This window comes from Streptosporangium jomthongense (assembly GCF_042650425.1).
In the GTDB taxonomy this organism is placed as follows: Bacteria; Actinomycetota; Actinomycetes; order Streptosporangiales; family Streptosporangiaceae; genus Streptosporangium.
The window spans coordinates 1-57,671 of the sequence record NZ_JBHSBC010000014.1 but is presented as its reverse complement, the minus strand read 5'-3'; the positions used below and the strand labels follow the sequence as shown (position 1 = coordinate 57,671).

Genomic DNA, 57,671 nt, shown 5'->3' with positions numbered 1-57,671 from the left:
GCACCGTACGGCGGAGTCACAGCGGGCCCTGCAGGCCTACGCCGACCCCTGGCTCGGCCACACGACGCTGAACGGCGTCGGCCAGCTCGTCGCCGAGGTCTCCCCCTACTCGGCCGACCTCGACTGGGGCGACGTCAACGAGCCGGAGGAACTCGCCTCGGTGATCGGCGACCTCGGCAGGGCCGTGGCCCGCATGCACTCCGTCGCCGACGACGAGTCCAGCCACGACCTGGTCGACTTCTCGACCGAGGACGCGATCGTGAACGTGATCGGTGCCGACGCCGCCGGGTTCACCCGTGTGCTCGTCGACTTCGCCCACGCCTACGGCGCGCGGGCCAGGGCCGACCACCAGCTGTTCGTCGACCTGTTCCGCAACGGCCGCCTGCCCGGCCTGTGAGCGTGTTCCGCCGTTCCCGCGGCCCGGGGGCGGCGGAACACGCTGGATCAGGCGTCCCCCGCCAGCACCTCGGCCGCGGCCTGGCCGCACACCTTGGAGGAGCCGTGGGTGGCGATGTGGACGGCGCCGAGGTCGGAGCGTCCCGGCAGGCCCATCTCGACCACGACGGCGTCGGAGCGCGCCGCCAGCAGGTGCTGCAGGGCGTCCATCTGCCAGGGGTGACGGTGGGCGTCGCGGACGACGGCGACCAGCGGCCGGTCGGTGGCTGCGGCCAGCACCCCCTCTACCGCGCTCCCGGTCGCCCCGGAGGCGTCCAGGCGCGTCACCGTGGTGCCGGGCAGCAGCTTGCCGAGCGGCTCACCGACGCCCCAGGGCGTGTCCTTCTCGATGGCCAGGTTCATCTCGGGGGCCAGTTCGAGCACGTGGGGCGGGGCGGCCAGGGGAAGGGAGGCGCTCGCCGAGCGGCGGGTGATCCGCAGCGCCCGCCTGGCCGCCTCAAGGCCGATGGAGACGTCTCCCGGACGCGAGGGCGCGGGGTCCTGCCGCCTGGGGGCCGAGGCCGCCCACAGGGCCAGTTCGCACACCCGCCGTGCGGCGTCGGCCAGCCTCTCCTCGGGAAGCCTGCCCTCGATCACCGCGTCCACGATGGCGTCGCGGACGTCGATGGCGGTCTGCTCGTCGGAGTTCTGGCCGCCGATGCAGATCGCGTCCGCGCCTCCGGCGATGGCCAGCGCCGAGGCGCCGCCGATGCCGTACGGGCCCGAGACGGCGGTCATCTCGATGCCGTCGGTGATGATGACGCCCTCGAAGCCGAGTTCGACACGGAGCAGGTCGTGCAGCACCTTGCCGCTGAGCGTCGCGGGCACGCCCGGGTCGAGAGCGGAGACCAGCAGGTGGGCCGTCATGACCGTGCGCACGCCCTCGGCGATCGCCGCGCGGAAGGGCCGCAGCGCGACCTCGCGCAGTTCCTCGGCGGTCGCCGTGACCAGCGGGACGCTGTGGTGGGAGTCGACCGAGGTGTCCCCGTGCCCGGGGAAGTGCTTGGCGCAGGCGGCGACGCCCGCCGACTGCAGGCCCCGGATCCAGGCCGCGGTGTGCCGGGAGACCAGGTCGGGGTCCGCGCCGAAGGAGCGCAGGCCGATGACCGGGTTGTCGGGGTTGGAGTTGACGTCGGCCGAGGGTGCGAAGTTGAGGTTGACGCCGGTCAGCGCCAGATCGCGGCCGAGGTCGGCGGCGAGTTCCTCGGTGAGCGCGACGTCGTCGACGACTCCGAGGGCGAAGCTGCCGGGGCGCGTGCTCCCTGCCGCCGCCTCAAGCCGGGTCACCTCTCCCGACTCCTCGTCGATGCCCACGAGAACCTGCGGGTTCTCCGCGCGCAGCGCCGCGGTGAGGTCGGCGACCTGGGAGGGGGTGGCGATGTTCCTGGAAAAGAGCACCACCCCGGTCAGGCCCTCGCTCAGGCGTCTGCGGACCCAGTCGGGCGGTGACTTGCCCTCGAATCCCGGGAGAACAACCGTGTCCGCCAGACGAAGCAGCTCTTGGCCGCGCTTCATGCACCCTCCTCGCCTCATGGCCGGCCGGCATCTCATGCCGAGGACACGCGGACACCATGTTGTGTTCACAGGCGTGGGAGGAAGCGCTCCCATCGGCCTTGCGCGCAAATCTAATAGGAAACTTTCTTTATCGCTAGGGGGCTGACCATGGGCCTTCCGTCAAGATCCTGCGATCCGGAGTGACACCTGGTACCCGGGAACGCTCCAGGGGCGGCAGGGGGAACGGTCACCGGAAGCCACGGGACGTGCCGGGTGCGTCACCATGGGCGATCTTTGAGCGAAACCATCCGTGTGGCGCGCGCCAGCGAAGCCGGATCCGTCACGAGCCCCCTCCGGAGACCGGACGCGCTCCAAGAAAGAGGAGGCATGTCCAGAGAAGTGACGTTTATGAGTTTTGTCGGTAAGGGAAGGCTTTCCCCTCCCCTTACGGAAAACCGAAACCCACCCCGCGCCCACCCTGGCACGAGCCGTACGGCGCGGCGCCGGAGAGCGGCCCCGCCACACCGTTCCGGACAGGCGCCCGGCACGGGGCGAATGCCGCGATGAGCTGGTTCGTTCGCGCGAACAAGCGATTACGCAAAGACTCATAATGGAGGACGTGAACACGAGAAAGAACTCCGGCGCCACGACCACCTCCGTCAGACGCCAGGGTGCGACCAGGCGCGCGGCCTCATCCGGCTCCGCCTCGGAGCGCCGCGAACACCTCGTGAAACTCGCCGCCGACCTCTTCGCCCGCAAGGGATTCCAGGCGACAACCGTCCGCGAGATCGCGGAGGAGGCCGGCATCCTGTCCGGCAGCCTCTACCACCACTTCGACTCCAAGGAGACGATCGTCGACGAGGTGCTGACCACCTTCCTCGACGACCTCGTCGGCCGCTACCGCACAGTGCTCGACCGGCGGGAGGACCCCCGCACGACCCTGTCGGAGATGGTCCGCGTCGCCTTCGGCACGCTCGAACCGCACCGCGCGGCGATCACCGTCATGCAGAACGACTGGAACTACCTGCGCTCCCTGCCCGGCGACCGCTTCGACTACCTGGTCAGGACCGAGGAGGAGGTCGAGCGCATGTGGGTCGAGCAGATCAGGCGCGGCCAGGCCGCCGGGCAGCTCCGCGGGGACATCGACCCCAAGCTCACCTACCGCATGGTCCGCGACAGCATCTGGGTCACGGTCCGCTGGTTCAGGCCGGGGGGACGCCTGAACACCGCGGGACTCGCCGACCACTACATCACGGTCCTCCTCGACGGCCTGACGACCGGCGAGCGGGCCTGAGCCGGACGGCTACTTCTTGATCCGGTAGGAGTCGCCGTAGACCTTCCACGACAACGGCGTGTTCAGGTCGAGGTTGCCCTTCCTGAGGAAGACCCGCTGCGCGGTGTCCACCCTGCTGGTGTCCTCGTGGGCCGACTCGGCCTTCATGGCGACCTTGCGGGCGTCGAGGAAGGCGTTGAGGTAGGCGGTCTCGTCACCGCCCTGCGACGGCGGCTTGGCCTTCTTCAGCGCGTTCCTGCGGATCGCCCCGAAGCTGAGCGAGTCGTCGCCGCCGCCGTGCATGACGATGGCGTCGTAGTAGACGAACTGGCCGAGGGCGCGCAGGCCGTCCTTCTTGGCCTGCCGTACGGCGGGGCGGAAGTAGAGCCGGTCGCGTTCGTGGTTCTGCGCCTTCCTGAAGGCCCTGTCCTTCGCCGCGCGGGCCCAGGCCTTGGTGAAGCCGGGGTCGAGGCCCTTGTGCGAGTCGGTGCCGTTGACCCGTCGCAGGGCGGGGAGGTACTTGGCCAGCGGGTTGTGCGGTTTGTACCGGGTGTAGAGCTTGACCAGGTCCAGCATGTCCCCGGTGCCCGAGCAGAAGCCGACGATGCCCGCCGTGTAGCCGCGGTCGTCGTCGATGTCCTCGATGTACTTGTACTGTGCCCGCCAGTTGAGGGAGGAGTTCTCCGCGCTGGAGACCAGCTTCATCGCGATCTCCTTCTTGGCCGGGTCGTCGAGCCCCGGTGCCGAAGCCGAGGCCGAGACTCCGGAGGTCACCGTGGAACGTGCCGGGGCGGCGTGCGCGGCCTGGCCCGGGGCGAGCGGGACGGCGGCCCCGGCGGCCACCACGGGCGCCAGGAACAGCCCGAGAAGACGTCGACGCCCGCCGAGGCGGGCGGAGGAGGTCACAGACAGGGTGTCGGTTGCCCGATATGTCGTCAGTGTCACTCCAACAGTTAACCCAATCTCCGTGAACGGCAAAATCCGATCTACTTGAACGCCCCCGCGGTCAGCCCCCTGCGGATCTGTCCCTGAAGGAGCGCGTGGACGACGATCATCGGGATGATCGCCATACCGAGCGCGGCGAACAGCGCGCCCCAGTCGGCGTCGTAGCCCGCCGTGGTCGAGATGTCGGCGATGCCCTGCGTGAGCAGCCAGCTGTCCCGGTCGGAGGGCAGCAGCACGAGGGGAAGCTGGTACTGGTTCCACTGGCCGAGCACGTTGAAGACCGTCACGCTGACGACACCGGGCCTGGCCATCGGAAGCATGATCTGGAAGAACACCCGCGTGTGCGAGGCGCCGTCCACGAAGGCGGCCTCCGCGACCGTCTCCGGCAGGGTCCCGAAGAAGGCGGTGAGGAAGAACACCGTGAACGGCAGGGAGAAGGCGATGTAGACGAGGATCAGCCCGCCGTGGGTGTTCAGGCCGATGAACGGGCCGACCAGCGGCAGCGCCCCGGTGTTCCTGACGACGAAGAACAGCGGGGTCAGCACCAGGTAGACCGGCAGGGCCAGTCCCGCGACGAACAGCGCGTGCACGATCCGGCTGCCGCGGAAGCGGTAGCGGGCCAGCACGTAGGCCGCCATCGCGCCGAACAGCATGGTGCCCGCCGTACCGCACGCCACGACGACGACGCTGTTGAGCATGTAGCGGCCCACGTGCGCCTGTTGCCAGGCACGCGCCCAGTTGTCGAGGCGGATCGTGGCCGGCGGCGACCAGGCGTCGCCGAAGATCTCCCGCTCGCTCTTCACCGAGGCCAGGAAGGTCCACGCGATCGGCACCGTGACCAGGAGCGTCCACCAGAGCAGGACGGCGTGCGAGAGGAGCGCCGTGAGGCGGGCGCGGGCCGCGCTCACCGGAACTCGATCCGCTCGCGCCGGGTCAGCCGCAGGACCAGCACCGCGAACCCGGTGGTGAGCGCGAACAGCACCACACCCATCGCACAGGCGTAACCGAACCTGGAGTAGTGGAAGGCGTTGCGGTAGACCTCCGCCGCCATCACCGTCGTGGAGTGGTCGGGACCACCCTGCTCGGCCGTCATCACCCACACGACGGCGAAGACGTCGAGCGCGGCGACGCCGAGATAGACCCAGCCCGCCTGGACCGTGTCCCGCAGCAGGGGAAGGGTGATCCGCAGGAACAGCCGTCCGCCCCTGGCGCCGTCGATGGCCGCGGCCTCGAACAGCTCGCGCGGGATGGAGACGATGGCCGCGGAGAAGAGCACGACGTAGAACCCGACCGCCTGCCAGACCAGCACGAACAGCACGGCCCACAGCGCCAGGCGGGTCTCCGCCAGCGGCCCGACCGGCTCGAACCCCAGGGCGGTCAGCGGGCCGTTGAGCATCCCGCTCCTGTCCGGCCTGAGGATCTGCCGGAACAGGACGGCGACCAGGACGACGGCCAGCACCTGCGGGAAGAAGAAGACCACCCGGTAGAACCCCGCTCCCCTGACCGCTCCCCCGCCCGTGCGCCCGGCCGCCCCGTCGCCGGTCAGCAGCCAGGCGAACAGCAGGGCGAGCCCGATCGTCAGCGGCGGCACCAGCGCCAGCAGCAGCAGGTTGTGGCCGGCGGCCCGCAGGAAGACCTCGTCGCCGAGGAGCCTGCGGAAGTTGTCCGCCCCCACGAAGCGCGGGACGGCGTTGACCCCGCGCCAGTCGGTGAGCGCGATGACGAGGGCCTGCGCGCAGGGGGAGAGCACGTAGACCGTGTACAGCGTGACCGGGACGGCGAGGAACCCGGCGACGAACCGTCTCCTGTGCTGGTTCATCGGCGGCTACCTCGTGAACTTCCGCACCGAGGGGTCGGCTCTGAGCGCGTCGGCCTTGCGCTGGGCCCGCTCGGCCCACCGGTCGGCGCTGATCGCCCCGCTCATCAGCTGCCCCGAGGCCGCGGCGACCTCGTCGTGCAGTTCGGAGTACCACCTGCGGAACATGAAGGTGACGACGTTGCCGCCGGCGGCGGCGAGGGCGGCGCGGGCGCTCTCCAGGCCGGGTTCGAGCCTGAGACCGTCGGCCGCCCCCCTGACGACGGTGAGCGTCGAGACGGCCTCGGTGAACCTCCCCGCCGCCCGCCGGGAGAGCATGGCCCGCAGGTATTCGAGCCCGGCCCCGGGGTTGGCCGAGCGCGCGGGCACGATGTACTCCTCACCCGGCTGGGCGTGCAGCGTGCCGTACGGCATGGCGTCCGAGGGGCCGAAGTCGGGCAGCGGGAACATCGCGTAGCCGAAGCCGTCCGGGGCTGAGCCGCGTTGCTCGTTCTCCAGCCAGGAACCGCAGGGCAGCATGGCGACCAGCCCGCGGTTCTGCGCGATCTGGGTCTGGACGTGGTCGAGGCCCGCGGTGCCCTCAAGGAGGTGCCTGGCCCCGATCTCCGCGAACGCCGCGGCGGCCCGCCGTACGGGCTCGGCCTGCCAGGCGCCCTCGGCGAGGTTGTCGATGTCGGTCAGCACCCGCCTGCCGCCGATCTTCGCCGCGAGGGTGAGGATGGGCTCGTAGATGTACTGGGGGTGGGTGCCCGCGTAGGTGAACGGCGCCATCCCCGAACGCCTGATCTCCTCGCAGAGGTCGAGGAAACGCGCCCACGTCCTGGGCGGTCGCCACCCCCTGGTCTCGAAGAGCGGCCGCGAGTACCAGATGCCCCAGACGGTGTTGGTGTAGTTCATGACGTACGGCCTGCCGCCGTAGCCGCCCAGCTCGATCGCCATGGGATCGACGGTCTCGCGCACCGTGACGGAGGGGTCGTCCCAGCTGGGCGCGTCGTACAACGGTGTCAGGTCGGTGAGCTGGCCGTCCTGGACCAGGGCACCCAGGTCCATGGCCCCGGCCCCGGAGTCGTCCACGACCTCGGGCGGGTCCCCTCCGACGAAACGCGGCTGGAGGGTCCTGGAGATCTCCTTGGTCGCGTTGTGGCTGATCCTGAGGCGGGGGAAGCGGGCGGCGACCAGCGGTTCGTGAATGGTCCTGGCGTAGTCGTCGCCGAGGCCCCCGTCGAAGATCCAGATCTCCAGGGGGCCGTCCTCGACGAGACGGGGCACGCCCGCGGTGGACGTCGGAGGCGCGCCGCCGACGGGGAAGGCGCAGGAGGACAGGGCCAGCGGGCCGAGCCCGGCCAGGGCGCCGCGCAGCAGCTCGCGCCGGGACACGCCCCGCCACCCGGTTCGCCGCCCGGCTCGCCACCCGGAAGGGAGAGAGGGGGAGTTCACGATCACCCTTTCATGACGTACGGTGACCGTCACGCTACCCTCCGCCCCCGACGGGAACAACGACGCACCTATTGGGTAGTTGTACTATCCGGCTATGCGGATTTCCCAGCTCAGCGCCGAGACGGGCGTGCCCATCCCCACGATCAAGTACTACCTGCGGGAAGGTCTGCTCCCCTCCGGCGAGCAGACCTCGGCGACCAGGGCCGAGTACGGCGAGGCCCACGTGCGCAGGCTGCGGCTGATCCGCGCGCTGCTTGAGGTCGGGCGGCTGCCGATCGCCTCCATCGCCAAGGTGCTGGCCGCGGTCGACGACGAGGAACTGAGCATGCACCGTGTGCTGGGCACCGCCCACTACGCCATCGCCCCCGCGCCCGCGCCCCGGCCCGACGGTGAGGAGTGGCGCCGCGCCCGCGCCGAGGCCGACCGGCTGATCTCCGGCCTCGGCTGGCGGACGGAGCCCTGGGCCCCGGCGCTCGACGAGCTGGCCCAGGCCCTGTACGCCCTGGCCCGGCTCGGCATGCCGATGGACGAGGAGGCCCTGCGTCCCTACGCGCGGGCCGCGGAGACGCTGGTCGAGCACGAGTTCGGCGTCCTCCCCCTGGACGGGCCCCGCGAGACGGCGGTCGAGACCCTGGTCATCGGCACCGTCATGCACGGCCGAGTCCTCGACGTGCTGCGCCGCCTGGCCCACGAGTCCGCCTCGGCCCGTTTCTTCGGGATAGAGCCCGGCGACGACGGTGACAAGGCTCACACGACCCCGTGACGATCTCCGTTTCCGCAGCTCAGGCCCTGTTTTCACGGGAATGTGAACACCGTGCCGGGCGAACCGGACCTGAGTAACATCCCGTTCACATAAGGGCAACAGATGCGAAATCGCGACTTGCGAGTCTTTGGGGCAGCAGACCCCTCCCCTAGCAAGGACTCCGGCGATGACCTTCAAGGCTGAGTACATCTGGATCGACGGCACCGAGCCGACCGCCAAGCTCCGTTCGAAGACAAGGATCCTCGCCGACGGCGCCGAACTGCCGCTGTGGGGCTTCGACGGGTCCAGCACCAACCAGGCCGACGGCGGCGCCTCCGACCTCGTGCTCAAGCCGGTGTTCACCTGCCCCGACCCGATCCGCGGCGGCGACAACGTGCTGGTCCTGTGCGAGGTCCTCACCATCGACATGAACCCGCACTCCAGCAACACCCGCGCCGCCCTCGTCGAGGTGGCCGAGCGGTTCGCCGAGCAGGAGTCCTGGTTCGGCATCGAGCAGGAGTACACCTTCTTCAAGGAGGGCCGTCCGCTCGGCTTCCCGATCGGCGGCTTCCCCGCCCCGCAGGGCGGCTACTACTGCGGCGTCGGCGCCGACGAGGTCTTCGGCCGCGACGTCGTGGAGAAGCACCTCGACCTGTGCCTTGAGGCCGGTCTGGCGATCTCCGGCATCAACGCCGAGGTCATGCCCGGTCAGTGGGAGTTCCAGGTCGGCCCGGCGGGCCCGATCGAGGTCGCCGACCAGCTCTGGATCGCCCGGTGGCTGCTCTACCGCGTCGCCGAGGACTTCAACATCGCCGCCACGCTCGACGCCAAGCCGGTGAAGGGCGACTGGAACGGCGCGGGCGCGCACACCAACTTCTCGACCAAGGCGATGCGGGAGGGCTACGACCCGATCATCACCGCCTGCGACGCCCTCGCGGCGAACGCCCTGGAGCACGTCAAGCACTACGGCGCGGGCATCGAGGAGCGCCTCACCGGCCACCACGAGACCGCCCCCTGGAACGAGTTCAGCTACGGCGTCTCCGACCGCGGCGCCTCCGTGCGCATCCCGTGGCAGGTCGAGGTGGAGAAGAAGGGCTACATCGAGGACCGTCGCCCCAACGCCAACGTCGACCCGTATCTGGTGACCCGTCTCATCGTCAGCACCTGCTGCTCCGCCCTTGAGAAGGCCGGCCAGGTCTGACAGGCACGTCCGCGCGGGGCCGCGTCCACCCGGAAGGGGCGGGCGCGGCCCTTCCGCGTTCCCAGGACATGGCCCGCCGTGTTCCAGCGTGCGGAACGTTTTCTGAATCCCGATGAAGTTGGTCGCCGGTCCGGTCTTCACCGGCACGATTGGAAAAAGCGCTGGTCAGCGGCAACTTTTTCCGCACTCCATTGGGAAACACTCCAAAACGATTAATTTCGTACTAAATAATGTTCGTTACGACAACGCCCAACAGGCATGGCGAGCCGTACCATAACTCCGATGCGGGACGTCGTGGAGCAGTTGCAGCGCCTGGGCATGTCCGGTTACGAGGCCAAGGCCTATGTGACGTTGGTCGTCGCCGGGCAACCCCTCAACGGTTACGAGGTGGCCAAGCGCTCCGGCGTGCCACGAAGCACCGTCTACGAGACGCTGGGCAAGCTGGTGTCCAAGGGCGCGGCCTACGAGCTGCGCGGCCCCGAGGAGGCGGTCGGCTACCTGCCGCTGCCGCCCAGGTCCCTGCTCGAACGCATGCGCAGGGAGTTCGACGACTCGATCGAGTCGCTCCAGTCCTCGCTGCCCACGATCGTCGCGCCTCCCGGGGCGCACATCATCCACAACCTCAAGGGCACCGAGGCCGTCCTCGCGCGGGCGGAGGACGTGGTCGCCGCCGCGCGCACCGACCTGTTCCTGTCGATCTGGCCGGAGGAGATGAAGCAGCTCTCCCCGCTGGTCGGACGGGCGGCCGAGCGCGGGGTCGAGGTGTCGGTCGTGCACTTCGGCCCGGCCGAGACCCAGGTCGGCTACCTGTACGAGCACCGCTTCCCGGTGCCCGACTCGGTGGCCGACAACCTGGGCTGCGGCCTGCTGGTGGTCGTCGGCGACGGCCGCGAGGTCCTGATCGGCGGGTTCGTGAACGGCTCGGCCTGGGGCGTCTACACCGAGGACCCGGCCGTCGTCCTGATGGCGGTCGAGTACATCAAGCACGACATCGCCCTGCAGATCATCGCCGACCGGATCGGGCACGGCACGCTGACCGACTTCTGGAGCAGCGATCCGGAGCTGATGCGGCTGCGCGCCGCCCACGGCCACCCCGCGGCCCTGCTGCGCGCCGTGGGCATGCCCGACCACTGAGACCGCGGTGGTCGGCCGCTGCAGGGGGATATGACATTCTTCGGAGGAAGATGTCACGCTTCGGGGGAAGGCTGGTCATGGACAAACCGGTCATCGTAACTGTCGATGACGATCCGGGCGTCTCGCGGGCCGTCGCACGCGACCTCAGACGCCGGTACGGCCAGTCCTACCGGGTCGTCAGGGCCGACAGCGCCACACAGGGCATGGACAGCGTGCGCGAGATGCGGCTGCGCGGCGACGACGTCGCGGCCATCCTCGCCGACTACCGGATGCCCCAGATGAACGGCGTCGAGTTCCTCGAACAGGCCATGGACCTGTACCCGTACGCCCGCCGGGTGCTGCTCACCGCGTACGCCGACACCGACGCCGCGATCCAGGCGATCAACGTGGTCGACCTCGACCACTACCTGCTCAAGCCGTGGGACCCGCCCGAGGAGAAGTTCTACCCGGTGCTCGACTCGCTGCTCGACGCCTGGCAGCGCGCCGAGCGGCGCGACTCCGACGAGCTGCGGGTGGTCGGGGCCCGCTGGTCGGCCAGGTCCTACGAGGTCCGCGACTTCCTGGCCCGCAACCAGGTCCCCTACCGCTGGCTGCTGGCCGACTCCCCCGAGGGTGTCCAGCTCCTGACCGCGGCGGGCGAGCGGACCGGGGAGGAGGACGCGGCCCACGAGGTCAGCCCGGCCAGGCTGCCGCTGGTCGTCACCGGCGAGGGCGCCAAGCTCGTCGCCCCGGACACCTCGACGCTGGCCTCCGCCGTCGGCCTGTCCACCGCCCCCGCGACCGACTTCTACGACCTGATCGTCATCGGCGGCGGTCCCGGCGGCCTCGGCGCCGCGGTCTACGGGGCCTCGGAGGGGCTGCGCACGGTGATGGTCGAGCAGCACGCCTCCGGCGGGCAGGCGGGCCAGAGCTCCCGCATCGAGAACTACCTCGGCTTCCCCGACGGCGTCTCCGGCGCCCAGCTCGCCGACCGCGCCCGCCGCCAGGCCCTGAAGTTCGGCGCCGAGCTGCTCACCGCCCGTACGGTCACCAGCCTGGAGGTCAGGGGACAGGCCAAGGTCGTCGGGTTCGCCGACGGCGGCAGCATCGCGGCGCACACCGTGATCCTGGCCACCGGCGTCTCCTACCGCAGGCTGAGCGCCCCCGGTCTCGACGACTTCGTCGGCAGGGGCGTCTACTACGGTGCCGCGGTGACCGAGGCCCCCGAGTGCCGCGACCGCGAGGTCTACGTCGTCGGCGCCGCCAACTCCGCCGGGCAGGGCGCGGTCTACCTGTCCGGGTACGCCTGCAAGGTCCACCTGGTCGTCAGGGGCGAGGGGCTGGAGAAGTCCATGTCGCACTACCTGATCGAGCAGATCTCCCAGATCCCGAACATCGAGGTGCACACCGAGACCGAGGTCGTCGGCGCCGGGGGCGACGACCACCTGGAACGGCTCACGCTCAAGGGCCCCGAGGGCGAACGCACGGCCGAGACCGAGTGGCTGTTCGTCTTCATCGGCGCCGAGCCGTTCACCGACTGGCTGGGCGACACGGTCGAACGCGACCGCAGGGGCTTCGTCCTCACCGGCCCCGACCTGACCGCCGCGGAGAACCGGCCGCGCAACTGGCCGCTGCGGCGGGAGCCGTACCACCTGGAGACCAACGTGCCCGGGGTGTTCGCCGCCGGGGACGTCAGGGCGGACTCGATCAAGCGGGTCGCCTCCGCGGTCGGCGAGGGGGCCATGGCCGTCGCGCTGGTGCACCGCTACCTGGAGAAGACGTGACGGAGGCCGCATGATCGACATCGACGTGCTCCGCGGGCTGTTCCTGTTCGAGAAGCTCGACGAGGAGAAGCTGCGGTGGCTGGCCTCGCACGGCGAGGAGCGTGAGTTCGGCGCGGGCGGGACGATCATCCGGCAGGGCGAGCCCGCCGAGCACTTCGTCGTCCTCATCGACGGCGAGATCGTCATGTCCACCGAGACCCCGGCCGGTGTGGTGACCATGACCCCCACCTCCCAGGTCGGGGTCTACGCCGGGGCGACCTCGGCCTACCTGGGCGAGCGCGCCCCGGAGACCTACGCCCACTCGCTGCGCGCCACCAAGCCCTCCCGGCTGTTCGTCCTGCCCGCCAGGAAGTACGGGAAGATGGTCGCCGAGTGGTTCCCGATGGCCGTCCACCTGCTCGACGGGGTGCGTCTGGGCGGTCTGGCCCAGCGCGAGCTCATCGACAGACGGCAGCGGCTGACCGCGCTCGGCACCATCACCGCCGGGCTCACCCACGAGCTCAACAATCCGGCCGCCGCGGCCGTGCGCGCGGTCGGCGAGCTGCGGGAGAAGATCAAGTCGGCGCGGCGGGAACTGGCCGACCTCACCGAGGCGGGCATCCCGCCCGAGCGGCTGCGCGCGCTGGTCGACCTGCAGGAGGGCTGCGCGGAGAGCGTCGGGAACGTGCCCGCCCGCACCCCGCTTGAGACCTCCGACGCCGAGGACGAACTCGGCGACGCCCTGGAGGCCGCCGGGGTCGAGGACGCCTGGGAGATCGCGGCGCCACTGGTGAGCGCCGGGTTCGGCCAGGAGGGCCTGGAGAAGGTCAGGGCCAAGATAGGGGAGGAGCACCTGGCCGGCGCGGTGCGCTGGCTGGCGGAGGCCGTCGAGATCTCCCAGATGCTCGACGAGGTGACCGACGCGACCGAGCGGATCTCGACGCTGCTCGCCTCCGCCAAGCAGTACTCCCAGATGGACCGTGCGCCGTACCAGCGGGTCGACCTGCGGGAACTGCTGGACAGCACGCTCACCATGTTCCGCGGCAAGATCCCGCCGGGAATCACCGTGGCCACCGACTACGACCCGGAGCTGCCACCGCTGCCCGGCTACGCCGGAGAGCTCAACCAGGTGTGGACCAACCTGGTCCACAACGCGCTCGACGCCATGGCGGGCGAGGGGACCCTCACCGTCCGCACCCGCCTCGAACACGGCACGACCGCCCTCATCGAGATCTGCGACACCGGGCCCGGCGTGCCCGAACACCTGCGCGACCGGATCTTCGAGCCGTTCTTCACCACCAAGGCCGTCGGGGAGGGCACCGGACTCGGCCTGGACATCTCCTACCGCATCGTCGCCGGACGCCACGGCGGCGACCTGCGCGTGGAGTCGGTGCCCGGCGACACCCGCTTCCAGGTACGGCTGCCGCTGACCGAGGTCCTCTCCCCCTGAGCCCCAGGAGAGGGGTGCCCCGGTCTCAGCCGTACACGCCCGTCATCGTGTCCATCAGGCGGGCGAGCACGCGTTCGCCCGAGACCCGCACGCCGTCGTGCTCCCACTCGCTGGTCACCCAGGTCCGCACCTCACCGACCTCGGCGGCCGTCCGCATGGACAGGCCCTCGTCGACGTACATGTCGTTGTAGTAGACGGCCGCGGCGACCGGGACCCGGTTGGCGGCCAGCCGTACGGGGTCGTACAGGTGGGGCCAGGAGTCGTCGGCGGCGAGGATCTCCACCGCGCCCCTGAAGGGACGCAGGGCCGCGATCTCCTCGAACATCCAGGGGTAGATCATCTCCCCGGTCGGCAGCAGGGGCCGGGCGTCCTCGGCGAACTCGGCGGGCAGCAGCCGGTGCGCGGCCCACGCGGTCGCCGCCCCCTGGGCGTAGATCGACTCGTGCATGACCGCGTAGAGGGGGTTGCCGACGAACCCGGTGGCCATCATGACCTCGTAGCGGAACAGGTCGGACAGCTCCCGCCCGGTCCACGCCTCGTCCAGGAGCCAGTGCAGGTACTCGGCGCCGTCGCTCATCCCCAGGCACATGCCCAGGCTCTGCAGACGGCGCACGGTCAGCACGTCCCCGTCGGGAAGCCTGACCTCCTCCTCGCGCAGCCGGTCGGCGACGGCGTCCAGCCTGGCCGAGTCCCCGGGATAGCGGGCGAAGAAGCGTTCGACCTTGGCGCGGACCCGGGGGTAGGTGAGGGAGTAGACCTCCGCCGCGTCCGCCGCGAGCCCCGGCAGCCCACCGCACACGTAACACGCCGCCAGCCCCTCGGGCGCCCTGGAGAGGTAGGTCAGCGTGATGAACCCGCCGTAGCTCTGCCCAAGGGTCTCCCACGGCCGGTCACCGGCCAGCTCCCGCCGGATCAGCTCGGCGTCGGCGACGATCGCGTCGGCGCGGAAGTGCCGCAGCCTGGCGGCCACCTCGGCGTCGGTCCCGGTCAGCGTCGCGGCGGTCATCGGGGTGCTGCGGCCCGTCCCCCGCTGGTCGAGCAGGAGGACCCGGTGGGTGCGCAGCGCGCGTGCCAGCCAGCCGTCCGCCGCGTGCGGCCGGGGCGACTTGCCGCCGGGACCGCCCTGGAGGAAGACCAGCCACGGCAGGTCGTCCCCCCGCCTGGCCGGGTCGACCGCCTCACGGGCGAAGACCTCGATCGTCTCCCCGCCGGGATCGGCGTGGTCGAGAGGCACGGTGAACACATGGTCGGTGAGCGCCACCCCGGGCAGGTGGACTGTGCCTCTTCGCGGCGCCTCCGGCACCGCGGACTTGGGCGCTCTCAAGTCGGTGTCTGCGCCTCTTCGCGGCGCCTCCGGCACCGCGGGCTTGGGCGCCTCGGGTCGGTGTCTTCCCTCGTCGCTCATCCGCTGCGCTCCTTCGCTCCTCAGTCCAGACACCGACGCGCCCAAGCCGAAACCCTTCACACACGGCGCCGAAGCGTCAGACCATGCTTCTTCCCGACGCCTGACGGTGGCACGGACTCGGCAGCCCTGAACCGACGGCTTCCCCTGCACGATGCCTTCGACATCGGCGCGTCCGAACCATACCTCCTCGCGTTGTCTCTGACAGCACGCCGAAGGGCAGACGAATACTGGACGAAAGCTGCCATACTCCACCGCGTGGACTTTCTCGTGCTGGGGAACCTGACGATCACGCACCAGGGGCAGTCCACCGCCCCCACCGCCGCCAAGGATCGTGCCTTCCTCGGTGAACTGCTCGCCCACCCCGGCGAGACCGTCTCGACCGAGCACCTCGCCAACGCGCTGTGGCCCGACCGGCTGCCCGCCGACCCGGCCAACGCGGTCCAGGTCCGGGCCTCCCGGCTACGTGCCCTGCTTCGCTCCCTCACCGGACCCGTGGAGACGGAACCCGTCCTGTACAGCAGGGCGGGCGGCTACGGGCTCAACCTCGGCGAGACCGGCACCGACCTGGCGCGGATGCAGCGGGCGCTGTCCCTGGCCGGTGAAGAGCGCGACCCGGAGGCGGCGGCGAAGACCCTGCGGGAGGGGCTCGACCTGTGGCGCGGGGAGCCGTTCAGCGACGTCCCGCAGACACCGTGTGTCCTCGAACGGGCGGCGCACGCGCAGGAACTGCGGCTGTCCGCCATGGAGCTCTACGCCGAGCTGACGTTCTCCGGAGAGGCCGCCCTGGGGACCCTGGTCGCCGAGCTGGCCGAACTGACGAGCCGTAACCCGCTGCGCGAGACGCTGCACCACCGGCTGATGCGCGCCCTGCACGCGACCGGTCGGTCGGCCGAGGCGCTCACGCTCTACGAACGGCTGCGCAGGACCCTCCGCGACGAACTCGGCGCCGACCCCGGTCCCGAGTTGCGCGACCTGCACCGGGAGATCCTGGCCTCCGGCTCCGACGGCGCGAAGACCGTGGAACCCCGTCCTGAGCCTGCCGAGACCGGGTCCGCGACCGACCCGGCGCCGCCCGCGAAGCCTGTGGAGGCCGTGGACCCCGCGCCCCCGGTGGGGTCCACGATCCCGGCGGTCCTGGCGGACGGGTCCTGGGGGTGGTCCTTCAAGGAGACGGTTCCCTGGGGGGTGCTTCTCAGGAGACGGTTCTCCGGAAAACGGGCGCGGCTGACGGCCGTCGTGGCCGTGGTCGTCTGCCTGCTCCTCGGAGCGGCCCTGTGGCTGTGGCTGCCGCGCCCCGAGGAACTGCCCCCCGAAACCCATCTGGTCCGGCCCATCCCCGGCGACCGGTCACGGCTCGCCAAGGACGTGACCTACCCCGACGGCAGCACGGTCCGGGTCGGTGAGACGTTCGTCAAGACCTGGCAGATCGACAACATCGGCACGGTCCCGTGGCGGGACCGCTACCTGTACCGGCAGTGGCCGTGGGACGGCGAGGACCTGTGCCAGACCGAGCACAGGAGTGTGCGCATCCCCGACACGGAGCCCGGCGAGTCCGCGCTGGTGAGCGTCGAGGTGCGGGCCCCCAAGGAACCGGCCCGGTGCAAGGTCTACTGGAAGATGGTCGACGTGGACGGCAACCAGTACATGCCCCACCTCAGCGGCATCTTCTTCGACGTCACGGTGGTGCCCTGACCTGGGCCTTCACTCGGCCCGTGCCCGCCGTACAGGAAACGTGCAGGGCCGCCCGGCAGGCTGACTGCGGTGGTGTCGCCCTCGGCTGAAGGAGGCGCGTCCGCCGTACCTCTTCTCCGGCCACGAGAGGGCGCGGGGGCCCACGGGGGCGTGGCCGGGAGAAGAGGTACGGCGGGCGTACCGGTGCGCGGCGCGACACGAGATGCTGGCGATCATGCCTGAGTTCTACGACGTGATCTTCGAACGACGGGACGTGCGCGGTGAGTTCACCGGCAAGGACGTGCCCGAGGAGGTCCTGCTACGGATCCTGGGGGCCGCTCACGCCGCGCCCAGCGTCGGCCTCTCCCAGCCCTGGGACTTCATCGTGGTCCGCGACCGGGAGATCCGCGAGGCCTTCGCCGGCCATGTCCAGCGGGAGCGCGCCGTCTTCGCGGCCACCCTCGACGCCGAGCGGGCCGCGACGTTCGCCACGATCAAGGTGGACGGGGTGCGCGAGTCGACGCTCTCCGTCGTCGTCACCTACGACCCGGCGCGCGGGGCCCCGGCCGTCCTCGGCCGCCACTCGATCGCGGACGCCGGGCTCTACTCGGTGTGCCTGGCGATCCAGAACCTCTGGCTCGCGGCCACCGCGGAGGACCTGGGGGTCGGCTGGGTGTCCTTCTACCGGGAGGAGTTCGTCAGCGACCTGCTCGGCATCCCGGAGGGGGTCCGCCCGGTGGCCTGGCTCTGCCTGGGACCGGTGACGCACCGGGAGCGCGTGCCCGACCTCGAACGCAAGGGGTGGCGCGGACGCGTCCCCCTGGCCGACCTCCTCCATCGGGACGGCTGGCGGGGACGCTGAGCCGTACAAAACGTCTGTCAACCGTCGTCCCTGTTACGGCACACCTGGGACACGAAGCCGTACGGCGGGCATCCAGGACATATGGCCGCGACCATCGAGCCCGGCGACCCGGGCGACTCCGTCCCCGCCCACCTGCGGCTCGCGGGCATCCTCCGTGCGCGGATAACGAGCGGTGAGCTCCAGCTCGACCGCCCGCTCCCCTCGGAGGAGAGCCTCCAGCGGAGCTACGGCCTCGATCCGGGCAGCGTACGGCGCGCGATCCAGGTCCTGTCCGACGAGGGCCTCGTCTACACCGTGGAGGGCGGGGGCGCCTACGTGTCCTCCCGCGCGGAGGAGACCGGCGGGGGCTGAGGGTCCCGGGTCGCTCCCGGGCGTTGTTAGGCTCAACGCCCGGCGGGTCTTCCGCGCTCACATGCGTTTTCACAGGAGTGGACGATGGCGGTTCACGGATGGTGCCATCCTCGGTTCTCGCGGGTGCGCGAGGTGTTCCGCCAGAATTTCGCCGGTGACGGGGAGCTCGGCGCGGCCTTCTCCGTCTTCCTTGACGACAGGCCTGTCGTGGACCTGTGGGGTGGTGTGGCCGACCGCCGTGACGGGCGTCCCTGGGAGCGTGGCACCCCCACGCTGGTCTACTCGTGCACCAAGGCGGTGACCGCGACGGCGGTGCTGCTGCTGGCCGAGCGCGGTCTGCTGGACGTCACGGCACCGGTCGCCGAGGTGTGGCCCGAGTTCGCCCGCGCGGGCAAGGAGCGTGTCACCGTCGAGCACCTGCTCACCCATCAGGCGGGGCTGCCGGTGATCGAGGAGCCGGTGCCGGTCGAGGAGTTCGAGGACCAGGAGGCCATCGCCGACCGGCTGGCCGGGCAGGCGCCGTTGTGGGAGCCGGGGACCGGGCACGGCTACCACGCGCTGACCTACGGTTTCCTGCTGGGCGAGGTGATCCGCCGGGTCTCCGGCAAACGGGCGGGTGAGTTCGTGGCCGCCGAGATCGCCGACCCGCTTGGGCTCGAACTCTGGCTCGGCGCGCCGGACGACGTGGCGGCGCGGGCGGCCCGGCTGTCCGGCGGGCTGCGTCTCGGGGCCTCGGCACCGGCGACTTCGGAAAAGCCTGCGGCACCTGGGAAGCCGGCGGTACCCGGGGAAACGGCGGCTTCGGGAACCCCGGCGGCGCCCGGGAACGTGACAAACCCCGGTGCCGACGCCGGGGAGGCGCTCGGCAGGGCCATGCGGGACGGCGAGAGCCTGACCGGCCGCGCCATGGGCAACCCGCAGGTCACCAAGCTGCGCGGCGGCGCCAACCACCCGGTCGTCCTGCGCGCGGGCTGGCCCGCGATCGGGGTCGTCGCCACCGCCCTCGGCCTGGCCGGGTTCTACCGTCATCTGGTCGCCGGGCGGATCCTGCGCCCGGAGACCCTGCGGGACGCCGTCAGGCCCCGGGTCGCCGGCCCCGACCGGGTGCTGCTCCTCGACAGTTCCTTCGGCCTCGGCTACATGCGGCCCGCACAGGCCTTCCCCGTCCCCGAACCGGGGATGCGGACCGCCTTCGGCCACACCGGCATGGGCGGTTTCCTCAGCCTCGGCGACGTGGAGCACGGCCTGGGCATGGCGTACACGATGAACAGGATGACCGACGCCGTCGCCGACAGCCCTCGTGCCCACCGGCTCGCCGAGGCCGTCTACGCGTCTCTTTAGACCGGTCTCCCACATAGCGATTTCCTTACGAAATTCGCGAACCGTGACAACCGACGGCAGGGGTGAGACCGTCGAACAAGCGACGGCGCTCGGAGGGGGACTCCATTGGTTCCGGGATACCACGAGGTTCGAGACCTCGGCGCGGGAGGCGGCGGCCGGGTGGTGCTGGCCACCTACACCGCGACCGGCGCCTACGTGGCGATCAAGTATCTGAACACGGCCCTGCGGGGCGACCACAGGTTCCTGGCGCGCTTCCGCGAGGAGGCGCGCGTCATGGTCGAGCTGTACGACCCGAACGTGGTCCAGTTCTACGAGTACTACGAGGACACCCGCGACGCCGCGATCGTCATGGAGCTGGTCGACGGCGTCTCCCTCAGGAGGATCCTGGCCGAGCACGGCACCACCAGCCCCGAGGCGGCGCTCGTCGTGCTCAAGGGCTCGCTGCTCGGACTGGCGTTCGCGCACTCCTCCGGGATCGTGCACCGCGACTACAAGCCCGAGAACGTGCTGATCCAGGCGGACGGCGCCAGCAAGCTGACGGACTTCGGCATCGCCGCCCGCACCGGGGCCTCCGACGCGCCCCAGGGCACCCCGCCGTACATGGCCCCCGAGCAGTGGGCCGGGCATCCGGCCACCCCGGCGAGCGACGTCTACGCGGCCACCTGCGTGCTCTTCGAGTGCCTCACGGGGCATCGGCCCTACCGTGCGGAGAACGGGGCCGCGCTGATGCACCAGCACCAGCGGGCGCCGATCCCGATCGAGGCCGTGCCGAGTTCGGTGCGGGGCCTGGTCGCGCGGGGCATGGCGAAGAATCCGGCGGACCGGCCCGCGACGGCGGAGGCGTTCGTCCTCGAACTCGAAGCCGCCGCGACCGCCGCGTACGGACCGGAGTGGGAGCAGCGGGGGCGGCGGCACCTGGCAGAGCTGGCCACCCTGCTGGCGCTGTCGTTCCCGCTGGCCAGGCCGGCCCAGCGGGCGAGCACCTCGCTGGCGAGCACCGTGCTCGGCAGGGGCGGCGGCAGGCGCCGTCCCCGTCTCGGCCCCAGGCTGCTCGCCGGGGTCGTCGTGATCACCGTCGCGGTCACCGTCGGGCTGGTCGCCTCGGGGCGGTCGGCCGACAGGCTCTCGGCGAACTCGATCTTCACTCCGCCCGCGCATGTGCCCGGGGCCGGGAAGACCCCGCCGGACGGCGCGGGCGGCTCTCCCCCGCCGGAACCGGCCCGGCCTCCCGTCAAACGGCCGCACACCGGAACGGAACGGACCTCGGCCAGGTCGGAGAGCACGCCCCCGAAGGCCCACCCGACGCCGCGCAGGACCCCGACGTCGTCCCCGAGCGCGCGGCCGACCCCGATCACCGACCCATCGCGGACGCCGTCCCCCACCCCGACCTCCAGCCCGGGGGTCGACGACCTCGCGATCACCCGGTTCGACGCGGGCGGGGCGACGCTCAGCCTGCGCTCCTCGACCCCGGCCTCCGTCGTGCTGACCGTCTCCTTCGCCCAGGGTGAGGAACGTGACGACCTGACGAAGGTGGCCACACGGAGTTTCACCCTCAGGGGCAACGGCGTCCACTCCCAGCCCGTTCCCTACGCCTTCACCGCCCCCGCCTGCGAGCAGACCCTCTACCGCAGGGTCACGGCCTCGACCTCGCCCCGGTTCTCCGGCGGGGAGCTGAGCCGTACGGTCGAGGTCAGGGGCGGCCCGTGCCCGGCCCCCGAGGTGCGCAACGCGGAGATCACCTCCTGGGACGGCGAGACGGCCGTCGTCAAGGTCCGCGCGGGCGGTCCGGGCAGGGTACGGCTCACCGCGTCCTTCACCCGCAAGGACGACGAGGGCGGCGTCAGCACGCTGGACACCGTGACCAGGACCCTGTCCGGGGAGACCGGCTACTCCGTCGAGCTTCCCGCTCCCCCGGCCGAGGTGCCGTGCGGCGGGCGGGCCGTGCTCGGGGTCACGGTCACCACGGACCGTCCCGCGGGCAACGGCGCCCAGTACGCCCAGACGGTGGTCGAGGGTGAGGAGTGCGCGCCCCCCGCCGTCACGATCACCTCCTTCGACGGCACCTCCGTCGGTTTCCGGGTGCGCGCCTCCGGCACCTCCCCGGTGACCGTACGGCTGGCCTTCACCCAGCAGGTCCCCGGCGCCGACGGCGGGACGACCGGCAGCGCCAAGACGATCGAGTTGTCCGGCCGCACCGACTACACGCGCACGGTGACCGGCGAGTTCGCCACGCTGCCCGAGTGCGGGCAGTACGCCCGGCGGACCGTGACGATCACCACGGTGCCCGCGGGCGAGAGCCGTTCGAGCCAGGCCCGGGTCGACCTGCCGCCCTGCGAGCAGGAGCCCGGCCCCTCCGACCCCTCGGAGGCGCCGCAGGACGTCCCCTCCGTTCCCGGGGAGCCGGGATGATGACCTCTCCCCTGGAGGCCGGTGTGAGCAGGCTCGGCAACGTGCTGGTCCCCGTCGAGGACATGGACGGGGCGATCGCCTTCTACTCGGGTGCGCTCGGTCTCGCGGTGCGTTTCCGTGACGGCGACCGGTTCGCCGCTCTCGACGGGGGCGGCGTCACCGTCGCGCTGGTCGGGGCGGCCGAGCGGGTCGCGGGCGACGTCACCGCGCCCTCCTACCGGGTGGCGGACGTGGCGCTGGCCGTACGGGAGCTGACCGGGGCGGGCGCCGAGGTCGTCCAGGAGCCCGAGAGGGGGCCGCACGAGGTCAGGGCGGTGCTCCGCGACCCCTCCGGCAACGTCCTGGTGCTCTACGCCCCGCTCTGACCCGCCCGCCACGGTTCGACGTCCAGTACGGCCTTGCCCGCGACCCGGCGGCCGAGCAGGGCCTCGGCGGCCTCCGCGAGGCGCTCCCAGGTGTCTCGCAGGCCGATCTCGGCGGAGAGCCTGCCCTCGGCGGCCAGGCCGAGCAGGGTGGCCAGGTCGGGACCGAAGGCCGTGGCGTCGCCGAACGTGCTGATCGTCCTCGACCGGCCGAGGAAGAACAGTGAGCCCGGCGCGAACACGGCGGGTTCTCCCGAGGCCCAGCCGATGCTCTGGAGGTCGCCTCCGGGGGCCAGCAACGGCCAGGCGGCGACCAGTTGCGCCCCGCCGACGTTGTCCAGGATCAGGTCGAAGGAGCCGTCGATCCCGTTGAGGCCGACGACCACCTCGCGGGCGCCCAGTCCGGTCAGCCCCTCCCCGCGTGCCGCGGAGCCGACGGAGGCCACGACGTGTGCCCCGCCCAGCGCGGCCAGTTGCACCGCGAACCGGCCGATCCCTCCCGCCGCCCCGGTGACCAGGACCCTGCGGCCCAGGATCGGGCGGGTCCGCAGTGCCCGCAGCGCGGTGACCCCCGCCATCGGCAGCGCCGCGGCGTGGGCCAGGTCGACGGCGTCGGGGACCTCGGCGACCGCGTCGGTGTCCACCGCGACGCGCTGCGCCCAGGCGCCAGGCCCGAAGGCGACGACGCGGGTGCCCTCCGCGGGCCCGCTGCCGTCCGCGGCGGCGCGTGCCACGACGCCCGAGGCGTCGTAGCCGGACACCGTTCCCGGGGGAAGACTCCCGGCGAAGGCCACCTCGCCCCGGTTGAGTGAGATGTGCCGCACGTCGATCAGGACCTGGCCGGGACGTGGTTCGGGGTCGGCGACCTCGGCGATCCGCAGCGCGGCCCGTGCCCGGGGGTCGGTGACGACGGCGCGAACGGTCATGGGACTTCCCTCCGTGGGGATCACTGCAGCGGACCGTCAGTCCGCTTACCTGGACGCTAGAATATTCGGACCATCGGTCCGCTTGTCAACGGGAGAGCCCATGGCCGAGCAGCGTCAGGAGCGCGCCGACGCCGCACGCAACCGGAGAGCCGTCCTGCGGGCGGCCGAACGGCTGGTGGCCGAGCACGGCGGCGACCACGTCTCCCTCGACCGGGTCGCGGCCGAGGCGGGGGTCGGCAAGGGGACCGTCTTCCGCAGGTTCGGCAGCCGAACCGGCCTGCTGCGCGCCCTCCTTGAGGAGCGCTCGCTCGCGCTGCGTGAGGCGATCATGGACGGCCCCCCGCCCCTGGGGCCGGGCGCGCCCGCGCGGGAGCGCCTGACGGCCTTCCTCGACGGGCTCTGCGGGATCGCCGAGGCCAACGCCGCCCTGCTGACCGCGCACGAGCAGGCGTGCGCCGACGCCAAGTACACCGAGCCGAGCTACCTGTTCTGGCACGGCCACATCGCGACCCTGGTGGCCGAGGCGCGCCCCGGCCTCGACGCGGACTTCGCGGGTTTCCTCGCCCACGCCCTGCTCGCCGTGTTCGACGGTGAACTGGTCCGGCGGACGGCGTCGCCCGAGGAGCCCCGGCGCTTCACCCGGTCCGTCACCGAACTGGCCCTCGCCCTGCTCGACGCCCCCGCCCCGCCGCGGATTTCGTGATTCGCCAGATCTTTTTTGGCTGGGCGTTTACAGTGGAAAAATCATGAAAACGCCTTTGACGTCGGCTTTTGCCGTCCGGTGCACCATAGCTCGTTCCGGAGCGGGTCCCGGACCGTCTTGACCTTCCCTTTAAGGGAGGTAACCTCCCTCGTCACGGAAGACAACTGGCCAATGGTGCCGCCACACGTGTCTCGGCCGTCTCGCCGGTCGGTCCCGTGACGCACCATCGCTCGACCCCCGTCTTCCGGCGGCCAGGTCGCGAGGGCGGCGCGACCATGCTTCGACGGCCGTCGGAGGATGACCGGAAACTTCCAGATGACACCTGAGACGTACAAGTTCATCGAACTGCTGGAGAGCCAGCTCGGGTACTCCGAGCGGGGCAGCGGCTACACCAAGTTCGGCGATTGGTACAACACCGTCGAGTTCGACGCCGACTACAGCACGGCCCCCTGGTGCGACATGTACCTGTCCTGGGCGGCCAAGAAGCTCGGCTACGAAGACTGGGTGGGGCAGTTCGCCTACACCGTCCACCACGCCAAGTGGTTCCGCCAGCAGGACGCCTGGGGCACCGTCCCCAAGCCCGGCGCCCTCGTCTTCTTCGACTGGAGCGGCGGCAAGAAGCTCGACGGCATCGACCACGTCGGGATCGTCACCCGGGTCGAGGGCAAGAAGATCCACACCATCGAGGGCAACATCGACGGCGGCGTCGCCAAACGCAAGGTGCGCGACACCGACAAGGTCGTCGGATACGGATACCCCGAGAAGATCAAGGCCCGTCTGGACGAGGAGGCCGCCCAGCAGCAGGAGATCGTCACGGCGTCCCCCCGCCCGGACAACTCCGTCGCCCTCACCCGTAACCCCGACCTGCTGTCACAGGCCCCGCCCGCCACGGTGCGGGAGAACCTGCCGCCCTCCCCACCGGTCAGGACCGGCCCCAAGCACGCCAAGCCGGAGACCGGGGCCCACGCGAAGGACCCCTCAGCGGCACAGGCGAAACCCCAGCCTCCCGCCAAGCAGACCGCGAAGACCGCGCCGCCCGCCACCACGCAGGCCGCGGGCCGTACCGGAAAGCACGCCAAGCCCGCGACCGCGGACACCAACGCGATCGCCGCCGCCCCCGCCGCCACGAGCCTGCGCCTGCCCTCGGAGGCCCCCCAGCTCGGCACCCCCGCGATCCTCGCGCCGGTCCTGCTGACCGCCGTCGCGCTCATCGCCCACGCCAAGACCAGGCAGCTGAAGGCACGCCCAGCGCTCGCCATGGCCGCTGCCGGGAGTACGGCCGGCACCCGCCGGGCGCCCGGCCGCCGCCGCGCCCCGGGACGCCGCCGCGTCACCCGCGCCGTGCCCGTCACGGCCCTCGCCACAGCACCTGCCGCGGTACCCACTTTGGCGCCCACTGCGGCGCCCGCCGTGATGGCCACCACGGCGCCTGTCACGGCGGCCGTTCCCGTGCCTGCCCCTGTGTCGGCCACGGTTCCCGCCAGGCTGTCCGCCACGGCGCCCGCCGTCGCGGAGACCACGTTCAGGTCCGCCCAGACGACGGGGTTCCCCTCGGTCACCGCTCCACCCGCGCGTGTCGAGGAGCCCGAGGTCCCCGACCTCCCCGGCGGCGGACGGCACACGCGGCCCCACACCGATCCGCTCCGCGCCACGGAGCCGGGCACGGTCCGCCGATACGACGGCCCCCGCCTGCCCTACCAGGGGAGGCGCCGCCTGCGCGAGCACCCGGTCACCGAGTCCTCCACCCTGTCGCCCGGTTTCGCGCAGGACGCCCCGCTACGGGGCAGGCGGCACCGCAGGCCCGAGGCCTCGGTCAGCACGACCATGCGGTCCGCACGGCCGACCCGGCCCGTGCACGTCCGTCCCGCGACCACCCCGGCCGCCGTCCAGGACGGGCCGGTTCCCGTACTGACGGCGCCGCTCCCCGCTGACGACCCGGCCCTGCGCCGTCCCTACCAGGGGCGGCGCAGGGCCAGGGTCACCGTCTGAGGGAGGCGTCAGCGTCGCTCGGGCGGGCGCTGCTGCCCCATGCTGCGGCGCAGTTCCTCAAGTTCCGCCTCAAGCCCGGCGATGCGGGTGTTCGCCCCCGGCCCCTGTGCCCGAGGAGCCTGAGCCTGAGGGGCCTGGGGACCCTGAGCCTGGGGGCCCTGGATCTGGGGCGGCGCGCCGTACTGCTGGGCATGGGGGCGGACCGAGCGGGTCTCCTCAGAGCCGGGCGGCAACGGGTAGGGCGGCCGCTGCTGGTAGGCCTGCGCCCCCGCGGAAGGCCCTCCGAGCGCTCCCCCGGGTGCCCCGCCGTACGGCTGGCCGTACCCCGGTCCCTGCGGCGAGTGACCGGGCTGGGCACCGTAGGACACGGGCGGGAACGAGGTGGGCGGCGTCTTCACCCGGCGCCTGCCCTTACCGGCCATGGCCACCAGGGCGCCGACCACCAGCAGGGCGACCGCCCCGCCACCGCCCCACAGCACCCACGGCAGGATCGGTGAGGAGCTCTCGTCCTTGCCCGCGGTGATGGCCTGCTGGGAGTCGGTGATGTACTTGGCCACGTAGGGGTGGTTCGGCTGCAGCGCCTGGACCTCACGGAACTTCGGCAGCGCCTCGGAGTAGTGGTTGGCGAAGAACAGGTCGAGCGCCTCGTTGTAGGCCTTCGTCGTGGCCGACTCTGCGGGCTTGATGTTCTTCTCGTTGAGCTTCTCCTTGACGATGCTGACCGGCAGCACGAAGCTCTCGCCCTCGGTCGAGCCGCCGTCCTGCTGGATGAGACCGCCGACCAGGATGCCGATGACCTTGCCGTCCCTGCTGAACACCGGCCCGCCCGAGTTGCCCGGGTAGGACGGGGCCTGCGTCTGGATGTACGGCACGCCCTCCGGGGTCTGCCTGCTGGCGTTGTAGGGGCCCTCGGTGAAGGCCGGGTCGAGCTTGGACTCGACGTTGAAGATCGAGGTCTGCGTCACCGTGCCGGGGAACCCGCTGATGTAGAGCGTGTCACCGACCCGGACGTCGGAGTCCTGACCGAGCGGAACGGTCGGCAGGTTGTTCTGCCCGTTGGCCTTGAGGATCGCCACGTCCTTGCCCGGGTAGACCGTGCCCTTGGCGACCAGTTCGATGGGGACCGACTTGGCCGTCTTGTCCACCCCGCCGCCGGGCAGGCTCTGCAACAACGAGAGTGAGCTCTGGACGTTGCGGATCTTGATGTTGTCCGCGTTCCAGACCTGGAAGATCTTGGAGGCGGTCCTGACGATCTCGTCGTCCGAGGCGGCGTCGCCGAGATCGGCGATCAGGTCGGCGGCGTCCTTCTTGTTGACCTCGGTGAGCGCCTGCTCCGCGAAGGTCTGCGCCAGCTCGGTCTCCTCCTGGCCGACGCAGTGCGCCGCGGTCACCATGTAACCGTCGGGCGTCACCCACCAGCCGGTGCACAGGCCGCCCGCGCTCGCCTCGACGACGCGCTCCGGCGTGCCCGGCGAGAAGTAACGCCCCGGTTCCTTGGCCATCTGCTGGACGACCCACCGGTAGATGCTGTTCTCGTCCGCCGAGATCTTGCCCGACTGGACGGCGGAGATGCCCTGCTGGGTCAGCTGCTTGATCGCGTCCAGGTTGGCGACCGGCGTCGGCACGGCCACCTCCGCGGTGTAGGACACCGAGGTCAGCTGCACGGCGGGATGTGTCCTCGCCGCGAGCCACGTTCCCACGGGAACGTCCAGTTCCTTCGGCTTGGCCATGGCGGCGCCCGGCAGGGCCAGCACCCCGGCCATGGCCAGTCCGGCGACGGCGCTGAGTCTTCGCCACATTTTCTTACTCTCCCCAAACTCGCTTCCCAGGCGAGAGCATGGCCCGCCGCACTTGGGGGGCACTTGGAAGCGACTGGGACATTCGTTAACAGCTACCCATATGTCGTGACACGAGTGGCGATAGAGGACCGTGACCATCCGCTAGCCTGGCGGAGTGCTGGAACAGATCACGGCCACCCGATACGTGACCCCGCTGCGCGAGGGCGGGTCGCTTCCCGGCGTGGTCGAGGCGGACGACCTCGGGACCTACGTCGTGAAGTTCCGGGGCGCGGGGCAGGGCCGCAGGGTGCTCGTCGCGGAGATCATCGCCGCCGGGCTGGCCCGCCGCCTCGGCTTCCGCACCCCCGACCTGAAGGTGATCGACGTCGATCCGCAGCTCGGCGTGCGGGAGCCCGACGAGGAGATCCAGGACCTGCTGCGGGCCAGCGCCGGGCTCAACCTGGCGGTCGACTTCCTGCCCGCGGCCCTCGGCTTCGAGCCGCTCACCTGGCCGCCCGACCCCGGCTTCGCCTCCCGGCTGCTCTGGTTCGACGCCCTGATCCACAACGTGGACCGCAGCTGGCGCAACCCGAACCTCCTCGTCTGGCACGGCGACACCTGGCTGATCGACCACGGCGCCGCCCTGTGGTTCCACCACAACTGGCCGGCCGCCGACCCGGAGCGCCCCTTCGACGGCTCCGACCACGTGCTCGCCCCCCACGCGACCCTCCTCCCTGAGGTCGACGCCGAGCTGAGCGAGACGATCACCAGGGACCTCCTCGACGGAGTCGTCGACGAGGTCCCCGACGAGTGGCTTGAGGACGAACCCGGCTTCGACGGGGCCGAGGCCGTACGGCAGGCCTATGTGGAGCATCTGCTGGCAAGGGCGCAGGCCCCCAGGCGGTGGCTCCCCCAGGAGCTTCCCCAGGGGGCTCCCGGGGCACGGCAGGACGGCAAGACCGGCTCGGTGGGCGCGTTCTGGAAGGACAACCGGTGAGAGACGTCTACGAGTACGCCGTGATCCGGGTCGTCCCCCGCGTCGAACGCGGCGAACTGATCAACGCCGGGGTGCTGCTGTACTGCCAGCCGCGCGACTACCTGTGCGCCGGGATCGAGCTTGACGAGGCCAGGCTGCGGGCCCTCGACGCGAACGCCGACGTCGAGGGCGTACGACACGCTCTGGGCGCCTACCGGCGTTCCTGCCTCGGCGAGGAGGGTCCGCTGACGGGCGAGTCGCTCGGCAGCCGGTTCCGCTGGCTGACCGCCCCGCGAAGCACGATCGTGCAGACGGGCCCGGTGCACGCGGGTCTCACCGCCGACCCCGGCGCCGAACTGGAACACCTGCTGACCAGGCTCGTCCGGGCCCTGTGAACCCGCTCCTCAGAAGAGGACGGACATGAAGGTGCCGACCTCGCGGAACCCCGCCCTGCGGTAGGCCGCCCTCGCGGGGGCGTTGTAGTCGTTGACGTACAGCGAGACCACCGGCGCGAAGCATTCGAGGGAGTGCTTGAGCACCGAGGCCATCCCGGCGACCGCGTGGCCCCTGCCCCTCAGCTCGGGGTGGACCCAGACCCCCTGGATCTGGCACGCCTGGGGGGTCACGGCGCCGATCTCGGCCTTGAAGACGACCCGGCCGTCGTCGATCCTGGCGTAGGACCTGCCGATCCGGATCAGCTCGGCGACCCGTGACCGGTAGAGCGCGCCCCCGTCGCCCACCTCGGGCGAGATGCCGACCTCCTCGGTGAACATCGCGACGCAGGCGGGCAGCAGGATCTCGAACTCCTCCGGCCTGACCCGTCTGACCAGGGGGTCGGCCGGGACCGGGGACGGCTCGGTCGCCTCCATCACCGGCTGGGTCCACCGGATCGCGCGGGCCGCCCCCCAGTACGGTTCGAGCCGCTCCCAGAGCGGCTCGACCGCGTCGGACGGGCCGACGATCGAGGAGCAGCGGCGCCCCTGCTTGCGGGCACGCTCGGCGAAGGCGTGCACGGCCTCGGCGCCGGCGTTGACCGGGACCAGGTTGGCTCCCGCGTAACAGAGCGAGGTGAGGCCGCCGCGCGGGCCGAACCCCCACATCTGGCCGCCGAGCCTGGCCGGGCTGAGACCGACGGCACGAACCCTGGAGGCGACGAAAACGTTGGAGACGGGGTCGGCGTCCAGGATCGCCAGCACCTCGTCACGATCGTTGTCGTCGAGCACGCGCGACGCCATTGTGCGCAGCATCACGCGCCCAGCCTACGCGACCCCCACGATTTTGGCAGGAACCAACACAGAGCCTGTCATCTACCCTGGGTGGCCTGTGTTGTCACCCGGCCGCGGCCGGTGCCTGCGAGGTCGCGGCGCAGCGGGCGTCCGGTCCTCGCGCCGCCCGCCTGGCCGGGCCGAAGAGCGTCCCGTCCCTGAGGTAGGCCGCCAGCCTGCGGTCCACACACTGGTTGCCGCTGAAGGTGGCCCCGTGGTTTCCCCCGGCCACGGCCAGCATCCTGGAGCGCCCGAACACCGCCCGCATGCGCAGCGCCCCGCGGTACGGCGTCGCGGCGTCGCGCTCCGCCTGAACGATCATGATGGGCGGCAGCCCGGCGTTGTCCTTGAGCGTCACCGGGGTGCCCCCGCGCTCGGGCCAGAACACGCACGGCGCGTTGTACCAGGCGTTCGACCAGGTCAGGAAGGGGGCCTTGGCGTGCGTCCTGGACATGTCGGAGCGCCACTTGCTCCACTGGCCGGGCCAGGCGGCGTCATGGCACTGCACCCCCAGGTAGACGGCGTAGCCGTTCTCGTCCTCGGCGTCGTTCTCGGCGTACCTGTGGTAGGCGGCGAGCAGCGGGGCGTCGTCCCCCTTCTTGACGTAGGTGGAGAAGGCCTTGGCCAGCTGAGGCCAGACGAGGTCGGAGTAGCCGCCGAGGGTGTAGATGTCGTCGAGTTCACTCGGCCCGACCACCCCGCCCGCCGGGCGGACACGCAGCCGGTTGCGCATGGCGTACCAGGCGAAGGAGACCATCCTGGTCGTCCGGCCGAGCCGGTAGACGTCGTTGTGACGGGCCGTCCAGCGCAGGAAGTCCCGGTGGCGCCGGTTGAAGGCGACGTCCTGGGCGAGGTTGGAGCCGTACCAGATGCCCTTCGGGTCGACCACGCTGTCCATGACCATCCGGCTCACCCGGCCGGGGAAGAGGGTGGCGTAGACCGCGCCGAGATAGGTGCCGTACGAGTAGCCCAGATAGCTGATCTTCTCCTCGCCCAGCGCCTTCCTGATCTCGTCCATGTCCCTGGCGCTGTTCTCCGTGCTCAGGTGCGGCAGCATCCAGTCCCACCGGCTCTGGCAGGCCTCGGCGTACCGGCGGGCCCTGCCGAGCAGCACCGCCTCCTGTTCGGCGTTGCCGGGAACGTTGTCCGGGCGGGGCGGGGCGTAGTACTCGGCGGGATCGACGCACCGCAGCGCGGGTTCGCTGTGGCCGACCCCCCGCGGGTCGAACCCGATCACGTCGAACCGTCCGGCGAGGTCGGGGGGAAGCTGGGCGGCGACCCGCCTGGCCAGGCTGAGGCCGGAGGCCCCCGGCCCTCCCGGGTTGACCAGCAACGCCCCCAGATGGTTCCGCGAGTCCCCGCCCCTGACCCGGTTCAGCGCCAGGCTGATGGTCCGGTCAGGATCGGCGTAGTCGAGCGGGACCCTCAGGGAGGCGCACTCGACCGCCGCACCCGCCTGTTCACCGCTCCCTGAGGAGGCGTCCGCGTCCGACGAGGCCTTGCCCGGTGTTTCGCAGGGCCCCCAGACCAGATCGTCCCGTTCCTGCGCCGCCGCCTCCTGCGGTAGCCCGGCCATGGCGGCGAACACCGCGAAGCCCACGGCGACCCCGACAACCCTTTTCACGAATTCCCCCTACTCGTACGGCAGAGGCGATGGTCTCCCAGCCGGTGACCCGGCCACGGGCGGTACGACGAGATCCTTGCCATCCCGTGACCGTCACGTTGCCGTCCGGGAGCCCTGGCTAGCATCCATCACATGACGGAGCGATATGCGATCTTGAGCGGTTCCACCTTCGAGGAGGAGATCGGTTACGCGCGCGCGGTGGTCGACGGCGACCGGGTCCACGTGTCCGGGACGACCGGGTTCGACTACGCGACGATGACGATCTCGGACGACGTGGTCGAGCAGGCCGAACAGTGCCTGCGCAACATCGAGAGCGCGCTGACCCAGGCGGGCTGTTCGTTCGCCGACGTCGTGCGCGTGCGCTACATGCTGCCCGACCGCGCGGACTTCGAGCTGTGCTGGCCCGCCCTGCGCCGCCGTTTCGGCGAGGTACGGCCCGCGGCGACGATGATCGTCTGCGGCCTGTCCGATCCGCGGATGAGGATAGAGATCGAGGTGGACGCGCGACGCCCCTGAACACCTGGCCGGTCCGGGAGACGCCGTGGGGCGGCCCCGCGCGCCCGCGCGGAACCGCCCCACGAGACAACCCGCCCGCGAACCTACTCCTCCCGGTGGACCTGGCCCTGCAGGCGCCCGAGGCCCGGGGCCCTCAGGGCGAGGTTGGCCTCGCCCACGCCGTCCCGTTCACAGGTGGGACGGTCGAGCAGGACCGAGAAGCCGAAGGTGGTCCAGGTGATGCCGGGCCGGTCCGGGTTGAACCGGTGGCGCCGCGACCCGGAGGAGCGCCCGTCGAGGACGACCTCGACCCGGTCGTCCTGGAAGGAGACGATCGCCTCGACCGTCTCGTCACTGAGCTCGGCACGGAGGTTTCCCCGGTAGACGGCGTGGCCGCCGTCGATCCACTCGCCTAGCTCGCGACCGCAGTCGTCGGCCCCCGCCACGGTGGTGTGGACGGGGGTACTCGACACGGCGGCCGAGGCGGAGGAGGCGGGCACGAGACCGGCCAGACCCGTCAGAGCCGCCAGGGCCAGGGTCGCCGCGCGGGCAGAGGTGCGGAACATGCGCTTCCTTTCAACGGAGGACGACGCCTTGCCTCCCCGTCGCGGAACGTGACGACGAGTGAGGACCGCAACCAAATCAAGCCCAGCGACCAAGGGTAGTCAATGGCGACTCTGAGTTATGGCCCCAGGTTGTTCACCCGACACATTCGCCCCGTTCGCCCCAGAGATCAGGAGATCTCACCTTTTCCACCGGCCGTCCGGTCACCCTCCGGAGCCACCCAGGGGCTTGGCCATGACGATCTCCCTGCTCCTGCCGTCGCCGAGCAGGTCGCCGAGTTCCCCGGTGTCCTTGAAGCCGTGGCCCCGGTAGAGCGCGATGGCCGCGTCGTTGTCCGGCATCACACACAGGCGTAGGGTCGCGGTGCTCCGCAGCGCCGCCCATCGCTCGATCTCCTGGATCAGGTGGCCCGCGACCCCCCGGCCCCGGGCCTGGGGGCTGACCCACATCGAGATCAGCTCGACCGTGTCCGCACCGCCGGCGGGGACACCGCTGGCCATTCCGGCGAGCACTCCGTCGAGGACCGCGACCACGTTGTGCGAACCGGGTATCTCAAGGCGTCCCCGCCAGCGGTCCTCGCGGTCGCCGTCCCCCTGCCAGTCGGCCAGTCTCGCCCCGAAGGCGGCCGGCGCCTCGGCGAGGGCCGCCAGCCTCAGCTCCCGCCACAGCGGCCAGTCGTCCGAGCTCAGGACACGTACTTCGATCATGACGTGAACCCTGCCCTGTCCGGGCAGGGACGGCAACGGATTAACGGACGACGACCTCGGGGCCGGGGGCGTCCTCGTCGTCGAAGTCGATCTCCACACCCATCTCCTCGGCAAGCCGCAGGGCCTCCTCGATGAGGGTCTCCACGATCTGCGACTCGGGGACGGTCTTGATGACCTTGCCCTTGACGAAGATCTGGCCCTTGCCGTTGCCCGAGGCGACCCCCAGGTCGGCCTCCCGCGCCTCGCCGGGACCGTTGACCACGCAGCCCATCACCGCGACCCGCAGCGGGACCTTCAGGCCGGTCAGGCCCGCCTGGACCTGCTCGGCCAGGGTGTAGACGTCGACCTGGGCGCGTCCGCACGAGGGGCAGGAGACGATCTCCAGACCGCGCTCGCGGAGGTTCAGCGACTCCAGGATCGCGGCGCCGACCTTGACCTCCTCGACCGGAGGGGCCGACAGCGAGACCCGGATCGTGTCGCCGATGCCCTCGGCCAGCAGGGCGCCGAAGGCCACGGCCGACTTGATCGTGCCCTGGAAGGCGGGCCCCGCCTCGGTGACGCCCAGGTGGAGGGGGTAGTCGCAGCGCTGCGCGAGGAGCCGGTACGCCTGCACCATCACGACCGGGTCGTTGTGCTTGACCGAGATCTTGATGTCCTGGAAACCGTGCTCCTCGAACAGCGAGCACTCCCACAGCGCCGACTCGACCAGCGCCTCCGGGGTGGCCTTGCCGTACTTCTGCAGCAGCCTGGGGTCCAGGGAGCCGGCGTTGACGCCGATCCTGATCGGCACGCCGTGGTCGGCGGCGGCCCTGGCGATCTCACCGACCTTGTCGTCGAACTTCTTGATGTTGCCCGGGTTGACCCGGACCGCCGCGCAGCCCGCCTCGATCGCGGCGAAGACGTACTTCGGCTGGAAGTGGATGTCGGCGATGACCGGGATCTGGGATTTCCTGGCGATGATCGGCAGCGCGTCGGCGTCGTCCTGGGACGGCACGGCGACCCTGACGATCTGGCAGCCGGACGCGGTCAGCTCGGCGATCTGCTGGAGCGTCGCGTTGACGTCCGCGGTGAGCGTGGTGGTCATCGACTGCACGCTGACCGGCGCGTCACCGCCGACAGGAACGGAACCAACCATGATCTGACGGGATTTGCGTCGCTCGGCGATCGGCCTGGTCCTCACGGACGGGATCCCGAGAGCAACAGAAGTCATTTTCAGCCCTTGGTGAGTCGGGGACATCTCCAGTCTAGGCAGTAGCCGTGAGCTCCCGTGCCCGAATCCGTGCCCATTCGTCAGCGTCCAGCACCTCTGCGACCGTCTCCGCCGAGGTCACGGCGTGCTCGGAGACGACCGCGGCCACGGTGTCCACGATGCCGGTGAACGGCAGCCGCCCGGTGAGGAAGGCCTCGACGCAGACCTCGTTGGCGGCGTTGTAGACGGCCGGGGCCGTACCCCCCGCGGATCCGACGTGACGGGCCAGCGCGACGGCGGGGAACGCCTCGTCGTCGAGGGGCTCGAAGGTCCAGGTGTGGGCCCTGGTCCAGTCGACCGGAGGAGCCGCGGCCTGGACCCGTTCCGGCCAGCCGAGGGCCAGCGCGATCGGCAGCCGCATGTCGGGCGGGCTGGCCTGGGCGACGACCGAGCCGTCGACGAACTCGACCATCGAGTGCACGACCGACTGCGGGTGGACCACCACCTCGATCCGGTCGAAGCCGATGTCGAAGAGCAGATGGGCCTCGATGACCTCAAGGCCCTTGTTGACGAGTGTGGCGGAGTTCACCGTGACGACGGGCCCCATCGACCAGGTCGGATGCGCCAGGGCCTGCTCCGGGGTCACCCCGGTGAGCTGCTCCCTCGGCCTGCCGCGGAAGGGGCCGCCGCTGGCGGTGACGACCAGCCGCCGTACGGCGGAGGCGTCCGGCCCCTGCGGACCCGCGGCCCACAGGCACTGGGCCAGGGCGGAGTGCTCGGAGTCGACCGGCAGCAGTCTCCCGGGTTTGGCCAGCCGCTTGACCAGGGGACCGCCGATGATCAGCGACTCCTTGTTGGCCAGGGCGAGCACCCGGCCCGCCTCAAGCGCGGCCAGCGTCGAGGTCAGTCCGAGCGCCCCGGTGACGCCGTTGAGGACCACGTCGGACGGCCAGGCCGCCGCCTCGGCGACTCCCTCTGGCCCGGCCAGGACCGTGGGGCTCGCCCCGTGCCCGGCCAGTGCCCGCCGCAGTTCGGGCAGGGCGGCCGGATCGGCGACGGCCACCACGTCGGGCCCGAACTCGGCCGCCTGGCGGGCCAGCAGGTCGACCCTGCCACCCCCCGCGGCCAGGGCCACGACCCGGAACCGGGCGGGATTGCGGGCGATGACGTCGAGGGCCTGGGTCCCGATCGAGCCGGTAGAGCCGAGCAGGGCGACCGAACGCGTGGTGTCTGGCTGCACGGGCCCATTCTCCCGGATGGCCCCTCCCGGTCGGACCGCCGCCGAGGGTACGCAGAGCGCCGACAACCCTCGACTTTCACCGAAAGTAGCAACAAGAACACATCTGGTAGTGCAAACTCGGCCCATGACTTCGAGCCTCCCCCTGCTCCTGGGTGCCGTGCTCGTCGCCGGGCTGCTCGGCGCCCCCGCGACCGGCACGACGGCCCCCGAACACCGGCAGACCTCGCACGGACTGGCCGAACACCTCGCACAGCCGGCGACCCCGGGTGGAGACGACACCGGCGTCGCCGGGCACACGGGCGCGGGAAACTCCGCCGAGCAGCGCCGTGTGCTCGCCTACTGGACGCCCCGCCGGATGGCCGCCGCCGCCCCCATCGGCCTGCTCGGGCCGGTGACCGGCGTGCTCGGCGCGGTCACCGGCCTGCTCGGGCTGAAGGCCTCCTTCGAAACGCCCGGCACGGGACCCTCCGTCGTGAGACTCGCCGCGAGACCCGGCGGAAGGTCCGCCGTGCGGTCCGTCAAGGCCCCGCCGGGCGCGACCCGCACCCGGTACGGCGCGCGGGTCGGCGGTGCCCGCTGGGGCGCGGGCGGGCAGGTCGCCCGTACGACGGGGCGCGTGTTCATGACCCTCGGCGGGACCGACTTCGTGTGCTCGGCGAGTTCGGTCAGGAGCGCCAACGCGGACCTGGTCGTCACCGCGGGCCACTGCGTCAAGAACGGCACGGGCGCGTGGGCGGACAACTGGGTCTTCGTGCCCGGCTACGACCGGGGGCGACGGCCGTACGGGCAGTTCACGGCCCGGCGCATGTTCGTGACGGGCGCGTGGGCGCGGGGCGGTGACGACAGCCACGACATCGGCATGGTCGCGGTCAACCCGCGGGGCGGCAGGCACCTGGCCGAGGTCGTCGGCGTCCAGGACATCGCCTTCGACACCGCCAGGGGCCGTCAGACCCACGGTTTCGGCTTCCCCGCCGACCTGCCCTACGACGGCGAGAACCTGGTCTTCTGCGCGGGGACGGTCCGTGACGACCCGCACGGCCAGACCAGCGACCAGGGCCTGCGCTGCGACATGACCGCCGGGTCGAGCGGCGGCCCCTGGCTGAGCGGCTTCGACCCCGTGACCGGGCACGGCACGGTCACCTCGGTGAGCAGCTTCAAGTACAGCGACGACCGCGGCACGATGTACGGCCCCTACTTCGGTGAGACCGCCAGACGGCTCTACGCCGTCGCCCAGAGATCATGAGGGTACGGCCCGCGCCCCAGGGTGCGGGCCGTACCTCTCTGGGGCCTACAGGGAGAGCCCGGTCAGGACCATGACCTTCTCGTAGGTGAAGTCGGCGATGGCGGAGCGGATGCCCTCGCGGCCGACGCCGGACTCCTTGATGCCGCCGTAGGGCATCTGGTCGGCGCGGTAGGACGGAACGTCCCCGATGACCACGCCGCCCACCTCGAGCTCGCGGTTGGCGCGGAAGGCGACGTCCAGGTTGCGGGTGAACACCCCGGCCTGCAGACCGTACTTGGAGTCGTTGACCGTGGCGAACGCCTCGTCCACGCCGGAGACCGACTGGACGATCATCACCGGGCCGAAGACCTCCTCGCAGGAGACCTTGGCGTCGTGCGGGACGTCGGCGAGCACGGTCGGGGCGACGGTCGCGCCCTCGCGGGTGCCGCCCGCCAGCAGCCGGGCACCGGCCGCCACGGCCTCCTTGACCCACTGCTCGACGCGCTCCGCGGCCTCGACCGAGACCAGCGGCCCGACCTGGGTCCGGTCGTCGGCGGGGTCGCCGACGACCAGGGCCTCGACCGCGGGCACCAGCCTGGCCAGGAAGTCCTCACGCACGGACTCCTCGACGATCACACGCTGGACGGCGATGCAGCTCTGCCCGGCCTGGTAGTTGGAGAACAGCGCGACCCTCGAAGCCGCCCAGTCGAGGTCGGCGTCGGCGAGCACGACCGCGGCGGCGTTGCCGCCGAGCTCCAGGGTGACGTGCTTGCGCGGCACCTGGTCCATGATCGCGTAACCGACGGGGCCGGAGCCGGTGAAGGAGACCACCGGCAGGCGCGGGTCCTCGACCAGGGCGCCCGCGCGGTCGTTGGGCACCGGCAGCACGGAGAACATGCCCTCGGGCAGGTCGGTCTCGGCCAGGATCTCGCCGAGCACCAGGGCGGAGAGCGGGGTCGCGGGGGCCGGCTTGACGATGACCGGCGCGCCGACCGCGATGGCGGGGGCGACCTTGTGGGCCACCAGGTTGAGCGGGAAGTTGAACGGCGTGATCGCCAGGACCGGGCCGTGCGGGACGCGCGAGATGTAGGCGAGACGGCCCGCGGAGCCGGCCTCGGTGTCCAGGCGCATGACCTCGCCGCTGAGCCTGCGGGTCTCCTCGGCCGCGAACCTGAAGGTGGAGATCGCGCGGTTGACCTCGCCACGGGCCCAGAAGATCGGCTTGCCGTTCTCCTCCATGATCAGCCGGGCGAGCTCCTCGGCGCGCTCGGCCAGGCGGCGCGAGACGTGGGCGAGGGCGTCGGCCCGCACGTGGATGGGGAGCGCGGCGGCCTGCCCGCGCACGGCCACCGCCGCTGCGACGGCCTCCTCGACCTGGTCGGCCGTCGGCACTGAGCAGAGGCCGACGACACGGCCGTCGTGTGAGTTGGTCACGGTGAGCTCGGCGTCCCCGGTGGCGGGACGGCCGGCGAGCCAGAAGGGGCGCACGTCCATGCTCAGACGGTATGCCAACCGCCGCGACGGGGCGTTACTCCAGGGCGTACAAGACGGTCAGCGCGATGCGCCGTTCCGTATGTCCTCTTCTCTCTTGGGGGCTGTAACGAAACCGGCCCGCTTTATGGATATTCCTATATGACGACGGTTTGAACGATCTTCGCTCTGGCTAAGTCACGGTTGCAACTCCCTCACAGCGGAAGGGCGTGGCCGCATGACCTCTCCGGCGCCGCGCGGGCTGCAGGGTGCCTATCACCTCGGCGAACGGGCGGGCCAGGACGAGCTTCGCGGACGGCTCCTCGACGTGGCCAGTCAGCTTCTCGTCACCGTCGGCCCGGAAAGCCTGTCGATGCGCCGCATCGCCACCGAGGCCGGGTGCTCGACGACGGTCGTCTACACCATGTTCGGCAGCAAGGAAGGGCTGGCCGAGGCGCTCTACCTTGAGGGGTTCGAGCGGTTCAGACGGCGCCTTGAGGCCGTGCCTCCGCGCAGGAACGCCCTTGAGCACCTCACCGCGCTCGGTCCCGCCTACCGGGAGGCCGCCCTGGCCGAGCCCGGTTACTACGCCCTGATGTTCGAGCGGGCCATCCCCGGTTTCGTGCCGAGTGAGCGGGCCAGGACCCTGGCCAGGGCCGCGCTCAACATCCTCGACCGGGTGATCGCGGACTGCATCTCCGCCGGATACATCATCCCGACCCAGCCCAGGAGGATCGCCGACGCCCTCTGGGCCGCCGCGCAGGGCGCCATCAGCCTGGAGCGGTCGGGTCACCTGCGGGACGGCGAGACCTACAACGCGGTCACCTACGCCACCATCTCCCGTTATCTGACCGAGAAGCCGTGACCTGCGGAGGACGTGGTCATCCCGCCGTGGTCAGCGCGACCCAGAGCTCCGCGCGGGCGCCGGGGTCGTCGAGGTCGCGGCCGAGAAGCTCGGCGACACGGCGCATACGGTAACGCAGGGTGTGCCGGTGCACGCCGAGCCGTTGCGCGGCGGCGTCCCAGTGGCCGTTGCAGGCCAGGTAGGCGCGCAGGGACTCCAGCAGGTCGGCGCGCGAGCCGTACTCGCGCAGGGGGGCGAGCAGCGCGGCGGAGAACGCCTCGGCCGCCTCGGCGTCCAGCAGGGACAGCAGACCCTGGCCCGCCAGGTCGGCGAAGCGCGTCACACGCTCGGTGCCGCGACCGGCCGCGGCCAGTGCCCGGTCCGCCTGGCCGAGTCCGGCGTGCAGGTCGTCGAGACCGACCGGGGCGCCGAGACCGACCTCGCCGTACTCGGCGAGTGCCTGGGCCACCTCGTCCGCGAGGCCCTCGGGGGCGAGGACGACCACCCGCTCCGCGTCCGGCGCGGCGAAGACTCCGGTGGGGGCCCCGGCGAAGCCCGCCGCGACGGCGTCGAGCACCGCCTCCCGGTCGCCGCGGACGGCCAGCACGACCAGCCGGTCCACGGGCAACGTCTCCCCCAGCAGGTCCAGGACCTCCCGCCCTGCCTCGGCCTGCCCGGCCAGCAGCAACCTCAGCACGGCCGCGCGGATCCTGCGCTCGGCGGCCAGATGTTCCCTGCCGTGCTCGATGGCCAGCGTCAGCAGCGACCCGGCGGCGTTGACCACGGTGTGCGCGACCGGTGTGAACGGCCGCTCCGCGCCGACCGCGAAGAACCCCCTGACCCGGCGGGCGCCGAGTGGTTGCACGACGATGTGCTCGGCCGGGGTGGACAGCGCCAGGCTCGCCGGGGCGCCGCGTCCCGCGGGTTTCCTGAGCCGCTCCAGTTCGGGCAGCAGCCTGGTGACGTGGGAGGCGTCCCTGCCCGCCGCGTGCCGTACGGCCCCCGCCTCGTCGAGCAGTGCGGCCCAGCCGCCCAGTTCGTGGGCCAGGCGGTCGATCACCGCGGCGGCCCCCTCCGGGCGGAGCGCGGCGCGGGTCAGGCGTCCCTGGGCGGCGAAGGCGCGGCTGATCTCCTCGTACTGTTCGGCGGCGATCAGGTCGCTGACCAGCTTGCTGATGGCCACGAACGGGGTGTCGCGGGGCACCTCGATCAGCGGCAGGCCCGCCAGCGCCGCGGCCTCGACCAGCCCGGCGGGGATCTCCTCGTGCCCGAGGCCGACGCCGAAGCCGAGACCGGTGACGTTCCTGGCCACGAGCCTGCCGACGTAGGGGGCCGCGTCCGCCTCGTGCAGGCGCATACCGGTGGTCAGCACCAGTTCGCCGCCCTCAAGGAAGGGGGTGGGGTCCTCAAGCTCGCTGACCGCGACCCAGCGGACCTGGCTGTCGAGCGCGTCGTGCCCGGCCAGCACGGCGAGTTTGAGCGGCAGACGCCGCACGACGGTGCGGAGCGTCGGTGCCACGATCACCCCCGGATTTGTACGTTACGGCAAGAGTGCTGTCGGTAATTTTGCCATAGTGCATCATCCGCATCCCGGTACGCGCGACATACCGTCACAGCATGAGCACCGTCACCCAGGGCGGCCCCTCGCTTCCTCAGGAGCGCCGGGTCGTCACCGAGATTCCCGGCCCCAAATCCCGCGAGCTGTTCGCGCGCAAGCAGGCCGCCGTTCCTCCGGGCATCGGCACCACGCTGCCCGTCTTCGTGACGCAGGCCGGGGGCGGTGTGGTCGTCGACGCCGACGGCAACTCACTGATCGACTTCGGCTCCGGCATCGCGGTGACCAGCGTGGGCAACTCCGCCCCGCGCGTGGTCGAGCGGGTGACCAGGCAGGTCGCGGACTTCACGCACACCTGTTTCATGGTCACTCCCTACGAGTCCTACGTCCGGGTCTGCGAGAGGCTCAACGAGCTGACCCCGGGTGACCACGAGAAGCGCACCTTCCTGCTCAACAGCGGCGCCGAGGCCGTGGAGAACGCGGTCAAGGTGGCGCGGCACGCCACGGGGCGCCAGGCGGTCGTCGTCTTCGACCACGGCTACCACGGCCGCACGCTGCTGACGATGACGCTGACGGCCAAGAGCATGCCGTACAAGCACGGGTTCGGGCCGTTCGCCCCCGAGGTCTACCGGATGCCGCTGGCCTACCCCTTCCGCTGGCCGACCGGCCCGGAGAACTGCGCCGAGGAGGCCGCGGCCCAGGCGATCGACCAGATCGGCAAGCAGATCGGCGCGCAGAACGTGGCCGCCGTGGTGATCGAGCCGATCGCGGGCGAGGGCGGCTTCATCGAGCCGGCCAAGGGCTTCCTGCCCAGGATCGCGGAGTTCTGCCGGGAGAACGGCATCGTCTTCATCGCCGACGAGGTCCAGACCGGTTTCGCGCGCACCGGCCACCTGTTCGCCTGTGAGGACGAGGGCGTCGTCCCCGACATCATCGTCACCGCCAAGGGCATCGCGGGCGGCCTGCCCCTGTCGGCCGTCACCGGCAGGGCCGAGCTGCTCGACAAGGTCCACGTCGGCGGTCTCGGCGGCACCTACGGCGGCAACCCGCTGGCCTGCGAGGCGGCGCTGGGTGTGATCGAGACCATCGAGGCCGAGGACCTGACCGGCAGGGCCCGTCACATCGGCGAGGTCATGCTCCCCCGGCTGCGGGCCGTGGCGGAGCGCAACCCGGTGATCGGTGACGTGCGCGGCCGGGGCGCCATGATCGCGATCGAGCTGGTCGTCCCCGGCACCAAGGAGCCGCACCCGACGGCGGCCGGCGAGATCGCCGCCAGGTGCCACGCGGAGGGGCTGCTCGTGCTGACCGCCGGCACCTACGGCAACGTTCTGAGATTCCTTCCGCCGCTGGTCATGCCCGACCACCTGCTCGAAGAGGGACTGACGATCCTGGAGAAGATCATCAGCGAGATCTAACGGTTTGGATCACCGCAAAAGGGGCACCCGGCTTAAGACTGGGTGCCCCTTTTATTGCGTTATGGAAGGCGCACAGGGAGTGATTTAACCACCGCTTGACACTTACCACACCGATCACGGACGGAAACGGCGTTATAACGGTTCCGGTATAAGACTTCGCGATCAAGACGGGAGACGTGATGGACTGGCGGCATACCAGGGCGGCACGGATCACGGCGACGTTCGACCCGGAGGGCCTCACCCGGGCTCAGTGCGAGGGCGACGCCTGTGTTACCTGCCACAAGAGATGGCCCCGGCCAAGGATCAGGATCGGCAGGCTGCCCAACGACTCCCCGCTGTTCGCCTGCGACGAGTGCGCCGAGGCACTGGTCCAGGAGACCGAGGAGAACATCTACCACCTGCCCCGCCGCGCGGCCTTCTTCTGAGGCTCGCCTCCGCGCCGTCTCAGGCGGACAGCAGCGCCCCGTGCGTCTGCTCCCGCATCCTCCACGGCGAGCCGTAGTCATCGAGCAGGTCCAGGAACGGCACCGCGTCGAACGCCTCGGGTCCCAGCACCCCCGAGCCCGCCCAGACCCCGCTCGCCAGCAGTTCGAGCGCGACCACCGGGTGCAGCGCCGTCTGCCACACCACGGCCTGGCAGCCGTACTCCCGCATCGACCACGCGTTGTCCACCACGTGGTACAGGTAGACCTCCCTGGGCGCGCCGTCCTTGCCGACGCCCTTCACCCAGGTGCCCGCGCACGTCTTGCCGCGCATCCGCTCGCCGAGCGTCGCCGGATCGGGCAGGGCCGCGGCGACCACGTCCCTCGGTGAGGCCTCGACACCACCGACCCGGATCTTGCCCGCGTTGTCCAGGCCGAGCTTGCGCAGGGTCTTCAGAACGCCGATGAACTCCTCGCCGAGACCGTACTTGAACGTCACCCGCCCGGCGTCGATCCAGCGCGGCACGAGCAGGACCTCCTCGTGCTCGACGTTGACGCACTCGACGGGGCCGATCCCCTCGGGGAAGTCGAACACCTCGGGTTCGCTGAACGGCTCGGTGGTGTGCCAGGCGCCGTCCTCCCAGACCACCGGGGGGTTCAGGCACTCCTCGATGGTCGTCCAGATGGAGAAGGTCGGCGCGAAGTCGTAGCCCTCGACCACCAGGTTCGACCCGTCGCGGACACCGATCTCCTCGATGCTCTCGAAGAGGTGCTCGGCCGCGTAGCGCGCGAACACGTCGGCCAGCCCCGGTTCGACCCCCATGCCGACCAGCGCGAGGCGACCTCTGTCCCGCCACCGCCCGGTCAGAGCGAACTGCTCGTCACCGAGCTTCACCCCCGGCAACTCGTACGGCCTGCCCGGGTGGGGGCGGGACAGCGACATCGCCATGTCCAGGTAGTCCGCCCCCGCGTTGAGCGCGGCCCTGAACAGCGGCATGGTGAAACGCGGATCGACGGCGTTGAGGAGCACGTCGCAGCGGTGCCCGGCCAGGGCGGCCTCGACCGCCTCCTGGTCGGAGGCGTCCAGCGTGATCGCGCTGAACCGCGGGTCACCGGCTCTGGCCACCGCGGCGGTGGCCCGGCTCTGTTGAGAGTCGGCCACCACGATGTGTTCGAAGAAATCTCGGCGCGCCGCGATGGGGACGACGGCCGAGCCGACCCCGCCCGCTCCCACAAGAAGGATTCTCATGGCGGGATCCTATCCACTGACTGGTCAACCAGTTGATATTCGGGACGTGATTTCACCACCGGATTCGTCGCGGGTGACGGACGCCCCCACGGAAACCGTGGCCGCCTCACACATGGTCGGAGAGGGCGTCCCGTTCAGCCGCGGGCGGTGGCCACCCCGCTCACTTCACCAGGTCCTTCCACCTTTTTTCCCATTCGGTGTAGTCAGTGCATTCCCCACCCGAACCACCGCAGTCCTTCGTTGGACGGGCGGCGAAGAGGACACGCCCGAGCTCGCGGTCGTCACGCGCGTGGTAGGCGTCGCACAGCCTCCGGACCTCGCCGTCGCAGGCCTTGACGTTGGCGGGCGCCAGCCCCGTCCAGGCGGCGGCCGAGTGCTGCGTGTCCGCGGAGCCGACCCAGTTGAGCCACTTGTAGGCGCAGTTGGGGCTGGTGGCGCCGGTCCCGACCATCCAGGCGTCGGCCCACCCGGTCACCGGCCCCTTCTCCCGCTCGACCGTCCTGCCCGCGCGCTCGAAGAGATCCAGGTGGTACGGCAGCGCCTGGGCCACGTGCGCCTCCCCCGTCGAGAAGGCCTGGATCACCTCCAGGGTGCTCGTCCAGTACACCCGGCGGGGCCCGTCGTGCTCGGCCAGCAGCCCGACGGCGGCGTCGAGCTGGGCGGGGGTGAGCTGGTAGGGGTCCTTGACCCCCAGCTCCGGCCTGGTCCGTCTGAGTGCCAGGGCGGCGTCGGCGATGCTCAGCGGGGTGTCCCTGACGGCCGACTGCTCCGTCCGGTAGACCGCGTCCGGCCCGTCGGGGGCGCCGGGCTCGCGTATGACCTGGTTGGTCCCCCACAGATAGGGGACTCCGTAGACCTTGCCGCTCGCGTCCCGGGTGGCGGGCAGTTCACGCAGCCGCCGGGGGATGTCCTTGTAGGACCGCAGGAGCGTGGTGTCCAGCGGCCTGACCGCGCCGTCCGCGATCAGCCTGCCGGCCAGGTCGGGGGAGGCCGAGATCACGTCGTAGGAGGCCGAACGGACCTTCTCCGCCATCTCCTCGCCGGAGTGGACCCGGTCGAGCCTGCTGACCCTGCAGCCGGTGAGCTTCTCGAAGGGCGAGAGCCAGTCGGCGCTCGCGGTCGCGCCGCCGTACTCGACGTGGCCCTGGTAGGTGAGCACCTGCAGGGTGCCCTCCCCCTTGCCGATCGACGCCGAAGGCTTCGGGCTCGGTGTCGGGGACCGCGTGTCCTGAACGGCCGCCCGCCGGGCGAGCGCGCCGGGGGCCGTCGCGACCGGGAGACAGACCGTCAGGGCCACAACACCGGCCAGTGCGCCGAGGCGTGTACGCCGGAACCTGTCCCCGCTCACGCAGCTCCCCCTACGACTCGATCTGTCCGGAGCCTATCGGCCGCCCGCGGAGCCCCGTCCACATACGGAGCGGCCCCACGGGAGATCTTCCCGCGGGGCCGTCCCGTCACCGCCCGCGCGGCTACCGGTTGGTCGGGAATCCGAGGTTGACCCCACCGTGGCTCGGGTCGAGCCAGCGGGAGGTGACGACCTTGCCCCGGGTGTAGAAGTGCACGCCCTCCGTGCCGTGGACGTGGCTGTCGCCGAACAGTGACGCCTTCCAGCCGCCGAAGCTGTAGAAGGCCATCGGCACCGGGATCGGCACGTTGATGCCGACCATGCCGACCTCGACCTCGTTCTGGAAGCGCCTGGCCGCGCCGCCGTCGTTGGTGAAGACGGCGGTGCCGTTGCCGTACTCACCGCTGTTGATCAGGCCGAGCCCCTCCTCGTAGGAGGAGACGCGCACGATCGACAGCACCGGCCCGAAGATCTCCTCGCGATGGACGCGGGAGTCGGCCGGGACGTGGTCCAGGACCGTCGGGCCGAGCCAGAAACCGGGGGTCTCCTCGGCCGTCGTGCCACCGCGCACCGGGGTCAGGCGGCCGTCCACGACGAGCTTGGCCCCCTCTGACACCCCCAGGTCGAGGTAGGAGACCACCTTGTCGCGGTGTGCCCCGGTGACCAGCGGTCCCATCTCGGAGGCCGGGTCGTCGCCGGGGCCGACGGTCAGCGCCGAGACTCGGGAGACGATCTTGTCGACCAGCTCGTCCCCGATCGGGTCGACGGCGAGCACGACGGAGATCGCCATGCACCGCTCCCCCGCGGAGCCGAAGCCCGCCGAGACCGCCGCGTCGGCGACGAGGTCGAGGTCGGCGTCGGGCAGCACGAGCATGTGGTTCTTCGCGCCGCCGAGCGCCTGTACCCGCTTGCCCGCCGCGCTGCCGGTCTCGTAGACGTAACGGGCGACCGGGGTCGAGCCGACGAACGAGACGGCCCGCACGTCGGGGTGCTCAAGCAGCCGGTCGACCGCGACCTTGTCACCCTGGAGCACGGTGAAGACACCGTCGGGCAGCCCCGCCTCCTTCCAGAGCCCGGCCAGCAGCAGGGAGGCGGACGGGTCCCGCTCCGAGGGTTTCAGGATGAAGGCGTTGCCCGCCGCGATCGCGATCGGGAACATCCACATCGGCACCATGGCCGGGAAGTTGAACGGGGTGATGCCCGCGACGACGCCCAGCGGCTGACGGATCGAGTAGGAGTCGACCCGGGTCGAGACGCCCTCGGAGAAGCCGCCCTTGAGCAGGTGCGGGATGCCGCAGGCGAACTCGACGACCTCGATGCCCCTGGCGACCTCGCCCAGCGCGTCGGAGTGGACCTTGCCGTGCTCGGCCGAGATGAGCCGGGCCAGCTCGTCACGGTTGGCGTTCAGGAGCTCACGGAAGCGGAAGAGCACCTGTGAGCGCTTGACCAGCGAGGAGTCCCTCCATGCGGGGTAGGCGGCCACGGCCGAGGCGACGGCCGCGTCCACCTCCTCCGTCGAGGCCAGGTGGACGTGCCCGGCCACCCGGCCGGTCGCCGGGTCGAAGATCTCCGACGTACGGCCCGCCTCGGGAACCTCGGTGAGGACGCCGTCGATCCAGTGGGTGATGTTCTTCACGACGTGACCTCGGCGTTGACGGTTTCGAGCGCGTTGACGATGATCCCGAGGCCCTCGGCGGCCTCGTCCTGGGTCAGGGTGAGCGGCGGGGCCATCCGCAGCACGTTGCCGTACAGGCCGCCCTTGCCCGCCAGCAGGCCCGCCTTCTTCGTCTCCTCCATGAACCTGGCCGCGATCGCGGGAGAGGGTGCCCCGGTCGCCGGGTCGACCAGTTCGACGGCGAACATCAGGCCCTTGCCCCGCACGTCGCCGACGATCGGCAGACGCGGCGCGGCCTGCCTGAGCCCGTCGATGATCAGAGCGCCGGTCCTGGCGGCGTTGGCCTGCAGGTCGTGGTCGAGCACGTAGTCGAGGGTGGCGTTGGCGGCGGCCATGGAGATCGGGTTGCCGCCGAAGGTGGCGAGGCCGGCCGCGTGCGGGCCGTCCATCAGGTCACCCCGCGCCACGACGCCGCCGACCGCGAAGCCGTTGCCGAGCCCCTTGGCGAAGGTCATCATGTCCGGCGTGACGCCGTGGTTCTGGATGCCGAAGAACGCCGAACCGGTACGGCCCCAGCCGGTCTGCACCTCGTCGGAGATGAACAGGACGCCCTCGGCGTCGAGGACCTCCTTGTAGGCGGCGAACAGCCCGTCGGGCGCCATGCTGAAGCCGCCGACCCCCTGGATCGGCTCGGCGATCAGCGCGGCCACGTCGCCTCCGACGGAGGTGGCGAGCACGTGGCGCAGGTCGTCCACGCAGGCGGCGATGTAGTCGGCGTCGGACAGGCCGCGGAACTGGGTCAGGTGCCGGTCGGCGCCGTGCAGGAAGTGCACGTTCAGCGGCGACAGGGAGTTGTTCTTCCAGGAGCGGTTGCTCGTCACGCTGATCGCCCCGAAGGAGCGGCCGTGGTAGCTCTGCCGCATGGCCAGGACCTGGTCGGACCGGCGGGCGTAGGTCGCCAGCAGCAGCGCGGTCTCGTTGGCCTCGGTGCCCGAGTTGGTGAAGAAGACCTTGGCGTTCTCGATGCCGGAGAGCCGGGCGATCTTCTCGGCGAGCTCGACCTGGCCGCGGAGCAGATAGACCGTGGAGGTGTGCACCACGCCGGTCGCGAGCTGACGTTCCACGGCCTCGCGCACCTCGGGCACGTCGTAGCCGATCATGTTGGTCAGGATGCCCGCGAAGAAGTCCAGATAGCTCTTACCGGAGGCGTCGACGACCCGGTTGCCCTTGCCGCCGACGATCTCGATGGGCTCGTTGTAGTAGAGGGCCAACCAGTTGGGCATTACCGCGCGGTGGCGTGCAAAAAGGTCCGACATACAACGAGTATGTCGGGTTACCTCACCTGCTCAAACCACCAGACTGTCGGGATATGACCGGCAAAGCCGTCATGTTGTTAGAACGCCGTTCCAGTCCTACCTCCGAGTTCCTGTACGGCTTGCGCCCTGCGACGGTTGGCGCAAGCCGTACAGGATGCCGGGCGGAGCACCCCCCAGGTTCCCCGCCCGGGCTTCTCGGAGGAGGCGGCCCCGGCCAGACCGGGACGCCGTGAGTCGCCTGAGCCACGAAGGCCCCGAACGCCACGGGCCCTCGCACCGGCACGCCCGGACGTTCGCCAGACGCGGGCTGTGCCGGCCATGTCCACCTCCACGGGCTCGGGCGACTCATGAACCATCGTCGCCCATATTTCCCACTTAAGCAATCTGAAATACATGAATTTTTGGCACCCTTCCGTGACATCCCCCTCACCCTCGGATGCCCGCCCTCGACACTCGCACATTGTGCGATAAATCGAACACCGTATTATCAGCCGTATGCTTAGGGATGTGGAACAGCCCCTGTCCTCGGTGTGGACCCGTGAGAAGCGTCCTTCGAAGAGCCCGACGCTGAGCCGGGCGCAGATCGTGCGCGCGGCCATGGAGATCCTCGACGCCGAGGGGATGGAGGCGCTGAGCATGCGCCGCCTGGGCACCAAACTCGGGGCGGGGGCCACGAGCATCTACTGGCACGTGGCCAACAAGGACGACCTTCTCGAACTCGTCCTCGACGAGGTCTTCAGCGAGGTCCCGCCGTTCGACCCGGAGACGAGCGGCTGGCGCGACGCGGCCTCGGCCTTCGCCTACGGTGTGCGCCAGGCGCTCTTCGCCCACCCCTGGTCCGCGGTGCTCATCGGCACCATGCCCAGCATCGGCCCCAACGCCATGCGCCTGTCCGACGGGCTGATGCGCACCTTCGCCAAGGCGGGGTTCACCGGCATGGGCCTGGACCACGCCGCCTCGACGATGATGGCCTACGTGCTGGGCACGACCCTGCCGGAGATCGCCTGGCGGTCCGCCACCAGGCGATCCGGGCTGAACGAGCAGGACCTGGTCAAGGCGATGACGGACATCGTGACCCGTGCCGCGAACGACTATCCCGAACTGGCCGCCCGCTACTCCGAGTACGCCGACCTCGACCAGCAGGCCCTTCGCGCCGTCAACTTCGACTTCGGGCTCACCTGCTTCCTCGACGGCCTCGAAGCGCGCCTCAAGCAGCGATGAGGGGGCTCACGGCGACATCCACTGCTGGATGCGGGTGAGCAGTTCCTGCGCGTCGACGGGTTTGGTGACATAGTCGCTCGCCCCCGCCGACAGTGTCTTCTCCCGGTCGCCCTGCATGGCCTTGGCCGTGACCGCGATGATCGGCAGGTCCGCGAAGCGCGGCATCTTGCGGATGGCCGCGGTGGCCGCGTAACCATCCATCTCCGGCATCATGATGTCCATCAGGACCAGGTCGACGTCCTCGTTGCACGACAGCATCTCGATGCCCTTGCGGCCGTTCTCCGCGTACAGCACCCGCATGCCGTGCAGTTCCAGGATGTTGGTCAGCGCGAAGACGTTGCGCACGTCGTCATCGACCACCAGCACCTTCTTGTCGGCCAGTACGGCGTCCGCCTCCCGGAGCGCGTGGGGCCGCTCGTCCAGGTCAGGCCGTACCAGTGGCAGAACCGCGCCGCGCGCCTGGGCCGACAGGTGCAACGTGATGCGCTCGCGCAGTTCGTCGAGACTCGGCAGGAGCTCCAGAGGCTGGGGATTCGAACGACCCTTGAGAAGGTCCTCCTGCGGCCGGGTGAGCGTGCGGGTGTGGTGGGCGAGCACGGGCAGCTCACGCAGCACCGGGTCCTCCTCAAGCCCGCGCAGGAACTCCGCCGCCCCGTCCTGCCACATCCCGAGGTCGAGCACGATGCAGTGATGGTCGTCCCGCCTCAGGGCCTCGACCGCGGTGACGGGGTCGTTGGCCGTGGCCACCCTGACCGGCCCGTGCGTCTCGTCCAGGTCGGCCGCGACGCTCTCGGCGAGCTGGGACAGCAGCCCGCCCCGGCGTGACTCGACGACGAGCAGGCGGCGCCCCTCCCCACCGGCCTGTTCCTCCCCCGGCGGGACGACCGCCCTCGCCACGGGCCCGGCGGCCGGAACGTCACGGCCGCGGGGGGCGACGTCCGCGACCGGCAGCCGGAGGCTGAAGGTGCTGCCCTGCCCCAGGACGCTGACCGCCCTGATCTCGCCCTTGAACAGGGCCGCGATCTCACGGCTGATGGACAGTCCCAGACCGGTGCCGCCGTATCTGCGGCTGGTGGTCCCGTCGGCCTGCTGGAAGGCGTCGAAGATCTGGGAGAGGTTCTCCTCGGCGATGCCGATCCCGGTGTCCACGACGTGGAAGGCGAGCACCTCCTGGCCCGGGACCCCCAGCAGGTCGGTCTCCTCGATCAGCTCGATGCGCAGCCCGACCGAACCCCTCTCGGTGAACTTCACCGCGTTCGACAGCAGGTTGCGCACCACCTGGCGCAGCCGCTGCTCGTCCATGAGCAGCTCTCCGGGCACGTCCGGGGCGATGGTGACGTCGAACCTGAGACCCTTCTCCGTGGTCAGCGGTCTGAAGGTGGCCTCGACGTAGTCGAGCAGGCGCCGTAGCGGCAGCGGCTCGACGCTGACGTTCATCTTGCCGGCCTCGATCTTGGACAGGTCGAGGATGTCGTTGATCAGCTGCAGCAGGTCGGTGCCTGCCGAGTGGATGACGTTGGCGTACTCCACCTGCTTGGCGGTGAGGTTGCGGGCCGGGTTCTGGGCCAGCAGCTGGGCCAGGATCAGCAGCGAGTTGAGCGGGGTGCGCAGTTCGTGGCTCATGTTCGCCAGGAACTCGCTCTTGTACTTGGAGGCCAGGGCGAGCTGCTTGGCACGTTCCTCAAGCTCCTGGCGGGCCTGCTCGATCTCCCTGTTCTTCGTCTCGATGTCGCGGTTCTGCCGGGCGAGCAGCTCGGCCTTCTCCTCAAGCTCGGCGTTGGAACGCTGGAGTTCCTCCTGCCCCATCTGCAGTTCCGTGGCCAGGCGCTGTGACTCGGCGAGCAGGGAGTCGGTCCGGGCGTTGGCGACGATGGTGTTGACGTTGACGCCGATGGTGCCGACCAGCTGTTCGAGGAAGGCCCGGTGCACCGGGGTGAACCTGTTCAGGCTGGCCAGCTCGATCACCCCGAGCACCTGATCCTCGACGATGATCGGCAGGATGATGAGGTTGACCGGCCCTGCCGCCCCCAGGCTTGAGGAGATCGTGAGATAGCCGTCGGCGATGTCCTCGACCAGGATGGGGCGTTTGGCCAGGGCCGCCTGCCCCACCAGCGACTCCCCGAAGCCGTAGCGGCGGCTGGTGTCCCGATGACCGTAGCCGCCGACGACCCGCAGCTCCGAGCGGCCACCCGCCTCCTCGGCGAGCAGGAACGTGCCATGCTGCGCGCGGACCAGCGGGGCCAGCTCGTTCATCACCAGTTCGGCCACGACGGCGAGATCACGATGACCCTGCATGAGACCGGAGATGTGGGCCAGGTTGGACTTGAGCCAGTCCTGCTCCTGGTTGGCCAGGGTGGTCTCCCGCAGGGACTTCACCATGGAGTTGATGTTGTCCTTGAGCTCGGCCACCTCCCCCGAGGCGTCCACGGTGATGGAACGGGTCAGATCGCCCGAGGTCACGGCGCTGGTCACCTCGGCGATCGCACGGACCTGACGGGTGAGGTTGCCCGCGAGCTCGTTGACGTTCTCGGTCAGCCGCTTCCAGGTGCCCGAGACACCCTCGACCTCCGCCTGGCCGCCGAGCCGTCCCTCGCTGCCGACCTCACGGGCCACCCGCGTGACCTCCGCGGCGAACGACGACAGCTGGTCCACCATCGTGTTGATGGTGTCCTTCAGCTCCAGGATCTCCCCTCTGGCGTCGACCCGGATCTTCTGCGACAGGTTGCCCTTGGCGACCGCGGTGGTGACCTCGGCGATGCTGCGCACCTGCGCGGTGAGGTTGTCGGCCATGACGTTGACCGACTCGGTGAGCGCCTTCCAGGTGCCGGAGACTCCCTTGACGTCCGCCTGGCCGCCGAGCCGCCCCTCCGTGCCGACCTCACGGGCCACCCTCGTCACCTCGTCGGCGAACGACGACAGCTGGTCCACCATCGTGTTGATGGTGTCCTTCAGCTCCAGGATCTCCCCCCGCGCGGAGACCGTGATCTTCTGCGACAGATCACCCCTGGCCACCGCGGTCGCCACCTGGGAGATGTTCCGTACCTGGTCGGTGAGGTTGCCCGCCATGTAGTTCACCGAGTCGGTCAGGTCGCGCCAGGTGCCGGAGACGCCCTTGACGTCCGCCTGCCCGCCGAGCCGCCCCTCGGTACCCACCTCACGGGCCACCCTCGTCACCTCGTCGGCGAAGGAGGAGAGCTGGTCGACCATCGTGTTGATGGTGTTCTTCAGCTCCAGGATCTCCCCCCGCGCGGAGACCGTGATCTTCTGCGACAGGTCGCCCCTGGCCACCGCCGTGGTGACCTGCGCGATGCTGCGCACCTGGTCGGTGAGGTTTCCCGCCATGAAGTTCACCGAGTCGGTCAGGTCACGCCAGGTCCCCGCGACGCCGGTCACCTCCGCCTGCCCGCCGAGCCGCCCCTCCGTGCCGACCTCACGGGCCACCCTCGTCACCTCGTCGGCGAACGACGACAGCTGGTCCACCATCGTGTTCAGGGTGTTCTTCAGCTCCAGGATCTCGCCTCGGACGTCCACCGTGATCTTCTGCGAGAGGTCACCGGTGGCCACGGCGGTGGCGACCTGGGCGATGTCACGGACCTGGTCGGTCAGGTTGCCCGCCATGGCGTTGACCGAGTCGGTGAGGTCCTTCCAGGTGCCGGAGACGCCGGGCACCTCGGCCTGCCCGCCCAGCTGGCCCTCGGTCCCGACCTCACGGGCCACCCGCGTCACCTCGGAGGTGAACAGGGAGAGCTGGTCCACCATCCCGTTGAAGACGGTGGCGATCTCCTTGAGCAGACCGTCGCCCTCGTCGGGCAACCGGGTGCCGAAGTCACCGTCCCGTACGGCGGTGAGCCCCGCCAGAAGCTGACGCAGATCGAGCTCCTCCACACCGGCGGCCTGTGTGGAACCACGTCTCGTTCCGTCCGTAGTCTCAACCATGTTCACCACCGCGTTCGTTCGGCCGAGAAAAGGTCAAGTCATCCTAAGGCCAGTGGACGGGGAGGCCGGGCGGTTGATGATTAGGCGGGAAATCCGCCTGAACGCAGAGAAAGGTCCACTCAAAGAGGGAGTTGACCTTTCAGGCTGTAAAGCAGGCGGCATTCTAACTTACAGGCTGATCGGATACTCTCAACGAGTGCTCCCAACCATCGCCGACGTTCTCGCCCTGGACACCGTCCGCCGGGGCAACCCACGGGTGGTCGCGGGAGCCGACCGGCTCGGCACCCGGGTCCGCTGGGTCCACGTCGGCGAGGTCACCGACATCGCCCACCTGCTGCGCGGCGGAGAACTCGTTCTCACCACCGGCATCGCGCTGCCCGACGACCAGGAGGGCCTGACGGCCTACGTCGCCGAGCTGGCCGCCGTCGGCGCGTCCGGCCTGATCGTCGAACTGGGCCGCAAGTTCATCAGGGAGCTGCCCCGATCGGTGATCAACGCCGCAGAGAAGCACGGCCTGCCCCTGGTCACTCTCGCCCGCGAGACCCCCTTCGTGCAGATCACCGAGTCGGTGCACGCCAGGATCATCGACATCCAGCTTGAGGAGCTGCGCGCCTCAGAGCAGCTCCACGAGGTGTTCACCGAGCTGTCGGTCGAGGGCGCCTCCCCGGCGGAGGTCCTCAGCCAGGTCGCACGCCTCTCCGGGCGCCCCGTGCTGCTGGAGAACCTCGCCCACCAGGTGCTCGCCTGTGAGACGGCGGGCCGCGACACCGGGACGCTGCTGGCCAGCTGGGAGACCCGCTCACGGGCGGTCGCCCCCGAGGGCAGGACCGCCTACGACTCCTCCTCCGGCTGGCTGGTCACCACGGTCGGCGCGCGCGGCCAGGACTGGGGCCGCCTGATCCTGCTCTGCGAGGGCATCCCGGGGCCGCGTGACGTCGTGCTCGCCGAGCGCGCCGCGACCACCCTCGCCCTGGGCCGCCTGCTGGAACGCCATCAGGAGTCCCTTGAGCGCCAGGCCCACGGCACGATCATCACCGGCATCCTGACCCACTCCTACGCCGACCCGGAGGAGGCCGCCGCCCGCGCCAGGGCGGTCGGCGTGCCGCTCACCGGACGCAAGCTGATCAGCGTGGTGCTACGCCTGTGTGATCCACAGGACGACTCCCTCGAAGGGCAGGAGCGGCTCGTGAGGCTCGACGAGCTGGCCGAGGCCGCCGCCTCCGCCTGCCGCGACGCCCGCCTCCCCGCCCTTGTCGGCGCCCTGGACCAGGACCGCGTCGGCGTCCTGCTCCCCCTGCCCCCGCGGACCCTCGCCGAGCCCTCGCTGACCGCACTCGCCGACCGCCTGCGAATGACCTTCGCCACACCCTTCGTCCTGGCCGCCGGATCCGTGGTCGACTCGCTCCGCGACGTACGGCGCAGCTTCCTCGAAGCCGAGCAGGTCGCGGACGTGGCCGTCAGACAACCCGACGGACGCCCCTTCTACCGGCTGCCGGACCTGCGTCTACGTGGCCTTCTGCACCTGCTCCGGGACGACGCCCGCCTGCAGACCTTCGCCGAACGCGAGCTCGGCTCCCTGCTGGCCCACGACGCCCAGCGCGGCGGCGACCTGACCGGAATCCTGCGCGTCTACCTGGCCGCGGGCCGCAACAAGGCCGTCGCCGCGCAGAAGGCCCACCTGTCGAGGCCCGCCTTCTACGACCGGCTCCGTAGGCTGGAACGTGTTCTCGACATCGACCTGGACGATGTCGAGTCCTGTCTCTCCCTCCACGTGGCGCTTCTGGCGCTGGAGTCGTTCCGGAGAGACAACCCCCGCACCTGAAAGGCCCCCATGCCCGAGATCCTCGTCCCCGAGGCCGCCGACCTTGCCCGCATGGTCGGCGCCGCAGGCGTCTTCGCCGTCCCCGCCGGAGACGTACGGCTGTCGCCCGACGAGCTGGACCCCGCCCAGATCCTCGCGGGCTCGCCCCAGGTCTCCTCCGTGGAGCTCTGGTCGTCGCCCGACGGCTCGCAGAGCCGGGGAATCTGGGAGATAACCCCCGGAACCGTGACCGACGTGGAGAACGACGAGATCTTCGTGGTCCTGGCCGGCCGCGCGACCCTCGAAGTCGAGAACGGCACCAGCATCGAACTCACTCCGGGCTCGGTCTGCCTGCTCTCCGCAGGGACCAAAACGACCTGGATCGTCCACGAGACCCTTCGCAAGGTGTATCACTCCGTGTCCTGAGTCCCGGCTACGGGCCGTATGGAAAGTGGATTTCCATACGGCCCATTCGCTTGGCGCAGGTCCCTCGCGTAACAGAGGGTCTGAGGAGCTTCGCCCGCAAAGACACCGTGTGGGAAAGAACACTTTCTCAATACGTTTAGCGTGTTTCGCCCACCCCGGTAGGTAGATCTTCGGCACGATGGTACGCCGCAGTCTGATCACCAACGGGGAGAGATATTCATGTCACGACGTCTCGTCGTCGGGCTTTCCGCCATCACACTCGTAGCGACAGCGATGCCCGCCCAGGCGGGACAGGCGACCCTGCCCTTCCCCTCCTCGGCGTTCCCGCTCGGCGAACGAGTGGCCCCGGTGACGAAGCAACGCAACGTGGCCCCCGGAGTCGACCTTTTCACCGTAAGGCACGGCACATCCACCCAGGGCTGGACCGTGGCCGTGCTGATGCCCAACGGGCACGAGGACGGCAGTCTGGCCACCGCCCAGGCGAAGGCCTCCGAGGTCGAGTCCGCCGGATTCACCCCGGAGGTCCAGAAGGTCGTCCAACCCGCCGCCGCTGACGCCCCCTCCGTGGAACGCTATCTGGTCCGCGTCGGGCAGTGGCCGTTCAAGAAGCGCGCCGAGGCGGACAAGGTGGTCAAGGAGCTCAAGGGATTCGACATCAAGGCCAAGGCCGACTACCTCGGTGACGACGGCCTGGAGACGACCGGCCCCTGGAACCTGCGTGTGCTGACGATCGACCCCAGAACCTTCCGGGGATCGTTCAAAACGAGCATCGGCAAGTCCATCGCCAAGCGCGAGACCACCAGTTCGATGGGCAAGCTCGTCGGTGCCATCGCCGGCGTCAACGGCGGCTTCTTCAACATCCACACGGTCAAGGAGATCAAGGGAGATCCGATGGGGATCTCCGTGGTCGGCGGCAAACTCCTCAGCGAGGCCGTGGAAGGCCGGACCGGACTGATCCTGAACGGCAGGAAGGTCAAGATCACCGAGTTGAGGTCGGCTGTCACAGCCACTTCATCCGACGGGGAGAAGACCGCGATCCAGGGAGTCAACCGGGCGCCGGCCGCCGACGAACTCGTCCTCTACACCGAGGAGTTCGGCACCAAGACCGCGGCCGACGGCGGCACCGAGGCCGTGATCGACCCCCAGGGAAGGGTCGTCTCGGCCCGTCAGGCGGGTGGCGTCGTCCCGCGCGGTTTCTCCGTACTGCACGGCACCGGCCTCATGTCCGACTGGCTGCTCGAACACGCCGCGGAGACCGCGACGGTGAAGGTGGACACCAAGGTCATCGATCTGCGGACCCGGCGGGCCGTTCCCCTCACCCCCGAGACATACGTCATGGCGGGCGGCGTAGGTCTGGTCAAGAACGGCCGAATCCACATCACCGCTCTCGCCGACGGGCAGGCCTCCCTCAACATGATGCTCCGCCGTCACCCTCGGACGATGGCGGGCGTCACCAAGAACGGCGGACTGATCCTGGCCACCATCGACGGCCGCATCCCGGGCGTCACCGTGGGAGCGTCGATGGTCGAGGCCGCTCAGTTGATGCGCTGGCTGGGCGCCAAGCAGGCCATCAACCTCGACGGAGGCGGATCGAGCGCGATGGTGGTCCGTGGGAAGGTCGTCAACCAGCCCTCGGACGGTGCCGAACGTCCGGTCGGCGACGGCCTGTTCGTCACCCCCTGACCCTGTTTGACTTCAACGCCCTGGTCGCTCCGACCAGGGCGTTGTCATTTCCGCTACGGGGAGGCACCAGGCACCGTCCTCCAAGCACCGGAGCACACCCCGTACGGCGCCCGCCCGACCCTCCCACCGCCCACCCTCGAAACCCAGAAAGGGGCGGCCCCCGCCGCCCCTCAAACACCCCCGCACTCCCAGGCCGGGCACAAACACGAAAAAAAAGGGGGCAGTCGCCGGCCACCCCGCGCCCCAGGCACCCCGCCTGGAACGGAACCCCACCCACCACAACACCCCTGGAAGACCGGATAAAGCCGACCGGACGAGCGGTAACCATCCTGTCCAGCGAACCCCACACCCTCCCACCCCGCTCCTGAAACAAAAAAAGGGGGCGGCTTTCGCCACCCCCAACCCCAGACATCCCGCCCAGAACGCAACCCCACCCGCACCAAACACCCCCGGGACCCCCGGAGCCAGGCGCAAAAGGGGCAACCCCGCTACCCCTCAACCACCCCCGCACTCCCAGGCCAGGCACCAACTCCCAGGCCAGGCACAAACAAAAAAAGGGGGGCCACCCCGAAAAGGATGACCCCCCACAAAAAATTGTCCGGCGGCGACCTACTCTCCCACACCG

Annotated in this window: 47 protein-coding genes (1 of these 47 running past the window's edge); 26 read left to right on the top strand and 21 right to left on the bottom strand. The window is 70.6% G+C overall.

Features of this window, described 5'->3' with window-relative positions:
- A protein-coding gene (locus tag ACFOYY_RS15075) for a DUF2252 domain-containing protein (RefSeq protein WP_352008432.1) crosses the window boundary here: on the top strand, positions 1-397 show its end. Its footprint begins 905 nt before the window's first position; 397 of the gene's 1,302 nt are visible here — the last part of the coding sequence; its start codon lies beyond the left edge, outside the window; the stop codon is at positions 395-397.
- A gap of 47 nt (positions 398-444) precedes the next feature.
- Here the strand turns inward: ACFOYY_RS15075 and ACFOYY_RS15070 are convergent, their stop codons facing one another.
- Positions 445-1,950, bottom strand: coding sequence for a glycoside hydrolase family 3 protein (locus ACFOYY_RS15070; protein ID WP_352008431.1), 1,506 nt, complete (start codon positions 1,948-1,950; stop codon positions 445-447).
- A gap of 589 nt (positions 1,951-2,539) precedes the next feature.
- On the opposite strand from ACFOYY_RS15070, the gene ACFOYY_RS15065 reads away from it, so the two are divergent.
- Positions 2,540-3,223 carry a TetR/AcrR family transcriptional regulator gene (locus ACFOYY_RS15065; protein WP_386190096.1) on the top strand — a complete coding sequence of 228 codons (684 nt, stop codon included), beginning with the start codon at positions 2,540-2,542 and terminating at the stop codon, positions 3,221-3,223.
- A 9-nt stretch (positions 3,224-3,232) separates the two neighbouring features.
- Here the strand turns inward: ACFOYY_RS15065 and ACFOYY_RS15060 are convergent, their stop codons facing one another.
- From ACFOYY_RS15060 to ngcE, 4 genes are all read right to left on the bottom strand, one after another.
- Positions 3,233-4,108, bottom strand: a complete 876-nt coding sequence (locus ACFOYY_RS15060) for a chitosanase (protein WP_386190095.1) — start codon at positions 4,106-4,108, stop codon at positions 3,233-3,235.
- A gap of 80 nt (positions 4,109-4,188) precedes the next feature.
- On the bottom strand, positions 4,189-5,055 hold the full coding sequence (locus tag ACFOYY_RS15055; protein WP_352008428.1) for a carbohydrate ABC transporter permease: 867 nt from the start codon (positions 5,053-5,055) through the stop codon (positions 4,189-4,191).
- Positions 5,052-5,966 (bottom strand): carbohydrate ABC transporter permease, encoded by a 915-nt coding sequence (locus ACFOYY_RS15050; protein WP_352008427.1) that lies wholly within the window; start codon positions 5,964-5,966, stop codon positions 5,052-5,054. Before ACFOYY_RS15050 ends, ACFOYY_RS15055 begins: the two co-directional genes overlap by 4 nt.
- Before the next feature lie 6 nt (positions 5,967-5,972).
- Entirely contained in the window at positions 5,973-7,340 is a 1,368-nt protein-coding gene (gene ngcE, locus ACFOYY_RS15045; protein WP_386190094.1) for an N-acetylglucosamine/diacetylchitobiose ABC transporter substrate-binding protein, read from the bottom strand.
- Between the two features lie 154 nt (positions 7,341-7,494).
- On the opposite strand from ngcE, the gene ACFOYY_RS15040 reads away from it, so the two are divergent.
- The 5 genes from ACFOYY_RS15040 to ACFOYY_RS15020 all read left to right on the top strand — a co-directional run bounded on the left by ACFOYY_RS15040 (position 7,495) and on the right by ACFOYY_RS15020 (position 13,669).
- Positions 7,495-8,163 carry a MerR family transcriptional regulator gene (locus tag ACFOYY_RS15040; protein WP_352008425.1) on the top strand — a complete coding sequence of 223 codons (669 nt, stop codon included), beginning with the start codon at positions 7,495-7,497 and terminating at the stop codon, positions 8,161-8,163.
- A 166-nt stretch (positions 8,164-8,329) separates the two neighbouring features.
- Positions 8,330-9,343, top strand: a complete 1,014-nt coding sequence (gene glnII / locus ACFOYY_RS15035) for a glutamine synthetase (RefSeq protein WP_352008424.1) — start codon at positions 8,330-8,332, stop codon at positions 9,341-9,343.
- A 282-nt stretch (positions 9,344-9,625) separates the two neighbouring features.
- Entirely contained in the window at positions 9,626-10,477 is an 852-nt protein-coding gene (locus ACFOYY_RS15030) for a TrmB family transcriptional regulator (RefSeq protein WP_352008423.1), read from the top strand.
- 77 nt (positions 10,478-10,554) lie between these two features.
- Positions 10,555-12,240, top strand: coding sequence for an FAD-dependent oxidoreductase (locus ACFOYY_RS15025; RefSeq protein WP_352008422.1), 1,686 nt, complete (start codon positions 10,555-10,557; stop codon positions 12,238-12,240).
- Between the two features lie 10 nt (positions 12,241-12,250).
- The gene (locus ACFOYY_RS15020; RefSeq protein ID WP_352008421.1) at positions 12,251-13,669 is read left to right on the top strand and encodes an ATP-binding protein; all 1,419 of its coding nucleotides are present in this window, start codon (positions 12,251-12,253) and stop codon (positions 13,667-13,669) included.
- A gap of 25 nt (positions 13,670-13,694) precedes the next feature.
- Here ACFOYY_RS15020 and ACFOYY_RS15015 read toward each other — a convergent pair whose 3' ends face one another.
- Positions 13,695-15,074 carry an alpha/beta fold hydrolase gene (locus tag ACFOYY_RS15015; RefSeq protein ID WP_386190093.1) on the bottom strand — a complete coding sequence of 460 codons (1,380 nt, stop codon included), beginning with the start codon at positions 15,072-15,074 and terminating at the stop codon, positions 13,695-13,697.
- Between the two features lie 255 nt (positions 15,075-15,329).
- Between ACFOYY_RS15015 and ACFOYY_RS15010 the strand changes: the two genes are divergently transcribed.
- The 6 genes from ACFOYY_RS15010 (at position 15,330) to ACFOYY_RS14985 (ending at position 22,073) form a co-directional block, all read left to right on the top strand.
- Positions 15,330-16,766, top strand: coding sequence for a BTAD domain-containing putative transcriptional regulator (locus ACFOYY_RS15010; RefSeq protein WP_352008419.1), 1,437 nt, complete (start codon positions 15,330-15,332; stop codon positions 16,764-16,766).
- Positions 16,767-16,980: 214 nt separating this feature from the next.
- The gene (bluB, locus tag ACFOYY_RS15005; protein ID WP_352008418.1) at positions 16,981-17,607 is read left to right on the top strand and encodes a 5,6-dimethylbenzimidazole synthase; all 627 of its coding nucleotides are present in this window, start codon (positions 16,981-16,983) and stop codon (positions 17,605-17,607) included.
- A gap of 81 nt (positions 17,608-17,688) precedes the next feature.
- On the top strand, positions 17,689-17,958 hold the full coding sequence (locus tag ACFOYY_RS15000; protein WP_352008417.1) for a winged helix-turn-helix domain-containing protein: 270 nt from the start codon (positions 17,689-17,691) through the stop codon (positions 17,956-17,958).
- Positions 17,959-18,090: 132 nt separating this feature from the next.
- On the top strand, positions 18,091-19,299 hold the full coding sequence (locus tag ACFOYY_RS14995) for a serine hydrolase domain-containing protein (RefSeq protein WP_386190092.1): 1,209 nt from the start codon (positions 18,091-18,093) through the stop codon (positions 19,297-19,299).
- 105 nt (positions 19,300-19,404) lie between these two features.
- On the top strand, positions 19,405-21,708 hold the full coding sequence (locus ACFOYY_RS14990; protein ID WP_386190091.1) for a serine/threonine-protein kinase: 2,304 nt from the start codon (positions 19,405-19,407) through the stop codon (positions 21,706-21,708).
- Complete coding sequence (locus ACFOYY_RS14985) at positions 21,705-22,073, top strand: VOC family protein (RefSeq protein WP_386190090.1); 369 nt, start codon at positions 21,705-21,707, stop codon at positions 22,071-22,073. Before ACFOYY_RS14990 ends, ACFOYY_RS14985 begins: the two co-directional genes overlap by 4 nt.
- Here the strand turns inward: ACFOYY_RS14985 and ACFOYY_RS14980 are convergent.
- Positions 22,058-22,996, bottom strand: a complete 939-nt coding sequence (locus ACFOYY_RS14980; RefSeq protein ID WP_386190089.1) for a zinc-binding dehydrogenase — start codon at positions 22,994-22,996, stop codon at positions 22,058-22,060. The two genes, ACFOYY_RS14985 and ACFOYY_RS14980, sit on opposite strands and share 16 nt — an antisense overlap.
- A 100-nt stretch (positions 22,997-23,096) precedes the next feature.
- Between ACFOYY_RS14980 and ACFOYY_RS14975 the strand changes: the two genes are divergently transcribed.
- Both ACFOYY_RS14975 and ACFOYY_RS14970 read left to right on the top strand, forming a co-directional pair.
- Positions 23,097-23,699 carry a TetR/AcrR family transcriptional regulator gene (locus ACFOYY_RS14975; RefSeq protein ID WP_386190088.1) on the top strand — a complete coding sequence of 201 codons (603 nt, stop codon included), beginning with the start codon at positions 23,097-23,099 and terminating at the stop codon, positions 23,697-23,699.
- A 315-nt stretch (positions 23,700-24,014) separates the two neighbouring features.
- A complete protein-coding gene (locus ACFOYY_RS14970) occupies positions 24,015-25,688 on the top strand; it encodes a CHAP domain-containing protein (RefSeq protein WP_386190087.1) in 1,674 nt (557 codons plus the stop codon).
- A gap of 8 nt (positions 25,689-25,696) precedes the next feature.
- On the opposite strand, the gene ACFOYY_RS14965 is transcribed toward ACFOYY_RS14970, so the two are convergent.
- Positions 25,697-27,487, bottom strand: a complete 1,791-nt coding sequence (locus ACFOYY_RS14965; protein WP_362910981.1) for a trypsin-like peptidase domain-containing protein — start codon at positions 27,485-27,487, stop codon at positions 25,697-25,699.
- Positions 27,488-27,641: 154 nt separating this feature from the next.
- On the opposite strand from ACFOYY_RS14965, the gene ACFOYY_RS14960 reads away from it, so the two are divergent.
- Positions 27,642-28,463 carry a HipA family kinase gene (locus tag ACFOYY_RS14960; RefSeq protein WP_362783618.1) on the top strand — a complete coding sequence of 274 codons (822 nt, stop codon included), beginning with the start codon at positions 27,642-27,644 and terminating at the stop codon, positions 28,461-28,463.
- Positions 28,460-28,837: a DUF3037 domain-containing protein gene (locus ACFOYY_RS14955; RefSeq protein ID WP_352008408.1), complete on the top strand. Its 378-nt coding sequence runs from the start codon at positions 28,460-28,462 to the stop codon at positions 28,835-28,837. The genes ACFOYY_RS14960 and ACFOYY_RS14955 overlap by 4 nt, the downstream gene beginning before the upstream one ends.
- A gap of 9 nt (positions 28,838-28,846) precedes the next feature.
- On the opposite strand, the gene ACFOYY_RS14950 is transcribed toward ACFOYY_RS14955, so the two are convergent.
- Together ACFOYY_RS14950 and ACFOYY_RS14945 are read right to left on the bottom strand one after the other, a co-directional pair.
- Positions 28,847-29,689 (bottom strand): GNAT family N-acetyltransferase, encoded by an 843-nt coding sequence (locus tag ACFOYY_RS14950; protein ID WP_352009434.1) that lies wholly within the window; start codon positions 29,687-29,689, stop codon positions 28,847-28,849.
- Between the two features lie 82 nt (positions 29,690-29,771).
- The gene (locus ACFOYY_RS14945) at positions 29,772-31,331 is read right to left on the bottom strand and encodes an alpha/beta hydrolase (protein WP_386190086.1); all 1,560 of its coding nucleotides are present in this window, start codon (positions 31,329-31,331) and stop codon (positions 29,772-29,774) included.
- A 132-nt stretch (positions 31,332-31,463) separates the two neighbouring features.
- Between ACFOYY_RS14945 and ACFOYY_RS14940 the strand changes: the two genes are divergently transcribed.
- A complete protein-coding gene (locus ACFOYY_RS14940; RefSeq protein WP_352008406.1) occupies positions 31,464-31,847 on the top strand; it encodes a RidA family protein in 384 nt (127 codons plus the stop codon).
- A gap of 83 nt (positions 31,848-31,930) precedes the next feature.
- Here the strand turns inward: ACFOYY_RS14940 and ACFOYY_RS14935 are convergent, their stop codons facing one another.
- The 4 genes from ACFOYY_RS14935 to dxr form a co-directional block, all read right to left on the bottom strand.
- Entirely contained in the window at positions 31,931-32,392 is a 462-nt protein-coding gene (locus ACFOYY_RS14935) for a hypothetical protein (protein WP_352008405.1), read from the bottom strand.
- Between the two features lie 201 nt (positions 32,393-32,593).
- On the bottom strand, positions 32,594-33,097 hold the full coding sequence (locus ACFOYY_RS14930; protein ID WP_386190085.1) for a GNAT family N-acetyltransferase: 504 nt from the start codon (positions 33,095-33,097) through the stop codon (positions 32,594-32,596).
- A 40-nt stretch (positions 33,098-33,137) separates the two neighbouring features.
- Positions 33,138-34,307 (bottom strand): flavodoxin-dependent (E)-4-hydroxy-3-methylbut-2-enyl-diphosphate synthase, encoded by a 1,170-nt coding sequence (ispG, locus tag ACFOYY_RS14925; RefSeq protein WP_352008403.1) that lies wholly within the window; start codon positions 34,305-34,307, stop codon positions 33,138-33,140.
- A gap of 34 nt (positions 34,308-34,341) precedes the next feature.
- Entirely contained in the window at positions 34,342-35,526 is a 1,185-nt protein-coding gene (dxr, locus tag ACFOYY_RS14920) for a 1-deoxy-D-xylulose-5-phosphate reductoisomerase (RefSeq protein ID WP_386190084.1), read from the bottom strand.
- A 124-nt stretch (positions 35,527-35,650) separates the two neighbouring features.
- Between dxr and ACFOYY_RS14915 the strand changes: the two genes are divergently transcribed.
- Positions 35,651-36,769 carry a trypsin-like serine peptidase gene (locus ACFOYY_RS14915; RefSeq protein WP_386190083.1) on the top strand — a complete coding sequence of 373 codons (1,119 nt, stop codon included), beginning with the start codon at positions 35,651-35,653 and terminating at the stop codon, positions 36,767-36,769.
- A gap of 45 nt (positions 36,770-36,814) precedes the next feature.
- On the opposite strand, the gene ACFOYY_RS14910 is transcribed toward ACFOYY_RS14915, so the two are convergent.
- Positions 36,815-38,242, bottom strand: a complete 1,428-nt coding sequence (locus ACFOYY_RS14910; protein WP_352008400.1) for an aldehyde dehydrogenase family protein — start codon at positions 38,240-38,242, stop codon at positions 36,815-36,817.
- A gap of 214 nt (positions 38,243-38,456) precedes the next feature.
- On the opposite strand from ACFOYY_RS14910, the gene ACFOYY_RS14905 reads away from it, so the two are divergent.
- Positions 38,457-39,083: a TetR/AcrR family transcriptional regulator gene (locus ACFOYY_RS14905; RefSeq protein WP_352008399.1), complete on the top strand. Its 627-nt coding sequence runs from the start codon at positions 38,457-38,459 to the stop codon at positions 39,081-39,083.
- Positions 39,084-39,099: 16 nt separating this feature from the next.
- Here ACFOYY_RS14905 and ACFOYY_RS14900 read toward each other — a convergent pair whose 3' ends face one another.
- Complete coding sequence (locus tag ACFOYY_RS14900) at positions 39,100-40,581, bottom strand: PucR family transcriptional regulator (RefSeq protein ID WP_386190270.1); 1,482 nt, start codon at positions 40,579-40,581, stop codon at positions 39,100-39,102.
- A gap of 98 nt (positions 40,582-40,679) precedes the next feature.
- Here ACFOYY_RS14900 and gabT point away from each other — a divergent pair, with 98 nt between their 5' ends.
- Positions 40,680-42,032, top strand: coding sequence for a 4-aminobutyrate--2-oxoglutarate transaminase (gabT, locus tag ACFOYY_RS14895; RefSeq protein WP_352008397.1), 1,353 nt, complete (start codon positions 40,680-40,682; stop codon positions 42,030-42,032).
- A gap of 179 nt (positions 42,033-42,211) precedes the next feature.
- A complete protein-coding gene (locus ACFOYY_RS14890; RefSeq protein WP_352008396.1) occupies positions 42,212-42,457 on the top strand; it encodes a hypothetical protein in 246 nt (81 codons plus the stop codon).
- Positions 42,458-42,476: 19 nt separating this feature from the next.
- Here ACFOYY_RS14890 and ACFOYY_RS14885 read toward each other — a convergent pair whose 3' ends face one another.
- From ACFOYY_RS14885 to ACFOYY_RS14870, 4 genes are all read right to left on the bottom strand, one after another.
- Positions 42,477-43,703: a saccharopine dehydrogenase family protein gene (locus tag ACFOYY_RS14885; protein ID WP_362783638.1), complete on the bottom strand. Its 1,227-nt coding sequence runs from the start codon at positions 43,701-43,703 to the stop codon at positions 42,477-42,479.
- A 160-nt stretch (positions 43,704-43,863) separates the two neighbouring features.
- Entirely contained in the window at positions 43,864-45,051 is a 1,188-nt protein-coding gene (locus ACFOYY_RS14880) for an extracellular solute-binding protein (RefSeq protein ID WP_386190082.1), read from the bottom strand.
- 121 nt (positions 45,052-45,172) lie between these two features.
- The gene (locus ACFOYY_RS14875; RefSeq protein ID WP_386190081.1) at positions 45,173-46,684 is read right to left on the bottom strand and encodes a CoA-acylating methylmalonate-semialdehyde dehydrogenase; all 1,512 of its coding nucleotides are present in this window, start codon (positions 46,682-46,684) and stop codon (positions 45,173-45,175) included.
- Complete coding sequence (locus ACFOYY_RS14870) at positions 46,681-47,979, bottom strand: aspartate aminotransferase family protein (RefSeq protein WP_352008392.1); 1,299 nt, start codon at positions 47,977-47,979, stop codon at positions 46,681-46,683. Before ACFOYY_RS14870 ends, ACFOYY_RS14875 begins: the two co-directional genes overlap by 4 nt.
- A 507-nt stretch (positions 47,980-48,486) precedes the next feature.
- On the opposite strand from ACFOYY_RS14870, the gene ACFOYY_RS14865 reads away from it, so the two are divergent.
- The gene (locus ACFOYY_RS14865; RefSeq protein WP_352008391.1) at positions 48,487-49,200 is read left to right on the top strand and encodes a TetR/AcrR family transcriptional regulator C-terminal domain-containing protein; all 714 of its coding nucleotides are present in this window, start codon (positions 48,487-48,489) and stop codon (positions 49,198-49,200) included.
- A gap of 6 nt (positions 49,201-49,206) precedes the next feature.
- Here ACFOYY_RS14865 and ACFOYY_RS14860 read toward each other — a convergent pair whose 3' ends face one another.
- The gene (locus ACFOYY_RS14860) at positions 49,207-53,136 is read right to left on the bottom strand and encodes a hybrid sensor histidine kinase/response regulator (RefSeq protein WP_352008390.1); all 3,930 of its coding nucleotides are present in this window, start codon (positions 53,134-53,136) and stop codon (positions 49,207-49,209) included.
- 196 nt (positions 53,137-53,332) lie between these two features.
- On the opposite strand from ACFOYY_RS14860, the gene ACFOYY_RS14855 reads away from it, so the two are divergent.
- From ACFOYY_RS14855 to ACFOYY_RS14845, 3 genes are all read left to right on the top strand, one after another.
- Positions 53,333-54,958 carry a PucR family transcriptional regulator gene (locus ACFOYY_RS14855; protein WP_352008389.1) on the top strand — a complete coding sequence of 542 codons (1,626 nt, stop codon included), beginning with the start codon at positions 53,333-53,335 and terminating at the stop codon, positions 54,956-54,958.
- A 9-nt stretch (positions 54,959-54,967) separates the two neighbouring features.
- Positions 54,968-55,363, top strand: a complete 396-nt coding sequence (locus ACFOYY_RS14850) for a cupin domain-containing protein (protein WP_352008388.1) — start codon at positions 54,968-54,970, stop codon at positions 55,361-55,363.
- A 219-nt stretch (positions 55,364-55,582) separates the two neighbouring features.
- A complete protein-coding gene (locus tag ACFOYY_RS14845) occupies positions 55,583-57,046 on the top strand; it encodes a phosphodiester glycosidase family protein (protein ID WP_352008387.1) in 1,464 nt (487 codons plus the stop codon).
- Positions 57,047-57,671: the final 625 nt, after the last annotated feature.

Coding starts and splice junctions, on each gene's coding strand:
- ACFOYY_RS15065 (WP_386190096.1), top strand. CDS start 2,540: ATGGAGGACGTGAACACGAGAAAGAACTCCGGCGCCACGACCACCTCC.
- ACFOYY_RS14915 (WP_386190083.1), top strand. CDS start 35,651: ATGACTTCGAGCCTCCCCCTGCTCCTGGGTGCCGTGCTCGTCGCCGGG.
- ACFOYY_RS14870 (WP_352008392.1), bottom strand. CDS start 47,979: ATGTCGGACCTTTTTGCACGCCACCGCGCGGTAATGCCCAACTGGTTG.
- ACFOYY_RS14950 (WP_352009434.1), bottom strand. CDS start 29,689: ATGCTGCGCACAATGGCGTCGCGCGTGCTCGACGACAACGATCGTGAC.
- gabT (WP_352008397.1), top strand. CDS start 40,680: ATGAGCACCGTCACCCAGGGCGGCCCCTCGCTTCCTCAGGAGCGCCGG.
- ACFOYY_RS15025 (WP_352008422.1), top strand. CDS start 10,555: ATGGACAAACCGGTCATCGTAACTGTCGATGACGATCCGGGCGTCTCG.
- ACFOYY_RS15050 (WP_352008427.1), bottom strand. CDS start 5,966: ATGAACCAGCACAGGAGACGGTTCGTCGCCGGGTTCCTCGCCGTCCCG.
- glnII (WP_352008424.1), top strand. CDS start 8,330: ATGACCTTCAAGGCTGAGTACATCTGGATCGACGGCACCGAGCCGACC.
- ACFOYY_RS15070 (WP_352008431.1), bottom strand. CDS start 1,950: ATGAAGCGCGGCCAAGAGCTGCTTCGTCTGGCGGACACGGTTGTTCTC.
- ACFOYY_RS14890 (WP_352008396.1), top strand. CDS start 42,212: ATGGACTGGCGGCATACCAGGGCGGCACGGATCACGGCGACGTTCGAC.
- ACFOYY_RS15020 (WP_352008421.1), top strand. CDS start 12,251: ATGATCGACATCGACGTGCTCCGCGGGCTGTTCCTGTTCGAGAAGCTC.
- ACFOYY_RS14910 (WP_352008400.1), bottom strand. CDS start 38,242: ATGGACGTGCGCCCCTTCTGGCTCGCCGGCCGTCCCGCCACCGGGGAC.
- ACFOYY_RS14935 (WP_352008405.1), bottom strand. CDS start 32,392: ATGTTCCGCACCTCTGCCCGCGCGGCGACCCTGGCCCTGGCGGCTCTG.
- ACFOYY_RS15030 (WP_352008423.1), top strand. CDS start 9,626: ATGCGGGACGTCGTGGAGCAGTTGCAGCGCCTGGGCATGTCCGGTTAC.
- ACFOYY_RS14965 (WP_362910981.1), bottom strand. CDS start 27,487: ATGTGGCGAAGACTCAGCGCCGTCGCCGGACTGGCCATGGCCGGGGTG.
- ACFOYY_RS14850 (WP_352008388.1), top strand. CDS start 54,968: ATGCCCGAGATCCTCGTCCCCGAGGCCGCCGACCTTGCCCGCATGGTC.
- ACFOYY_RS15015 (WP_386190093.1), bottom strand. CDS start 15,074: ATGAGCGACGAGGGAAGACACCGACCCGAGGCGCCCAAGCCCGCGGTG.
- ACFOYY_RS15040 (WP_352008425.1), top strand. CDS start 7,495: ATGCGGATTTCCCAGCTCAGCGCCGAGACGGGCGTGCCCATCCCCACG.
- ACFOYY_RS14930 (WP_386190085.1), bottom strand. CDS start 33,097: ATGATCGAAGTACGTGTCCTGAGCTCGGACGACTGGCCGCTGTGGCGG.
- ACFOYY_RS15000 (WP_352008417.1), top strand. CDS start 17,689: ATGGCCGCGACCATCGAGCCCGGCGACCCGGGCGACTCCGTCCCCGCC.
- ACFOYY_RS14860 (WP_352008390.1), bottom strand. CDS start 53,136: ATGGTTGAGACTACGGACGGAACGAGACGTGGTTCCACACAGGCCGCC.
- ACFOYY_RS14940 (WP_352008406.1), top strand. CDS start 31,464: ATGACGGAGCGATATGCGATCTTGAGCGGTTCCACCTTCGAGGAGGAG.
- ACFOYY_RS14885 (WP_362783638.1), bottom strand. CDS start 43,703: ATGAGAATCCTTCTTGTGGGAGCGGGCGGGGTCGGCTCGGCCGTCGTC.
- ispG (WP_352008403.1), bottom strand. CDS start 34,307: ATGACTTCTGTTGCTCTCGGGATCCCGTCCGTGAGGACCAGGCCGATC.
- ACFOYY_RS14845 (WP_352008387.1), top strand. CDS start 55,583: ATGTCACGACGTCTCGTCGTCGGGCTTTCCGCCATCACACTCGTAGCG.
- ACFOYY_RS14970 (WP_386190087.1), top strand. CDS start 24,015: ATGACACCTGAGACGTACAAGTTCATCGAACTGCTGGAGAGCCAGCTC.
- ACFOYY_RS14975 (WP_386190088.1), top strand. CDS start 23,097: ATGGCCGAGCAGCGTCAGGAGCGCGCCGACGCCGCACGCAACCGGAGA.
- bluB (WP_352008418.1), top strand. CDS start 16,981: ATGCCTGAGTTCTACGACGTGATCTTCGAACGACGGGACGTGCGCGGT.
- ACFOYY_RS14905 (WP_352008399.1), top strand. CDS start 38,457: ATGACCTCTCCGGCGCCGCGCGGGCTGCAGGGTGCCTATCACCTCGGC.
- ACFOYY_RS14980 (WP_386190089.1), bottom strand. CDS start 22,996: ATGACCGTTCGCGCCGTCGTCACCGACCCCCGGGCACGGGCCGCGCTG.
- ACFOYY_RS14985 (WP_386190090.1), top strand. CDS start 21,705: ATGATGACCTCTCCCCTGGAGGCCGGTGTGAGCAGGCTCGGCAACGTG.